This window comes from Streptomyces griseus, assembly GCF_001715295.1.
GTDB classification, from domain to species: Bacteria; Actinomycetota; Actinomycetes; order Streptomycetales; family Streptomycetaceae; genus Streptomyces; species Streptomyces griseus_G.
Genome location: NZ_MDKB01000003.1, coordinates 494,940 through 551,846, shown reverse-complemented (window position 1 = coordinate 551,846; position 56,907 = coordinate 494,940). Strand labels below are relative to the sequence as shown.

The 56,907-nt window shown below is 70.8% G+C and carries 50 protein-coding genes and 1 pseudogene (2 of these 51 running past the window's edge); 21 read left to right on the top strand and 30 right to left on the bottom strand.

Translation table 11 applies throughout. The annotated features are described in order from the left end of the window. Both efeB and efeO read right to left on the bottom strand, forming a co-directional pair. Positions 1-398 carry the 5' portion of an iron uptake transporter deferrochelatase/peroxidase subunit gene (gene efeB / locus BA175_RS18700; protein ID WP_079159715.1) on the bottom strand. 904 nt of this gene lie to the left of the window's left edge, so the window shows 398 of its 1,302 coding nt (coding positions 1-398); its start codon is at positions 396-398; its stop codon lies beyond the left edge, outside the window. Between the two features lie 17 nt (positions 399-415). Beyond that, entirely contained in the window at positions 416-1,555 is a 1,140-nt protein-coding gene (gene efeO / locus BA175_RS18695) for an iron uptake system protein EfeO (protein WP_069172579.1), read from the bottom strand. Positions 1,556-1,875: 320 nt separating this feature from the next. On the opposite strand from efeO, the gene BA175_RS18690 reads away from it, so the two are divergent. Further along, entirely contained in the window at positions 1,876-2,604 is a 729-nt protein-coding gene (locus tag BA175_RS18690; RefSeq protein WP_069172578.1) for a PhzF family phenazine biosynthesis protein, read from the top strand. Here the strand turns inward: BA175_RS18690 and BA175_RS18685 are convergent. Next, positions 2,594-3,259, bottom strand: a complete 666-nt coding sequence (locus BA175_RS18685; RefSeq protein ID WP_069172577.1) for a heme oxygenase (biliverdin-producing) — start codon at positions 3,257-3,259, stop codon at positions 2,594-2,596. The two genes, BA175_RS18690 and BA175_RS18685, sit on opposite strands and share 11 nt — an antisense overlap. Positions 3,260-3,507: 248 nt before the next feature. Next, complete coding sequence (gene map / locus BA175_RS18680; protein ID WP_069172576.1) at positions 3,508-4,365, bottom strand: type I methionyl aminopeptidase; 858 nt, start codon at positions 4,363-4,365, stop codon at positions 3,508-3,510. Positions 4,366-4,423: 58 nt separating this feature from the next. On the opposite strand from map, the gene BA175_RS18675 reads away from it, so the two are divergent. After that, a complete protein-coding gene (locus BA175_RS18675; protein WP_069172575.1) occupies positions 4,424-4,648 on the top strand; it encodes a hypothetical protein in 225 nt (74 codons plus the stop codon). 128 nt (positions 4,649-4,776) lie between these two features. Here the strand turns inward: BA175_RS18675 and BA175_RS18670 are convergent, their stop codons facing one another. Further along, the gene (locus BA175_RS18670) at positions 4,777-5,379 is read right to left on the bottom strand and encodes a hypothetical protein (protein WP_069172574.1); all 603 of its coding nucleotides are present in this window, start codon (positions 5,377-5,379) and stop codon (positions 4,777-4,779) included. A 131-nt stretch (positions 5,380-5,510) separates the two neighbouring features. Here BA175_RS18670 and npdG point away from each other — a divergent pair, with 131 nt between their 5' ends. Together npdG and BA175_RS18660 are read left to right on the top strand one after the other, a co-directional pair. Beyond that, positions 5,511-6,221 carry an NADPH-dependent F420 reductase gene (gene npdG, locus BA175_RS18665; RefSeq protein WP_069172573.1) on the top strand — a complete coding sequence of 237 codons (711 nt, stop codon included), beginning with the start codon at positions 5,511-5,513 and terminating at the stop codon, positions 6,219-6,221. Positions 6,222-6,305: 84 nt separating this feature from the next. Continuing rightward, positions 6,306-6,488, top strand: coding sequence for a hypothetical protein (locus tag BA175_RS18660; RefSeq protein ID WP_069172572.1), 183 nt, complete (start codon positions 6,306-6,308; stop codon positions 6,486-6,488). Between the two features lie 4 nt (positions 6,489-6,492). On the opposite strand, the gene BA175_RS18655 is transcribed toward BA175_RS18660, so the two are convergent. Then, positions 6,493-7,302, bottom strand: a complete 810-nt coding sequence (locus BA175_RS18655) for a site-2 protease family protein (RefSeq protein ID WP_069172571.1) — start codon at positions 7,300-7,302, stop codon at positions 6,493-6,495. Between the two features lie 268 nt (positions 7,303-7,570). Beyond that, complete coding sequence (panB, locus tag BA175_RS18650) at positions 7,571-8,455, bottom strand: 3-methyl-2-oxobutanoate hydroxymethyltransferase (protein WP_069172570.1); 885 nt, start codon at positions 8,453-8,455, stop codon at positions 7,571-7,573. A 191-nt stretch (positions 8,456-8,646) separates the two neighbouring features. Here panB and BA175_RS18645 point away from each other — a divergent pair, with 191 nt between their 5' ends. From BA175_RS18645 to BA175_RS18625, 5 genes are all read left to right on the top strand, one after another. Then, positions 8,647-10,263 (top strand): MFS transporter, encoded by a 1,617-nt coding sequence (locus BA175_RS18645; protein ID WP_069172569.1) that lies wholly within the window; start codon positions 8,647-8,649, stop codon positions 10,261-10,263. Positions 10,264-10,396: 133 nt separating this feature from the next. Beyond that, positions 10,397-11,068 carry a TetR/AcrR family transcriptional regulator gene (locus tag BA175_RS18640; RefSeq protein ID WP_069172568.1) on the top strand — a complete coding sequence of 224 codons (672 nt, stop codon included), beginning with the start codon at positions 10,397-10,399 and terminating at the stop codon, positions 11,066-11,068. A gap of 164 nt (positions 11,069-11,232) precedes the next feature. Continuing rightward, on the top strand, positions 11,233-12,273 hold the full coding sequence (locus tag BA175_RS18635; RefSeq protein ID WP_079159674.1) for an endonuclease/exonuclease/phosphatase family protein: 1,041 nt from the start codon (positions 11,233-11,235) through the stop codon (positions 12,271-12,273). A gap of 290 nt (positions 12,274-12,563) precedes the next feature. Continuing rightward, positions 12,564-13,757 (top strand): Cmx/CmrA family chloramphenicol efflux MFS transporter, encoded by a 1,194-nt coding sequence (locus tag BA175_RS18630; RefSeq protein ID WP_069172567.1) that lies wholly within the window; start codon positions 12,564-12,566, stop codon positions 13,755-13,757. A gap of 541 nt (positions 13,758-14,298) precedes the next feature. Further along, positions 14,299-15,507 (top strand): MFS transporter, encoded by a 1,209-nt coding sequence (locus BA175_RS18625; RefSeq protein ID WP_069172566.1) that lies wholly within the window; start codon positions 14,299-14,301, stop codon positions 15,505-15,507. Between the two features lie 105 nt (positions 15,508-15,612). Here BA175_RS18625 and BA175_RS18620 read toward each other — a convergent pair whose 3' ends face one another. From BA175_RS18620 to BA175_RS18600, 5 genes are all read right to left on the bottom strand, one after another. Beyond that, positions 15,613-17,367: an NAD+ synthase gene (locus BA175_RS18620; protein ID WP_069172565.1), complete on the bottom strand. Its 1,755-nt coding sequence runs from the start codon at positions 17,365-17,367 to the stop codon at positions 15,613-15,615. 81 nt (positions 17,368-17,448) lie between these two features. Beyond that, positions 17,449-19,044 carry a multicopper oxidase family protein gene (locus BA175_RS18615; protein ID WP_069172564.1) on the bottom strand — a complete coding sequence of 532 codons (1,596 nt, stop codon included), beginning with the start codon at positions 19,042-19,044 and terminating at the stop codon, positions 17,449-17,451. Positions 19,045-19,220: 176 nt separating this feature from the next. Further along, positions 19,221-19,646: a CBS domain-containing protein gene (locus tag BA175_RS18610; protein WP_069173104.1), complete on the bottom strand. Its 426-nt coding sequence runs from the start codon at positions 19,644-19,646 to the stop codon at positions 19,221-19,223. 159 nt (positions 19,647-19,805) lie between these two features. Continuing rightward, positions 19,806-20,576 (bottom strand): DUF305 domain-containing protein, encoded by a 771-nt coding sequence (locus BA175_RS18605; protein WP_069172563.1) that lies wholly within the window; start codon positions 20,574-20,576, stop codon positions 19,806-19,808. Further along, positions 20,573-21,268 (bottom strand): DUF3105 domain-containing protein, encoded by a 696-nt coding sequence (locus BA175_RS18600; protein ID WP_069172562.1) that lies wholly within the window; start codon positions 21,266-21,268, stop codon positions 20,573-20,575. Before BA175_RS18600 ends, BA175_RS18605 begins: the two co-directional genes overlap by 4 nt. 251 nt (positions 21,269-21,519) lie before the next feature. On the opposite strand from BA175_RS18600, the gene glnA reads away from it, so the two are divergent. Beyond that, on the top strand, positions 21,520-22,881 hold the full coding sequence (glnA, locus tag BA175_RS18595; RefSeq protein WP_069172561.1) for a type I glutamate--ammonia ligase: 1,362 nt from the start codon (positions 21,520-21,522) through the stop codon (positions 22,879-22,881). 75 nt (positions 22,882-22,956) lie between these two features. Here glnA and BA175_RS18590 read toward each other — a convergent pair whose 3' ends face one another. The 8 genes from BA175_RS18590 to BA175_RS18555 form a co-directional block, all read right to left on the bottom strand. Continuing rightward, positions 22,957-24,225 (bottom strand): tyrosine-type recombinase/integrase, encoded by a 1,269-nt coding sequence (locus tag BA175_RS18590; protein ID WP_069172560.1) that lies wholly within the window; start codon positions 24,223-24,225, stop codon positions 22,957-22,959. 75 nt (positions 24,226-24,300) lie between these two features. Next, the gene (locus BA175_RS18585) at positions 24,301-24,498 is read right to left on the bottom strand and encodes a helix-turn-helix domain-containing protein (protein WP_069172559.1); all 198 of its coding nucleotides are present in this window, start codon (positions 24,496-24,498) and stop codon (positions 24,301-24,303) included. A gap of 261 nt (positions 24,499-24,759) precedes the next feature. Then, positions 24,760-26,709, bottom strand: coding sequence for a DUF3987 domain-containing protein (locus tag BA175_RS18580; RefSeq protein WP_069172558.1), 1,950 nt, complete (start codon positions 26,707-26,709; stop codon positions 24,760-24,762). Between the two features lie 193 nt (positions 26,710-26,902). After that, positions 26,903-27,487 (bottom strand): DUF6197 family protein, encoded by a 585-nt coding sequence (locus BA175_RS18575; RefSeq protein ID WP_069172557.1) that lies wholly within the window; start codon positions 27,485-27,487, stop codon positions 26,903-26,905. A gap of 240 nt (positions 27,488-27,727) precedes the next feature. After that, entirely contained in the window at positions 27,728-29,929 is a 2,202-nt protein-coding gene (locus BA175_RS18570) for an FtsK/SpoIIIE domain-containing protein (protein ID WP_069172556.1), read from the bottom strand. An 84-nt stretch (positions 29,930-30,013) separates the two neighbouring features. Beyond that, positions 30,014-31,228 (bottom strand): hypothetical protein, encoded by a 1,215-nt coding sequence (locus tag BA175_RS30910; protein WP_069172555.1) that lies wholly within the window; start codon positions 31,226-31,228, stop codon positions 30,014-30,016. Continuing rightward, entirely contained in the window at positions 31,225-31,464 is a 240-nt protein-coding gene (locus BA175_RS18560; protein WP_069172554.1) for a hypothetical protein, read from the bottom strand. The genes BA175_RS30910 and BA175_RS18560 overlap by 4 nt, the downstream gene beginning before the upstream one ends. Beyond that, positions 31,461-31,736, bottom strand: a complete 276-nt coding sequence (locus BA175_RS18555) for a hypothetical protein (protein ID WP_069172553.1) — start codon at positions 31,734-31,736, stop codon at positions 31,461-31,463. The genes BA175_RS18560 and BA175_RS18555 overlap by 4 nt, the downstream gene beginning before the upstream one ends. 549 nt (positions 31,737-32,285) lie before the next feature. On the opposite strand from BA175_RS18555, the gene BA175_RS18550 reads away from it, so the two are divergent. Then, positions 32,286-33,080 carry a GntR family transcriptional regulator gene (locus BA175_RS18550; protein ID WP_069172552.1) on the top strand — a complete coding sequence of 265 codons (795 nt, stop codon included), beginning with the start codon at positions 32,286-32,288 and terminating at the stop codon, positions 33,078-33,080. Next, the gene (locus BA175_RS18545) at positions 33,077-33,739 is read left to right on the top strand and encodes a YdcF family protein (protein WP_069172551.1); all 663 of its coding nucleotides are present in this window, start codon (positions 33,077-33,079) and stop codon (positions 33,737-33,739) included. Before BA175_RS18550 ends, BA175_RS18545 begins: the two co-directional genes overlap by 4 nt. On the opposite strand, the gene BA175_RS30905 is transcribed toward BA175_RS18545, so the two are convergent. Continuing rightward, complete coding sequence (locus BA175_RS30905) at positions 33,736-34,299, bottom strand: hypothetical protein (RefSeq protein ID WP_139131404.1); 564 nt, start codon at positions 34,297-34,299, stop codon at positions 33,736-33,738. The genes BA175_RS18545 and BA175_RS30905 overlap by 4 nt on opposite strands. Beyond that, positions 34,266-35,774 (bottom strand): RNA-directed DNA polymerase, encoded by a 1,509-nt coding sequence (locus tag BA175_RS29760; RefSeq protein ID WP_079159669.1) that lies wholly within the window; start codon positions 35,772-35,774, stop codon positions 34,266-34,268. The genes BA175_RS30905 and BA175_RS29760 overlap by 34 nt, the downstream gene beginning before the upstream one ends. A gap of 340 nt (positions 35,775-36,114) precedes the next feature. Here BA175_RS29760 and BA175_RS32300 point away from each other — a divergent pair. Beyond that, positions 36,115-36,201, top strand: a pseudogene (locus tag BA175_RS32300) (glutamine synthetase); the annotation flags it as partial. Positions 36,202-36,283: 82 nt separating this feature from the next. On the opposite strand, the gene BA175_RS18540 reads toward BA175_RS32300, so the two are convergent. Then, complete coding sequence (locus tag BA175_RS18540) at positions 36,284-40,249, bottom strand: S1 family peptidase (protein ID WP_069172550.1); 3,966 nt, start codon at positions 40,247-40,249, stop codon at positions 36,284-36,286. Positions 40,250-40,264: 15 nt separating this feature from the next. Then, complete coding sequence (locus BA175_RS18535; RefSeq protein WP_254667912.1) at positions 40,265-40,573, bottom strand: trypco2 family protein; 309 nt, start codon at positions 40,571-40,573, stop codon at positions 40,265-40,267. A gap of 237 nt (positions 40,574-40,810) precedes the next feature. Here BA175_RS18535 and BA175_RS18530 point away from each other — a divergent pair, with 237 nt between their 5' ends. Next, positions 40,811-42,013, top strand: coding sequence for a hypothetical protein (locus BA175_RS18530; protein WP_069172549.1), 1,203 nt, complete (start codon positions 40,811-40,813; stop codon positions 42,011-42,013). Between the two features lie 222 nt (positions 42,014-42,235). On the opposite strand, the gene BA175_RS18525 is transcribed toward BA175_RS18530, so the two are convergent. Then, complete coding sequence (locus BA175_RS18525) at positions 42,236-43,024, bottom strand: SDR family oxidoreductase (protein ID WP_069172548.1); 789 nt, start codon at positions 43,022-43,024, stop codon at positions 42,236-42,238. A gap of 544 nt (positions 43,025-43,568) precedes the next feature. Between BA175_RS18525 and BA175_RS18515 the strand changes: the two genes are divergently transcribed. Further along, positions 43,569-44,363, top strand: coding sequence for a putative protein N(5)-glutamine methyltransferase (locus tag BA175_RS18515; protein WP_069172546.1), 795 nt, complete (start codon positions 43,569-43,571; stop codon positions 44,361-44,363). On the opposite strand, the gene BA175_RS18510 is transcribed toward BA175_RS18515, so the two are convergent. Then, entirely contained in the window at positions 44,335-44,883 is a 549-nt protein-coding gene (locus tag BA175_RS18510; protein ID WP_069172545.1) for a pyridoxamine 5'-phosphate oxidase family protein, read from the bottom strand. The two genes, BA175_RS18515 and BA175_RS18510, sit on opposite strands and share 29 nt — an antisense overlap. 144 nt (positions 44,884-45,027) lie before the next feature. Here BA175_RS18510 and BA175_RS18505 point away from each other — a divergent pair, with 144 nt between their 5' ends. Beyond that, entirely contained in the window at positions 45,028-48,024 is a 2,997-nt protein-coding gene (locus tag BA175_RS18505; RefSeq protein WP_069172544.1) for a bifunctional [glutamine synthetase] adenylyltransferase/[glutamine synthetase]-adenylyl-L-tyrosine phosphorylase, read from the top strand. Between the two features lie 18 nt (positions 48,025-48,042). Here the strand turns inward: BA175_RS18505 and BA175_RS18500 are convergent, their stop codons facing one another. Together BA175_RS18500 and BA175_RS18495 are read right to left on the bottom strand one after the other, a co-directional pair. Next, positions 48,043-49,098 (bottom strand): phosphatase PAP2 family protein, encoded by a 1,056-nt coding sequence (locus tag BA175_RS18500; protein WP_069173102.1) that lies wholly within the window; start codon positions 49,096-49,098, stop codon positions 48,043-48,045. Between the two features lie 76 nt (positions 49,099-49,174). Further along, positions 49,175-50,218: a LacI family DNA-binding transcriptional regulator gene (locus BA175_RS18495; RefSeq protein WP_069172543.1), complete on the bottom strand. Its 1,044-nt coding sequence runs from the start codon at positions 50,216-50,218 to the stop codon at positions 49,175-49,177. A 360-nt stretch (positions 50,219-50,578) separates the two neighbouring features. On the opposite strand from BA175_RS18495, the gene BA175_RS18490 reads away from it, so the two are divergent. The 5 genes from BA175_RS18490 to BA175_RS18470 all read left to right on the top strand — a co-directional run bounded on the left by BA175_RS18490 (position 50,579) and on the right by BA175_RS18470 (position 56,596). Beyond that, entirely contained in the window at positions 50,579-51,850 is a 1,272-nt protein-coding gene (locus BA175_RS18490) for an extracellular solute-binding protein (protein WP_069172542.1), read from the top strand. Between the two features lie 21 nt (positions 51,851-51,871). Continuing rightward, a complete protein-coding gene (locus BA175_RS18485) occupies positions 51,872-52,888 on the top strand; it encodes a carbohydrate ABC transporter permease (RefSeq protein WP_069172541.1) in 1,017 nt (338 codons plus the stop codon). Then, complete coding sequence (locus BA175_RS18480; protein WP_069172540.1) at positions 52,885-53,769, top strand: sugar ABC transporter permease; 885 nt, start codon at positions 52,885-52,887, stop codon at positions 53,767-53,769. The genes BA175_RS18485 and BA175_RS18480 overlap by 4 nt, the downstream gene beginning before the upstream one ends. Before the next feature lie 107 nt (positions 53,770-53,876). After that, entirely contained in the window at positions 53,877-55,553 is a 1,677-nt protein-coding gene (locus BA175_RS18475; protein WP_069172539.1) for a glycoside hydrolase family 13 protein, read from the top strand. Continuing rightward, positions 55,538-56,596 (top strand): LacI family DNA-binding transcriptional regulator, encoded by a 1,059-nt coding sequence (locus tag BA175_RS18470; RefSeq protein WP_069172538.1) that lies wholly within the window; start codon positions 55,538-55,540, stop codon positions 56,594-56,596. The genes BA175_RS18475 and BA175_RS18470 overlap by 16 nt, the downstream gene beginning before the upstream one ends. Before the next feature lie 94 nt (positions 56,597-56,690). On the opposite strand, the gene BA175_RS18465 is transcribed toward BA175_RS18470, so the two are convergent. Then, positions 56,691-56,900 carry a DUF397 domain-containing protein gene (locus BA175_RS18465; protein WP_069172537.1) on the bottom strand — a complete coding sequence of 70 codons (210 nt, stop codon included), beginning with the start codon at positions 56,898-56,900 and terminating at the stop codon, positions 56,691-56,693. Continuing rightward, positions 56,897-56,907: the end of a helix-turn-helix domain-containing protein gene (locus tag BA175_RS18460; RefSeq protein WP_069172536.1), read on the bottom strand. Its footprint extends 871 nt past the window's final position; the window shows 11 of its 882 coding nt (coding positions 872-882); its start codon lies off the right edge, out of view; it ends in the stop codon at positions 56,897-56,899. The genes BA175_RS18465 and BA175_RS18460 overlap by 4 nt, the downstream gene beginning before the upstream one ends.

The window sequence follows — 56,907 nt, the reverse complement described above, 5'->3', positions numbered from 1 at the left end:
GCCAGGCCGCCGTAAGCCCCGTCCCCCACCGGGTGCCCGGCGGTCATCCGCTCGGCGGCCCGGGTCCACTCCTTGAGCAGGGCGACCAGTTCGGCCCGGTCCTCCGTCGTCACGTCGAAGGAGGCGAAGTGCAGCCGATCCTGGACGGCGGTGGCGATACCCGCCTGGTGCGGCCCGTGGAAGGGCACCGCGGCGCCGCTGTCCGCAGCCGGTTCCGCACCGCCGGACCGCACCGCGGCGACCGTGCCGCCCGCCGCCACGGCGCCGAGCGCGAGCCCGGCCCCGCCCCAGCCGAGCAACGCGCGCCGCGACGGCGTCCGGGCGCCGTCCGGCCGCGGGCCCGCCTCGTCGTGCCCGGGCCTGACGTCGTCCCCGCCCGTCGTTCCGTTCCCCGCCATCGCTCCGTCCCCGGCCATCACTTCGTCACCGCGGCGGCCAGCTTGGACAGCGGCTCGGCGAGCGCGTTGACCGCGTCGGACAGCTCCTTGCGGTCCGCGTCACCGACCTTGTCGTACGAGGTGAAGTCGTAGGAGGACTTGTCCGTGCGGTACCTGTCCAGCAGCGTGTTCAGCGCCGCGAACTGCTTGTCCAGGGAGGCGGTCAGCGCCGCGTCGTTCTTCGAGGCGACCGGCCGGAGGAGGGTGTACGACTGCTCCGCGCCCTCGACGTTCGCCTTGAAGTCGACGAGGTCGGTGTGGCTGTACCGCTCCTCCTCGCCGGTGACCTTGCCGGTGGCGACCTCGTCGAGGAGCTCCTTGGCGCCGTTCGCCATCGAGGTCGGGGCGATGTCGGCCTTGCCGACCCGCTTCTGCCAGTCGACGAGGTCCTTGTAGAGGACGGGTGCGAGGGCCTTCTCCTCGGCGCCCAGCTTCTTGTCCTGCCACAGCGCCTTCTCCAGGCGGTGCCAGCCGGTCCACTTCTGGCCGTCCTCCAGGCCGTCCTCACGGACGTCGACCTTCGGGTCGATGTCACCGAAGGACTCGGCGACCGGCTCGGTGCGCTCCCAGCCGATGCGGGAGTCGGCGTACGCCTTCTTCGCCGCCTCGATGTCGCCCGCCGCGACCGCGTCGGTGAAGACCTTCACCTTGGGCAGCGTCTCGTCGGCCTGCGCCTGCACGTAGGTGCGGTACCCCGCGACGGCCTTGTCCATCTCCGGGCTGCGCCGCGCCGCGGCCGTCCCGCCGGTGACCTCGATGCTCTGCCGGATGCCCTTGCCCTTCATGCCGGGCTTGCAGGCGATCTCGTACGTACCGGCCTTGATCTCGGCCGTGATCTTCGCCTTGGTGCCGGGGCCGATGTTCTCCCGCTCGGTGACGATGCGGTCGTCCGGGAACAGGACGTAGACCTCGGTGACCTTGGAGCCCTTGTTCTCCACGGCGAGCTCCACGTGGCCGGCCGGGATCTCGGTCTCCGAGACCTCGCAGGCGTCGTCCTTGGCGACGACCTGGACCGCCCCCTCGGCCTTGCCGTCGCTCTTCTCGGCGCAGCCCGTGACGGCGGTCAGGGCGGCCAGGGTGGTGGCTGCGGTGACGACGGAGAGACGAACGGCTCGCATGCGGGCTCCACGGAAGCGATGAGGGGACGAAGGGTGCGGACACATGGTAGTGAGGCAGACCTAACTTAACTGTGCCTAACCTCCTCGCCACCCACCCCGTCAGTGATTCAGCTCTCACCTCCCGGTCCGAGGAACGGTCCGGTCACGGCGCTGTCATGGAAGACCCATGGGGAGGTAAAGCGCCGGTCAAGCGGGCTCTCGCGCCCCGCCGGGCGGCATCCCGTCCCCTGGGGGCGGAACGCCCCGGCCGCAGGCCGGAACACCGCGCCGGTGCCGCACTCCGGCGCCGCGCACCGCCCCGGCGGTGCTTGAATGCGCACGTGAGCGACTTCGGCGTACCCGACGGCATCGACGTACTGCGCGTGTTCTGCGGCCCGGACGGCCGCCACGGCAATCCGCTCGGCGTCGTACGGGACGGACGCGGGTACCCCGGCAGCGCGTCGCGGCAGGCGCTCGCCCGGCGGCTCGGCTTCAGCGAGACCGTCTTCGTCGACGACCCGGAACGCGGCATCGTCGACATCCGGACTCCGGGGCTGCGGCTGCCGTTCGCCGGGCATCCGCTCGTCGGCGTGGCCTGGCTGCTCGACCTGGAGGTACTGGAGCTGCCCGTCGGGGACGTGTTCGCGCGGTACGACGGCGAGTTCACCTGGATCACGGCGCGCCCCGAGTGGGCGCCGCCGAGAACGCTGGAGCGGTACGCGTCGGCCGCGGACGTCGAGGCGCTGACGGGGCCGCCGCCGGGGGAGGGGTGGCTCTACGTCTGGGCCTGGGAGGACGAGGCGGCGGGCCGCGTACGGGCGCGGGCGTTCCCGCGCCGGGGGGACGCCGTCGACGAGGACGAGGCGACGGGCGCCGCGGCCATGCTGCTGAGCGTCGAGCTCGGCCGGGCCCTGAACATCACCCAGGGGCGCGGTTCCCAGATCCTCACCGCCCCCGCACCGGACGGCACGGTGGAGGTCGGGGGCCGCGTCCTGCTGGCCGCCGCGGGGGTCGTGCCGCAGGCCGCAGCGGGCCGGGTGCGGCCGGCCGTCGCCGGTGTCAGGCGCTGAGGGGGAAGACCTTGCCCAGCTCCCGGAAGACGGCGGTGTTGAGCGCGAAGGCCCGTCTGCACTCGTCCACCACGCGCTGCTTCTCCAGGTCGTCGGCGTTCACCGCGTCCAGCAGCTCCCGGTACCGCCGCTTGAAGGCGGCCGGGTTGGCGATCTGCTCGAACACGTAGAACCGCACCCCGTCGCCCTTACGCGCGAAGCCCCAGGTCTTCTCCGCGGTACTGCGGATGATCTGGCCCCCGGAGAGGTCTCCGAGGTAGCGGGTGTAGTGGTGCGCTATGTAGCCGGCGGGCCAGTCCCGCGCGCACCCGGCGACCCGCTCGGCGTACGCGGCGGTGGCCGGCAGCGGCTCCAGGCCCGTCCGCCAGCCGGCGCCCCGCAGGTGGGTCAGATCGCGCTCCAGTTCGCCGGCGCGCATCAGCTCCGCCTGGATGAACGGACCCGCGACCGGGTCCTCCCGCAGGGCTTCGGCACCGTCCTCCAGGGCCCGGTAGACGAACCACAGCTGCTCGGTGTAGCGCGTGTACGCCTCCACGCCGAGCCGCCCGCCGAGCAGGTCGCTCATGAAGGCCGAGGACTCCGCCTCGGCGTGCTGCTCCTGCGAGGCGGTGCGTATGAGCGCCGAGAAGGGCGTGGGGGCGGCGGTCGTGTCCAAGGCGGAGCTCCGGGGCGAGGGGGGTGGGCGGTCCGGACGGAAGTGGGGGAACCGGCCGCGGGAACGGTGTGCGCCACTGCGCACCGGTACGACGATCCTCCTGGTGCGGGCCACCCGAGTCAAAAGTTTCCCGACGGCCTGTCGGTACCTGTGCCCCGTCCGCCGGGCGCGGCCCGACCCGCCGCGATCCCGGCCACCCGGCCCGCGGCTTCCCCTCCGACGCGGCGCCGCTCCCTGCGCCCGTGTCCTCAGGGAAGCGTCAGGATGTCCGCACCGGTCTCGGTCACGACGAGGGTGTGCTCGAACTGGGCGGTCCGCCTGCGGTCCCTGGTCACCACCGTCCAGCCGTCGTCCCACATGTCGTACTCGTGGGTCCCGAGCGTCAGCATCGGCTCGATCGTGAACGTCATGCCCGGCTGCATCACGGTGGTCGCGTGCGGGCTGTCGTAATGGGGGACGATGAGACCGGAGTGGAACGAGGTGCTGATCCCGTGTCCGGTGAAGTCCCGCACCACCCCGTAACCGAACCGCTTGGCGTACGACTCGATGACCCGCCCGATGACGTTGATCTGCCGCCCGGGCCGCACCGCCTTGACGGCCCGGTTCAGCGACTCCCGGGTGCGCTCCACGAGGAGCCGGGACTCCTCGTCGACGTCGCCGCAGAGGTAGGTGGCGTTGTTGTCGCCGTGCACGCCGTTGATGTACGCGGTGACGTCGAGGTTCACGATGTCGCCGTCCCGCAGCACCGTGGAGTCGGGGATGCCGTGGCAGATGACCTCGTTGACCGAGGAACACAGGGACTTCGGGAAGCCCCGGTAGCCCAGCGTCGACGGGTAGGCCCCGTGGTCGACCATGAACTCGTGCGCCACCCGGTCGAGTTCGTCGGTGGTGACGCCGGGGGCGATGTGCTTCGCGGCCTCCTCCATCGCCTGCGCGGCGATACGGCCCGCGATCCGCATGCGCTCCACGGTGTCGGAGTCCTGGACCTCCGGCCCGGTGTACGGGGCGGGGGCGGGCTTGCCCACGTACTCGGGGCGCCGGATGTTTCCCGGAACGGAACGGACGGGAGTGATCTCCCCTGGTGCGAGGAGCGACTGGCCAGACATGCGAGCGAGTCTAACCAGCGTCCCCGGGGCAGCATGGCAACGAGGAAAGGATCCGACGATGGCCCTGTTCAAGAAGCGCACGGTGGGCAAACCGGGCGAGTGGTACTACTGCCTGGAGCACAAGAAGGTCGAGGAGGGCCCGGAGTGCCCGGGTAAGGACCGCTTCGGTCCGTACACCTCCCGGGAGGCGGCGCAGCACGCGATGGACACGGCGCGTGAGCGGAACCTCGAATGGGAGAACGACCCCAGATGGGACGACCGCCCCACCGACCCGCCGGCCTGACCCGGCCCCGCCGCTCCGGCCCCCGGGACGGAGACCCGTCGCCGTGAGCCGGTGGACGCGGGAACCGGACATGACGCCCGCTCCCCGCTCCGTCGCCCCGGCACGACCGGGGTCCGGGGCCACCCCGGCTACCACCGCGGGGGTGGCGGGGCGGTGAGCTGGTCGGCCAGCCGGGAGAGGCGGTCACGGAAGGAGCGACGGCGGCGCGGTGCCGGTGCGCTGTTCTCGCCGGCCGCCGCGCTCACGAGGTGCTGCACGGTGTCCAGGTCCACCTCGTCCTCGCCGGTCACCGTGAGTGCCTCGTGGGCCAGGCCCCGTACCTCCGGGTCGCCGCCGTCCAGCGAGAGCACCGTCGCCCCGGCCCGGCGCGCGTCGTGCACCCGTTCGAGCAGCCCGGCCTCCGCCCGCTCCGGGGCGACGACCAGCAGGGTCTCGCCCCGCCCGGCCGTCTCGATCCGGCCGAGACCGACGGCCAGGTGCACGGGATCGCCGGGCTCCACACGATGGCGTACGAGGGTGGGCCTGAGCTGGGGGAGTCCCGACCACGTCGACTCGTCCACCAGGTGCGCCGCCAGGTGCCACGGCTCGTACACCTCGGTGCCGACCAGCAGCAGTCCGCCGTCCTGCGGCACGACGGAGGACCGGAGGGTGCGGGCGAACCGCCGGGCCGCCGAGGGCCACTCGGTCCCGGCGAGCACCTCACGCAACAGGGCGACACGTACGGCATCCATGGCCCGGCATCATGCCCCCGGCGGAGACCCGGTGACTGCCCGATCGCCCCGTTCCACCCGAACGGGGACCGGCCCCGGCGCCGGGGCGACCGTCGGCCCCTCCTGCGCTACCTGGCAGTAGGGTCGGCGCCATGACTACGAATGACAGTGGCAGCGCACCGAAGCCCCCCGCCAAGGACCCCTGGGACCTCCCCGACGTCTCCGGGCTGACCGTCGGCGTACTCGGTGGGACGGGACCCCAGGGCCGGGGCCTCGCCTACCGTCTCGCCCGTGCCGGGCAGAAGGTCGTCATCGGCTCGCGGGCAGCCGACCGCGCCGAGGCGGCCGCGGCGGAGCTGGGCCACGGCGTCGAGGGTGCCGACAACGCGCAATGCGCACGCCGCAGCGACGTCGTGATCGTCGCCGTGCCGTGGGACGGACACGCCGAGACCCTGGCGTCCCTGCGCGGGGAGCTCGCCGGGAAGCTCGTCGTGGACTGCGTGAACCCTCTCGGCTTCGACAAGAAGGGCGCCTACGCCCTGACGCCCGAGGAGGGCAGCGCCGCCGAGCAGGCCGCCGCCCTCCTGCCGGACTCCCGGGTCACCGCCGCCTTCCACCACCTGTCGGCGGTGCTGCTCCAGGACGAGGCGATCGAGGAGATCGACACCGACGTGATGGTCCTGGGCGAGACACGGGCCGACACCGACACCGTGCAGGCGCTCGCGAACCGGATTCCCGGCATGCGCGGGATCTTCGCCGGACGGCTGCGCAACGCGCACCAGGTCGAGTCGCTGGTCGCGAACCTGATCTCGGTCAACCGCCGCTACAAGGCGCACGCGGGCCTGCGGACCACCGACGTCTGAGCGAGCCCCTGCCCGGAGCCGAAACGGGCATGAGGGACACTGGTGGGGACCGCGCACCGCCCCCCGGACAGGAGTAACGCCCTCATGCCCCGCCTCGCGCTCTACGCCCTCGTCGTCTGCGTCCTCGCCGTCGCCGCCGCCGTGGTCTCCTTCGTCCAGGGCAGCTTCCTCGGGATCGTCTGGGTGCTGCTGGCCGGTCTCTCGTCGAACATGGCGTGGTTCCACATCCGCAGGTACCGGGCGCAGGCGGCCGCCGGCGCCCGCTGAGCCGTCAGCCGCCGACCGCGCAGACCGGGTTGGCGTCGCCGAACCACTCCTGCCAGAAGCGGTACGTGTCGAGGCCGCAGTACGTCTCGAAGTTGCTGACCCCCAGGCCCCGCAGCAGGGCGTCGACCGCGTCGAAGAAGGCGCCGTTCACCTCCGGGATCCACAGCAGCGCGAACACCGCGATCAGCCCGAAGGGCGCGAACGGCTCCACCTGGCGCCGGACCCCGTACGGGAGCCAGGGCTCGATCACGCCGTAGCCGTCCAGTCCCGGGACCGGCAGGAAGTTCAGGATCGCTGCCGTCACCTGGAGCAGTGCCAGGAACGCCAGCGCGAGGCGGAAGGGGACCGGCACGCCGTCGAGCGCGTGCAGCCAGAACGGCGCCGTGCACACGAGGGCGAACAGCACGTTCGTCAGGGGCCCGGCGGCCGAGATCAGGCTGTGCTTCCATCGCCCGCGGATCCGCCCGCGCTCGATGTAGACCGCGCCGCCCGGCAGGCCGATGCCGCCCATGATCACGAAGAGCACGGGCAGCACGATGCTCAGCAGGGCATGGGTGTACTTCAGCGGGTTGAGGGTCAGATAGCCCTTCGCCCCGATCGAGATGTCCCCGCTGTGCAGGGCGGTCCGCGCGTGCGCGTACTCGTGCAGGCAGAGCGAGACGATCCAGGCCGCCGTGACGAAGAGGAAGACCGCGAAGCCGGTCTGCTCGGCGAAGCCCGTCCACACCGCCCAGCCCGAGACGGCCATGACGGCGACGATGCCCAGGAAGATGGGACTGATCCGCCGGTCACTGCGGCGGACTGCGGTGGTCATCGGGACTCCTGATCGCTGGACGGCAGACGGCGGGCCCGGCACGGGCCCAGGGCGGGAACGTATCGCGGACCGGCCTCGTGCCCGGCCCCCGGGGGCCGCTCTCCGCGCCCCGCGTCGGCCACCCGCCCGGCGGACGGCGCACCTCGCGCACCGAAGGCGTCGCGGGACGCGCCCTACGCGCCCCGGCGGGGCCGGTGCGGCGGCCGACAGCCCGCCGATGGGGGAAGTCGGCGGGCTGTCGGTGGTGCCGGCAGTGGTCGGTGGCGCGTCAGTGGAAGGTGTGCTCCGGCTGCGGGAAGACACCGCCGACGACCTCGTCGGCGAATTCCTTCGCGGCGTTGCCGAGGACCTGGCGCAGGTCGGCGTACTGCTTGGTGAAGCGCGGCACCTTGCCGCCGGTCATCCCGGCCATGTCGGTCCAGACCAGCACCTGGGCGTCCGTGTCCGGCCCGGCGCCGATGCCGACGGTCGGGATGTGCAGCGTGCGGGTCACCTCGGCGGCCAGCTCGGCCGGTACGAGTTCGAGGACGACGGCGAACGCGCCCGCGTCCTGCACCGCCTTGGCGTCGCGCAGCAGCTGCTGGGCGGCCTCCTCGCCACGGCCCTGCACCCGGTAGCCCATGGCGTTGACGGACTGCGGGGTCAGGCCGATGTGGCCCATGACCGGGATCCCGGCCTCGACGAGCAGGCGGATCTGCTCGTGCGAGCGCTCTCCGCCCTCCAGCTTGACCGCCCCGACACCGGAGTCCTTGATCAACCGGGTGGCGTTGCGCAGGGCCTGGACCGGCCCCTCCTGGTACGCGCCGAAGGGCAGGTCGGCGACGATGAGCGCGCGCCTGGTGCCCCGTACGACGGCGGCGGAGAGGATCGCCATCTCGTCCATCGTGACGGGCACGGTGGTCTCGTAACCGAGGTGGCAGTTGCCCATGGAGTCGCCGACGAGCATGACCGGGATGCCGGCCTCGTCGAAGACGGACGCGGTCATCGCGTCGTAGGCGGTGAGCATGGGCCACTTCTCGCCGCGCTCACTGGCGGCGGCGATGTCGTGGACGGTGATGCGGCGGGTGCTCTTCCCGCCGTACAGCGCCTTTCCGGCGGCGGGGGAGGGACCTGCGGGTGATGCGGACTGGTTCTGCGCAGCCTGCAGCGACATGGCCAACGGCTCCTTCGTCATCTCGAGGCGCCCTGACGGCGTCCCCGGATCCCTTCCATGGTGGCATCCCGGGGCGGTTCCCGGGAAGTGGGCCCCGTCGGGGGCGTCCTGCGTGAACGGTGCGCGGCGACCGGGTAAAGACTTCACAATACGAGACGGTATCGTATCGGAAAGTACCTAAGGTGTGGCGCATGTCCATACCGTCCGGCGCACCTGCCGCCGCACCCCGCGTCCCGGAGGCGGTCCACCGCCGCCGCTGGGCGATCCTCGCCGTCCTCATGTTCAGCCTGCTCATCGTGGTCCTGGACAACTCGATCCTGAACGTCGCGGTCAAGACCATCGCCAGCCCGGCACCGACCGGCATCGGCGCCACCCAGAGCGAGCTCGAGTGGGCGATCAACTCCTACACGCTCGTCTTCGCCGGTCTCCTCTTCACCGCCGGACTGCTCGGCGACCGCATCGGCCGCAAGAAGGTCCTCCTGGCCGGCATCCTCGTCTTCGGTCTCGGCTCCGGCCTGGCCGCGCTCTCGGCCTCGCCCGGCCAACTCATCACCTGGCGCGCGCTGATGGGCTTCGGGGCGGCGTTCGTGATGCCCGCCACCCTCGCCGTCCTGATGAACGTCTTCGAGCGCGACGAACAGCCCAAGGCCATCGGCATCTGGGCCGGCGGCGTCGGTCTCGGCATCGCCATCGGCCCGATCACCGGCGGAGTGCTCCTGGAGCACTTCTGGTGGGGCTCGATCTTCCTGGTCAACGTCCCCGTGGCGGTCGTGGCGCTGATCGCCATGGTGCTTCTCGTCCCCGACTCGCGGGACCCGGAGCCGGGCCGTGTCGACCCGCTCGGTGTCGTCCTGTCCATCGTCGGCCTCGTGCTGCTCGTGTACGGCATCATCCGCGGCGGTGAACTCGCCTCCTTCACCGACCTCACGGTCCTCGCGCCGCTGCTCGGCGGGCTGGTGGTCCTGGCGGTCTTCGTCCGGCACGAGAAGCGCAGCAGCCACCCGTCCCTCGACATCGCGTACTTCCGCAAGCCGGCCTTCTCCGCCGCCGTCTCCGCCATCGCGCTGGTGTTCTTCGCGCTGATGGGCGTCACGTTCTTCTCCGCCTTCTACCTGCAGAGCGTGCGCGGCTACAGCGCCCTGCAGTCCGGGCTGCTGATCCTCCCGCTCGCCGCCGCCCAGATGATCTTCGCGCCACGCGCCCGGCTGGTGGTGGACCGGTTCGGCGCCCGCGCGGTCTGCACCGCCGGCATGCTGCTGGTCGCGGGCGGCCTCGCGGCGTTCGCGTTCTTCGACGCCGGTACACCCGTTTGGGTGCTGTGCCTGGTCTTCTTCGTCCAGGGCACGGGCATGGCGCACATCATGCCGCCGGTCACCGTCACCGTGATGCAGGCGCTGCCCCGTGAACGGGCCGGCTCCGGTTCGGCCATCAACAACACCTTCCGCCAGGTCGGCGGGGCGCTCGGGGTCGCCGTGCTCGGCTCGGTGCTCTCGACGGTGTACCGGGGACGCATCGAGGGCCACCTCGACGGCGTGCCCGCCGCGGCCCGGGACGTCGCGGGCGAGTCGATCGAGGCCACGCTCGGTGTGGCGTCCCGACTCGGCCCGGCGGGCAGGCCCCTGATCGCTGCGGCCGACGACGCGTTCATCGGGGCGATGCACGTCACGGCCCTGGGCTCGGCGGCGGTGGCCCTGATCGGCGCGCTGGTCGTCGGTGTGTTCCTGCCCGGCAGGGCGGCGGGCGCCGCACGTACGGACCGTCCGGAGCGCGAGCCGGCCCGGAGCGCCTCGGGCCCCTCGCAGGGCTGAGACCGGGCGCCCGGCGGTACCTGCCGGACCGCTCGCCCCGCGACGCGCCGGTCCGCCAGAATCAGGGGGAACGGTGAGGTGAACGGTGAGCGGTGAGCACCGGGAGCGTACGAGTACGGCGAGAGGTGACCACGTGCAGGCGGCACAGGACCAGGCGCACGACCCGGCCGGGGACGGCGGCTCCGAGCCCCGCCGGGGCCGCCCCCGCAGCGCTGCCGCCGAGCGGGCGATCCTCGACGCCGTCGTGGAGCTCCTGGAGGCCGGTGAGCCCCTGGCCGGCCTGTCCATCGAGCGCATCGCCCGGACCGCGGGCGTCGGCAAGGCGACCATCTACCGCCGCTGGAGCGGCAAGGAGGAGCTCTTCGTCGACGTCCTGCGGGACATCGAGCCCGCCGACCCCACCGTCTCGGGCACCGCGGGCCTGGACGACCTGCGCGCCCTGTTGGAGTCCATGCGCACCCGGGGGCTCGCCCAGCGCTCCTCCGTCCTCCTGCACAACGTGTTCGCGCAGATGAAGAGCCATCCCAGGCTGTGGGCCGAGTACCAGCGCACCGTCATCGCGCCACGCCGTGCCGCGATGGTGGCGGCGGTCCGGCGGGCGGTGGACGCCGGGGAGCTGCGGAGCGACCTCGACGTGGAACTGATGGACGACCTGTTCCTCGGCCCGATGCTCGTCCGCACCGTCCACCGTCCCGAAGCGCCCCTGCCCGAGGACCTCACGCACCGCATCATCCAGACCCTGCTCGAAGGCCTCGCGCCGAAGTCCCCGGTCACAGCCGGGAAGCCGACGCCGGCGCGCGGGTGAGCGTTCCGTCACAAGCACCCGTGAGTCCCGGCCGGCCGGAACCCCCCGCACCGCTCGTGACGTCCTGATGGCAGTACAGCCGTCGTCGACGGCAGGAACGGCGTCGTCCATCCCCTAGGGTCGGGGGCGCGGCGATGTGTACGGAAGGCAGTGAGGACAGCGCAATGGTGCAGGCGTACAGGGCGGACACCGACACCGAGAACGCCGGTACGGGCCCGCGGCGGCCCGGAGCCCGCCTCAGGGGCCTGCGACGCAGACTCGCGACGGACAGGGGCCTGTGGCGGCGCGGCATCCTCCTCGCGCTCTGCTCGGTCCTCCTGACCCTCGTGATGGTCTTCCACGCGGAGATCCCGAACACCATCGGCAACACGGGCAGCCTCGTCGAGACGTTCCTGCCCTGGTTCGGGCTCCTCGTGCCGGTCCTGCTGCTCCTCGGACTCGCCCGGCGTTCGGCGACCGCCCTGATCGCCCTGGTCCTTCCGGCCGTCGTCTGGTTCAACCTCTTCGGCGGGCTGCTGTTCACCGACAAGTCGGGTACCGGCGGCGGCCTCACCGTCGCGACGCACAACGTCAACGCGGGCAACCCCGACCCGGCGGGCACCGCCCAGCAGGTCGCGGGTTCCGGCGCGGACGTCGTCGCCCTGCAGGAACTGCCCTCGGGCAAGGTGACGGCGTACGAGAAGGCGCTCGCCGACCGCTACCCGCACCATGCGGTCCAGGGCACCGTCGGTCTGTGGAGCACCTACCCGCTGACCGACGCCCGCCCCGTCGACATCAAGCTCGGCTGGACCCGCGCGATGCGCGTCACGGTCACCACCCCCGGGGGGCCCGTCGCCGTGTACGTGGCGCACCTGCCCTCCGTGCGGGTGAAGCTGAACGCGGGCTTCACCGCCAGCCAGCGGGACAGGAGTGCGGACGCGCTGGGCGAGGCGATCGGCGACGAGCGGCTCGCCCGGGTGATCCTGCTGGGCGACCTCAACGGCACGATGAACGACCGTTCCCTGAACGCGGTCACCGCCCAGATGCGCTCCACCCAGGGCGCCGCGGGCGACGGCTTCGGCTTCAGCTGGCCCGCGTCGTTCCCGATGGCGCGGATCGACCAGATCATGGTGAAGGGCGTCGAACCCGTCTCCTCCTGGACCCTGCCCGCCACGGACAGCGACCACCTCCCGATCGCCGCTCGCGTCGAACTCCCCGCGGAGTAGGGTGACTCCCATGTCCAGCCCCGAGTCCGACAGACTCCGGCCACCGGTCCGCCGGTGGCCGATCCGCAGCGCCCGAGGCCTCTGACCGGAGCCCCGCCGCGCGGTTGACCGCCGCCGGACCGCCATGGCGGTGCGGGCTGTCGGGGCGTCACCTTCCAGGTCCGTGAACGGACCGGACCTTCCACCGTGTTGCCGTCCCCGCGCCCCGGCGCGGCCGGACGGGCCCGGCCCGTACCCCCGCGCACCGCTCGTCACTCCTCCGACGGTTCCGCACAAGGGGTCCCTTTCTCATGCCATTCGCTGTGTACGTGCTCGGGCTGGCGGTCTTCGCCCAGGGCACCTCGGAGTTCATGCTGTCCGGGCTGGTCTCGGGCATCGCCGACGACCTGCACGTCTCGCTGGCCGCCGCCGGCCTCCTGACCTCGGCCTTCGCCGTCGGGATGGTGGTCGGCGCGCCGCTCACCGCCCTGGCCGGCCGCACCTGGCCACGGCGCCGGGCACTGCTCCTCTTCCTGGGCGTCTTCGTCGCCGTCCACGTGGCGGGCGCGCTGACCGGCAGCTACGGGGTGCTGCTCGCGACGCGCGTCGCCGGGGCACTGGCCAACGCCGGCTTCTGGGCGGTCGCGCTGGTCACCGCCACCTCCCTGGCCGGGCCGCGTCTGCGGGCCCGCGCGACGGCCGTCGTCGTCGCGGGGGTGACCCTCGCCTGCGTGGTGGGCGTGCCCGCCGGCGCGGTGCTCGGCGACCTGTGGGGGTGGCGCTCCGCGTTCTGGGCGGTGGCCCTCGTCACCCTGCCGGCGTGCCTCGCGCTGCTGTACGCCGTCCCGGGCGGCCGCGCCGACGAGGCGCCGCCGGCCGCCGCGTGCACCGAACTGCGGGCCCTGGCACGCCCGCGGCTGCTGCTGACCCTGCTGGTGACGGCCCTCGTCCAGGGTGCGACCTTCTGTTCGTTCTCGTACCTGCAACCGCTGGTCACCCAGGTCACCGGCTTCGGGACCGGCTGGGTGCCCGCGGTCCTCGCCCTCTTCGGCGTGGGCTCCTTCCTCGGCGTCACCGCGGCCGGCCGGATCGCGGACCTCCGGCCGGCCGCCACCGTCGCGGCGGGCACGGGCGCGCTGGCCCTGGGGTGGGCGGCGCTCGCCCTGGGCGCGGCGAACCCGGCGGCGGCGCTCGCCCTGGTCCTCCTCCAGGGGGCACTCGCCTTCGGTACGGGCACGGTGCTCCTCACCCGGGTCCTCCATCTCGCCCCCGACGCCCCCACCCTCGCGGGCTCGTACGCCACGGCCGCCTTCAACGTGGGTGCCGCGCTGGGCCCTTGGCTGGGGGGCCTGGCCCTCGACGCGGGGTTCGGTTTCCGGGCGCCGGTATGGGTGAGTGCGCTGCTGATGTGCCTGGCGCTGGCCGGGGCGGGCGTCCTCGCCGCCCGCGCGCCGGAGCCGGCCCGGCTGCCCACGGGCGAGGGGGCGGCTGAGACGGGGAGCTGAGGGCTGTCCCGCACTTCCCGGCGGGCGCGACGACAGCTACGGCACCTCGCAGCGTTGTCGGAACGTCCCCGTACATCCCGTATGCGGACGTCCCTCCGCCGTGCGATGCACCGCATCCGACGTCGCACGCCGATCCACCGGCAATTGCGGGACAGCCCTTAGCCCGGCGGCTGCCGGGCCTGCGGCCCGCACCGAGGCCGTCGGGTCCTCCCGCGCACGGCCTCGGTGCGAGGCCTTCCCGTGATCTTCTGCACAGGGCGCCGGTGGCCGGTGGCCCCGCGCACCGGCCCGCGCGGCCCCCCGCCCGGCTCCGACCAGCAACACAGCCGTCACCGGGCGGCGCCGGCGGCACCGTTCCGCCGTGCCGTCGCAACGGGCTGTTCACCTCCGGGCATAAAACGTCTGCGACACTTTGTTCCGTACTGATACTTAACCCGGCGCCCCACGGCCGGACCGGCAACGAAGCCGACGCTCCCACTCCCGTACTCCTGCGGCCCGCCCCTGCGGGCCGCAGCACCCACCCCGAAAGAGGTTCACACCCATGCCCCTGGCCCTGCTCGCCCTCGCTGTGAGCGCCTTCGGCATCGGCACCACCGAGTTCGTGATGATGGGCCTGCTGCCCAACGTCGCGGACGACCTGGGAACGTCCGTACCCACCGCCGGTCACCTCGTCTCGGCGTACGCCATCGGTGTCGTCCTCGGTGCCCCGCTGCTCACCGGTCTCGGCTCCAGGATCCCGCGCAAGCGGATGCTCCTGCTGCTGATGGCCCTGTTCACCGTCGGCAACCTCGCCTCGGCGTTCGCCCCCGACTTCGGCTGGCTCCTCGCGGGCCGGTTCCTGGCCGGGCTGCCGCACGGGGCGTTCTTCGGCGTCGGGGCGGTCGTCGCCGCCCGCCTCGTACCCGACGGACGCCAGGCCCGGGCCGTCGCGACGATGTTCCTCGGTCTGACCGTCGCCAACATCGTCGGCGTACCGGCGGCGACCCTGCTGGGGCAGCACCTCGGCTGGCGCGCCACGTTCATGGTGGTCGCGGTGATCGGGCTGGCCGCCATGGCCGCGCTGGCCCGTCTCGTCCCGCAGATCCCCGTCGAGGCGCACCAGAACGTACGCCGTGAACTGGGCGCGCTCGGCAACCGGCAGGTGCTGCTCGGACTGCTCACGGCCGTCCTCGGCTTCGCGGGTGTCTTCGCCGTCTACTCGTACCTCTCGTCCATGACGACCGAGGCGATGGGCTTCGGGGAGTCCTCGGTCACCCTGGTCCTGGCTCTCTTCGGCATCGGGATGACGCTGGGCGCGCTGGCGGCCGGACCGCTCACGGACCGCGCGCTGCGGCCCACGCTGTACGGGTCGCTGGCCGCCCTGGCCGTCGTGCTGACCGTCTTCCCCTTCACCGTCCACGTGCGGTGGGCGGCGCTGCTGATGGTCGTCCTGCTGGGCGGGATCGGGTTCATGACGACCACCCCGCTGCAGATGCTGGTGATGAGCAAGGCCAAGGACGCCCCCACGCTCGCCTCCGCCTCCAACCACTCCGCCTTCAACCTCGCCAACGCCGGCGGCGCCTGGCTCGGCGGTGTGGCGATCGCGGCGGGCTGGGGCTGGACGTCACCGGCCCTGGTCGGTGCGGTCCTGGCCGTCGCCGGGCTCGCGGTGGCGGTCACGGCCGGCGTCCTGGACCGGACGCCCGGGACCTCCCGCGTCGTTGCGGCCGGGCCGGCGGTCCGGGACGGGCGGAAGGCCGGCGTGCACTGACGGACGCGGCGCGGGACGGGCGGGCAACCCTCTTCCGCCTGCGCCACGCGGGGCCCGTACGGCAGCCGATGACGACTGGTGTACGGGCCCCGCGTCCGTGCCGGGTCAGACCGACTCGCGCCACCTGTTCGTGATCGGCAGCCGCCGGTCCTTGCCGAAGCCCTTGGGGGAGATCTTCGTCCCCGGCGGGTACTGCCGGCGCTTGTACTCCGCCGTGTCCACCATCCGCAGCGTCCTCGTCACCAGCGCCTCGTCGAAACCGGCCGCCACGATGGCGTCCCGGCCCTGGTCCCGGTCGACGTACATCTCCAGGATCCGGTCCAGTACGTCGTAGTCCGGCAGCGAGTCCGTGTCCACCTGGCCGGGCCGCAGCTCGGCGCTGGGCGGCTTGGTGAGGGAGGCCTCCGGGATCGGCGGGGTCTGCCCCCGCTCCTCCGCGGCCCGGTTGCGCCACCTGGCGAGGCGGAAGACCGACGTCTTGTACACGTCCTTGATCGGCCCGTAGGCCCCGACCGAGTCCCCGTAGAGCGTGGAGTAGCCCACCGCCAGCTCGGACTTGTTGCCCGGCGCGAGGACGATCTGGCCCTCCTGGTTGGAGATGGCCATCAGCGTCGTACCGCGCAGCCGCGACTGCAGGTTCTCCTCCGCCAGTCCCGTCAGCCCCAGCGACTCCATGTACGCGTCGAACATGGGCTCGATCGACACGGTGCGGAAGTGGAGGCCGGTCCGCCGGGCCAGCTCGGCCGCGTCGCCCTTGGAGTGGTCCGAGGAGTACTTCGACGGCATCGAGACGCCGTACACGTGGTGGGCGCCCAGCGCGTCGCAGGCGATGGCGGCGACGAGCGCGGAGTCGATGCCGCCGGAGAGGCCGACCAGGACACTGCTGAAACCGTTCTTCGCGGCGTACGCCCGCAGGCCCACGACCAGCGCGGAGTACAGCTCCTCGTCGTCGTCGAGCCGCTCCGCGTACCCCCCGGCGAGCTCGGGCTCGTACGCCGGGAGGGGCTCGCCCGACAGGACCACGTGGTCGATCCGCAGCCCGTCGTTCACCACCCCGGACGGCGCCTTCGCCGGAGCGGCCGGCAGATCCAGGTCCAGGACCACACTGCCCTCGGCGAACTGCGGGGCGCGGGCGATGACGTCACCGTGCCGGTCGACCACGATCGAGTCCCCGTCGAAGACCAGCTCGTCCTGGCCGCCGATCATCGCGAGGTAGGCGGTCGTGCAGCCCGCCTCCTGGGCGCGCTTGCGCACCAGTTCGAGACGGGTGTCGTCCTTGTCCCGCTCGTACGGGGAGGCGTTGATCGACAGCAGCAGCCCGGCCCCGGCGGCACGCGCTGCCGGGACGCGGCCGCCGTCCTGCCAGAGGTCCTCGCAGATCGCGAGCGCCACATCGACACCGTGCACGCGGACGACGGGCATCGAGTCGCCCGGCACGAAGTACCGGAACTCGTCGAAGACCCCGTAGTTGGGCAGGTGGTGCTTGGCGAAGTTGAGCGCGACCCCACCGCGGTGCAGCACGGCCGCGGCGTTGCGCGGGGACCCCGCGGGCTGCCCGTAGCGCTCGGCGGGGTGCTCGGACCGGTCGAGGTAGCCGACGACGACCGGCAGTTCGCCGAAGCCCTCGTCGTCGAGGCGGGCAGCGAGCGCGCGCAGCGCCCGACGCGAGGCCTCGACGAAGGACGACCTCAGAGCCAGGTCCTCGACGGGGTAGCCGGTCAGCACCATCTCGGGGAACGCCACCAGGTGGGCGCCCTGCTCGGCGGCGTGCCGGGTCCAGTGGACGATCGACTCGCTGTTGCCGGCGAGATCACCGACGGTCGCGTCGATCTGATTCAGTGCGAGACGTAGTTGGGGCACGCCGCCGAGTGTAATCGTCTTTCTGACGCGATGTCCTGGCGGGCCCGCCGGAACCACCGGACGGGCGCCGCCGGGAGCGGGTCAGCGCAGGTAGCCGAGGACCGTCATCATCCCGGACTCCGCGTGGTAGAGGTTGTGGCAGTGCAGCATCCACAGCCCCGGGTTGTCCGCGTCGAGGTCGACCGTGAGCGAGCGCCTCGGCAGGATCGCCGCGGTGTCCTTCCGGGCGCCGGGGGACCGCCTGCCGTCCGCCCCGGTCAGGGCGAACGTGTGGCCGTGCAGGTGCAAGGGGTGCCACATGGAGGTGCGGTTCTCGAAGACCAGCCGGACCCGTTCCCCGGCGCGGACGGGCCGCCGCACCGCCGGATCGTACGGCCTGCCGTCGAAGGCCCAGTCGTACCTCTCCATGGAGCCCGTGAGCGAGAGCCGCACCGTCCGGTCCGGCTCGCGCGCCGGCAGCGCCACCGACTCGTCCGGGGTCAGCCGGCCGGCCGTGAGCACCGGGCCGTCCAGCTCCCCGGGGCGCACGGTGGCGGGCGGCAGCGCTCCCGGCGCCGTCCGCAGCACGGCCAGCGCCGAGGCGCCCTTGCCCTCGGCGAGCGCGGTCAGCGGGAAGACCCCGTCCCCGGCCGTCACGAGCACGTCGTACCGCTCGCCCATGCCCAGCAGCAGGGCGCCGGTCTCGGTGTGCCGTACGGGGAAGCCGTCCGAGTGCGTCACGGTCATCCGGTGGCCGCCCAGGGCCAGCCGGAAGGGGGTGTCCCCGCCGGCGTTGATGACGCGCAGCCGGATGCGGTCGCCGGGCCGGGCCTCGAAAACCGAAGGGGCGCTCGCCCGGCGGCCGTTGATCAGGTAGTGCGGGTAGGCGACATCGCCGGCGTGGCCGCCGAGCAGCTCGCTGTCCGCGTTCGCCAGCAGGTGCGAAGGCGCGTCGCTCCCGGAGTCGGCCGTGCCGGGCTCCGCCGCCGCGCCGTGCTCCGGCGCCGTCCCGTGGCTTCCGCCCCGGCCGCGGGTGAGTTCGTCCAGCACCGCGTCGGGGGTGGAGCCGCCGATGCCGTCGAGCCAGTCGTCCAGGACGACCACCCACTCCTTGTCGTACGCGAGCGGTTCCCTCGGATCGTCCACGATCAGCGGCGCGTACAGCCCCCGGTCCAGCTGGACGCCCGAGTGCGGGTGGAACCAGTACGTCCCCGGGTAGGTGACGGCGAACCTGTACGCGAACTCCGCGCCCGGTTCGATCGGCCGCTGGGTCAGCCCGGGCACCCCGTCCATGTCGTTGCGCACGGAGAGGCCGTGCCAGTGCACCGTGGTCGACTGCGGCAGGTGGTTGGCGAGGGTGAGTGCGAGCGTGTCGCCCGCCGTGACGCGGACCGCCCGCCCGGGCAGCCGGTCCCCGTAGGACCAGGTGGGGACGGTGAGGCCGCCGCCGAGTTCGAGGCGGGAGGCGGTGGCGGTCAGCGAGACCTTCCGGAGCGGTCCCGCACCCCGCCGGGCCTCCGCCTCCAGGACCTCCGGACCGTCGGGGGCGACGTACCGGTCGGCGGCGCGCGCGGCCGAGGGCGTGTGCGCCGGGGCGGAGGCCGGGGTGGCGGCGTGGACACGGGAGGCGAGCGCTGTTGTTCCCGCCAGGGCGATACCGGCGCCGAGTACGGCGCGACGATTGGGCATTTCAGACATATTGCGCACCGTACTCGCGTCTGCTACGGGGAGCGGCCCCGACACAACGCCGGGCCGGCATGCGAAGGCCGGACACGCGAAGGCCCGGCACCCCTCGCGGCTCTGCGCGGGGTGCCGGACCTTCGGTGGTGGGTGGGTGCGGGGTCCGGTCTGCGGAGCGGGGCCGCGGAGCGCCGTCAGGAGTGGGCGTAGACCCTCTCCGCCCAGCCGGCGACCTGTTCGTCGGAGAGGTGCCTGGCCAGGTCGGCCTCGCTGATCATGCCGATGAGCTTCTTGTTCTCGATCACCGGGAGCCTGCGGATCTTGTGGCTCTGCATCTCGTCCAGCACCGTGTCCACATCGGCGGTCGAGTCGATCCAGCGCGGTGTGCCGTCGCAGATCGAGCCCGCGGTCACCTGGGACGGGTCGTGCCCCGCCGCCACGCACTTGATCACGATGTCCCGGTCGGTGATGATGCCGACCATCTTGTCCTGCTCCCCGTTGCCGGAGACGGGCAGGGCGCCCACCTTGTGGTCGCGCATCATCTGCGCGGCGCGGTCGAGCGTCTCGTGGGCCGGGATCCAGTGGGCCCCGGTGTGCATGATGTCCTTGGCGGTGGTCATGGGTTCCTCCTGGGTGCCGATGACATGCCGTACGCCCCCGAGCCACATTCATTGTGGTGTGCCCGTCCGGCGCACGCCACCGCTGGCCCGGGAGGCCCGGACCGGCGTACGCCGGAGCCGCAATCACCCGCACAGGTGAACGCGGAACAGGCAGGGTGTTCACGGACGGGTGACGGCGCCCCGCGCGGCGAGCATGTCCGCCATCAGGTCCAGCTCGGCGCGCTGCGCCTCGACCATCCCCTGGGCGAGCCGCTTCGCCGCCGGTACGACGCACCGCTCGGCGCAGCCCTCGGCCATGGCGACGCCGCCCTCGTGGTGGACGGTCATCAGCTGGAGGAAGAGGATCTCGGCCTTCTCGCCGTCGGCCTCCCCGAGCCGCCTCAGCTCCGTCCGGGTGGCCATACCCGGCATCAGGGCGCCGTCCTGGGGGCCGGCCCCCGCCCCCGCCTCATGGTCCGGTCCCTCTCCGGATCCGTGGCCGGGGCTGTGCCCGGGACGGTGCTCCGAGGTGTGCTCCGATCCGTGGCCCGTGCCCGGCCCGGCCGGGTGGCCGGGGTGGCCGCCGGACATCCACGCCATGGGCCCCTGCCCTGCCGGTGCCGTCTTCGGCAGCTCCCACAGGTCCAGCCAGCCCAGGAGCATCCCCCGCTGGTTGGCCTGCGTGTTGGCGATGTCGTACGCGAGGCGCCGTACGTCCTCGTCCCGCGTACGGTCCCGCACGACGAAGGACATCTCCACGGCCTGCTGATGGTGGACGGCCATGTCCCGGGCGAACCCCGCGTCCGCCGAATCCGCCGTGGGCGTGCGGTCCGCAGGGGCGCCCCGGTCGCCCCGTGCGGAGGCGACCGTCGCGGCGCCCGCGAGAAGCAGCGCGAGCGCGACGACGGAGCCGGCCACCCGCCGTGCACGCCGGTTGCCCGCCGGGCTCACCCGTCGACCCCGCCCGTGCACGGCGCGCCCGGCTCGGGGGTCTGCGCGCCCTGGACGTACTGCGCGAGGAACTGCGCCACCCGCCGGTCGTCCGCGGTGTCCACCGAGAGCTGCTTGCCCCAGGCGGTCAGCATGATCGTCCCGGCCTGACCCCTGTACGGGCTCATCAGGGTGTACGGGGTGCTCCCGACCCGGGAGGCGAGCTTCACGACATCGGCCTCGGGGGCCTCGTCGTTGTAGGTCACCCAGACCGCGCCGTGTTCCAGCGCGTGGACGGCGTTGACGTTCGGGACAGCCTTGCCGTATACGACGCCGTCGCAGTTCAGCCAGGCCGGAGCGTGGTCTCCGCCGACCGGCGGCTCCATCGGGTACGCCACGTCGGTCGTGACGTGGTTGCGGGTCAGCTTCTTCGCGTCCCAGCTCTTCTCGCCCGGGATCGCACCGGCGGCCGGCTGCTCCTTCCCCGGCCCCTCCGGCTCGGCCTGCTTGCCGTCCTGGGTCCGGTCCTCGGCGCGGCTCCCTCCGCTCCTCTCCTTCGCCTCCGACTTCTCCAGCAGCGTGTAGGAGCCGAAACCCAGCAGGCCGGCGACCACGACAGCACTCAGGCCTATGGCGACGACGCGGTTGCGGCGGTCGCGTGCGCGGTCGTCGTCGCGCGGGTGCTCCTGGAGGGTCCTGGGGTCGAAGCTCATGTCGTCGGTCCTTCTGGCCATGGGATGGGATGGGAAGGGACGGGGAAAACGGACGGAGAACGGGTGGACGCGCGGCTGTGGGGAACCCCTGGCGGCCCATGCACACCACGGGCGCCGATCGTAGTGGGTGGCCGAGTGCTCTCTCTCACACCGAGTGCGTAATCTGGGGGAAATCCCGGGTCGTGATACTGGAGTGTCCCCCCTACCCCGGGCGGTGGTGCACGGACCGTCTGAACTGCAAGGATGTGGCTATGGACAAGCAGCAGGAATTCGTCCTCAGGACGCTTGAGGAGCGCGACATCCGCTTCGTACGGCTGTGGTTCACCGATGTTCTCGGGTACCTCAAGTCCGTCGCCGTGGCCCCGGCCGAACTCGAGCAGGCTTTCGACGAGGGCATCGGCTTCGACGGCTCTGCCATCGAGGGCTTCGCCCGCGTGTACGAATCGGACATGATCGCCAAGCCCGACCCGGGCACGTTCCAGATCCTGCCCTGGCGCGCGGAGGCCCCCGGCACCGCACGGATGTTCTGCGACATCCTCATGCCGGACGGCTCGCCCTCCTTCGCGGACCCCCGCTTCGTGCTCAAGCGGATCCTCGCCAAGACCTCCGACCTGGGTTTCACCTTCTACACCCACCCGGAGATCGAGTTCTTCCTGCTCAAGAACAAGCCCGTCGACGGCAGCCGCCCCACCCCCGCCGACAGCTCGGGCTACTTCGACCACACCCCGCAGAACGTCGGCATGGACTTCCGCCGCCAGGCGATCACCATGCTCGAATCCATGGGCATCTCGGTCGAGTTCAGCCACCACGAGGGCGCCCCCGGCCAGCAGGAGATCGACCTCCGCTACGCGGACGCGCTCTCCACCGCCGACAACATCATGACCTTCCGCCTCGTCATGAAGCAGGTCGCGCTGGAGCAGGGCGTCCAGGCCACCTTCATGCCGAAGCCGTTCTCGGAGTACCCGGGTTCGGGCATGCACACCCACCTCTCCCTCTTCGAGGGCGACCGCAACGCGTTCTACGAGTCGGGAGCCGAGTACCAGCTCTCCAAGGTCGGCCGCTCCTTCATCGCCGGCCTGCTGACGCACGCGGCGGAGATCTCGGCCGTGACCAACCAGTGGGTCAACTCCTACAAGCGCATCTGGGGCGGCTCCAGCCGCTCGGCCGGCGCCGGCGGCGAGGCCCCCTCGTACATCTGCTGGGGCCACAACAACCGCTCCGCGCTGATCCGCGTCCCGATGTACAAGCCCGGCAAGACGGGCTCGGCCCGCGTCGAGGTCCGCTCCATCGACTCCGGCGCCAACCCCTACCTGACCTACGCGGTACTCCTGGCCGCGGGCCTCAAGGGCATCGAGGAGGGCTACGAACTCCCGGCCGGCGCCGACGACGACGTCTGGGCGCTCTCCGACGCGGAACGCCGTGCGATGGGTATCGAGCCGCTGCCGCAGAACCTCGGCGAGGCCATCTCCCTGATGGAGAAGAGTGAACTGGTCGCCGAGACGCTGGGCGAGCACGTCTTCGACTTCTTCCTGCGCAACAAGAAGCAGGAGTGGGAGGAGTACCGCAGCGAGGTCACGGCCTTCGAGCTGAAGAACCTGCTGCCGGTGCTGTAACGGCAGGTCAGCGCTGGTAGAGCGCTCGTACGTGGCTTCGGGCCGACGGTGTCTCGCCGTCGGCCCGAAGCCGTTCTAGGCGCCCTGGGCCGTCTGTGGGCCGTCTGCTGTCGCAGCGAGGGCCTCGTACATGCTGTCCACGGCCTTCCGGGTGCGGCCTTCACTGCTCGGCATGAGGTGCGTGTAGACCCGCAGGGTGAACCCTGGGTCGCTGTGACCGAGGTACGTGCTCAGCGCCTTGATGTTCTCGCCGGCGTCCAGGAGCACGGACGCATAGAAGTGCCGCAGCGCGTGCATGCCGTGCTCGCGGGCGGCCTGGTGACGTTCGCCGGGCCGCGGCTGCGGCAGGACGCCGGCCTTCACGAGTGCGGGCTTCCAGACGCGGGTGTTGAAGTCCGTACGCCGGACCGCACCACTGCCGTCAGCACGAGTGAACAGCAGTTGCTTGGTGATGAGCGGGCCGTCCGGCCGCAGCCACGGCAATGTCACGGCCACGGGAGGGAACTTCTCCCGGTGCAGCTTCAGCACTTCCCCTACTCGATCGGGCAGGGGCACGTCGCGTTCCTTGTTGCGCTTCGGCGGACTGAAGACCAAATGCCCGTTGGCGACCTTCACCTGGTACCCGATATGCAGCCAGCCCGAGGCGAAGTCGACTTCGTCATCGGGCAGCCCGAGGATTTCGCCCTGCCGGAGTCCGCAGCCGCCGCCCAGGTCGACGATGGGCCTGTAGCGCTCCGGGAGTGCGGCCCGCACCGAGAACGTACGCGCAGACGTCCACGGGACTACTCGGTGCCTGGAGAGCTCTGGAGGACGCACAGAGCGGGCGTGGCAGGGGTTCTTCGGCAAGTGGCCATCGTCGACGGCGGCGTTGAGGACCGTGGAGACGCTGTTGTAGATCACGCGCCGATACGACGACGCGGGGACAGCGCGCTGCAGTTCGCTGAGCCAGTCCCTGATGTGGCCGGGCTGGAAAGAGCCCAGAGGGCGAGTTCCCAGGTATGGGATCGCGTGCCCTCGGAGTTGGACCACGACGGACGACTGCGTGGTCATTTCCGTGGTCTGGGCGGCGATCCATCGTTCGGTGAACTCGCGGAACGTAATGCGGCCGGCCAGCGGGTCGACGTACTGACCGCGGGACATGTCGGCCTCGATGTGCGCGAGCCATTGTTCCGCGAGCCGCTTCTGCCGATCGGGGAATGACTTGGACTTCTCGGTGCCATCGGGCCCGACGTACCGGGCTCGGTAGCGCAGGCCGGTACCGTGCCGTTCCGTCCTGACCCGCGTGGTCTTGCCAGCCTGATCAGTCTCTGTTCTGAACCAACGGTCTTGGATGTGCCCTGCCATGCGTGTTGCTCCTGTGCGCATGCAGAGAGGGCACGGACCGCGTGGTCCGTGCCCTCTCTGGTGGTGGAATGTGGGTCAGGCGGCGCCGCTGCTGATGCGGCTTTCGATCCAGGCGTGGACGGCTTGCGGGTCATAGCGCAGGTGCTTACCGACCCGGAATCCGGGCGGGCCTGTGCGCTTCTTCCGCCAGGCGTAGACCGTCTCCAGCGGGACGGACAGAAGTGCGGCGAGGTCGTCGGGTGTGAGGTACCGGCCGGGCAGTGAGGGCGTCACTGAGGGCTCCTCGTACTCAAAGGGCTGATGCTGGGAGTGAGGGCGCGCGGTGCTGGCGCTGGTCCAGGGCTGGAAGCGTCAGCATTGTCAGCAGAAAGCGCTGAGCTGCGGCGATGAGGCGCTGACGGCTGTCAGCGCGCGTCAGCAGTTGTCAGCAGAACGGAAGTCTCTGCTGACAACTGCTGACGTCTGCTGACGGTGGTACCAGCGCTGTTCCTGCTGGTCAGCGATTTCTGCTGACGTTGCTGACACCTTCGGCGGTCAGAGCCCGTCCAGAAGCTCCCGCAGTCGTGGGTGGACGCGGAAGGTGACGTTTGCTGAGCGACCCCGGCCAGGCCCCGGAGCTGGATCGGACCGGAGATAGCCGTGCTCTTCGAGCAGGCGCAGAGCGGGATCGATGTCGCCCGTACGTCCACGGAATCGACGCACACCGCCGACGACGTCCCGGCGCTTCACTGTGGTGCGGTGGCTGCCGTTCTGCCTTGGACGTGTAAGCCACTCAAGGATGTGACCGGCGTCGGACGCGGCGGGGTCTGAGCCGATGAGGTCGAAGACCGCCAGGGCGTGGGCCGTGTAGTAGGCCGCGATGGCGGCTGCCCGCTGGACGCAGTCGCGGCTGACAGGGTCTCCCCATCCGGTCGTGATGCGGTCGCCGAGGTGGAGGAGGCCCGCAATACGCACCGTGGCGCCCACCAGCTTCCCCGCCCAGTCCGTGATGTGTGAGAGCGGCTGTTCGGGACGAAGCTGCGTTTCCAGTTCCTCCTGGAGGCATTCGACAGCGGAGTCCGCCTGAGTGGTGAGCGGGATTGTGACGGCCTCGGGAAGGTCGGTAAGAGTCCGGACAAGGAGCTCAAGGCGAGCGTCGTAGGTGTTCGACGTTGCCTCGGGCACCGGTGCGGTACGCACGCGCCGGAACCCCAGGTTGGACGGAGGCAGGGCGAACAGGAAGCGAGCCAGGAGACCCCGGTCGCGGGCACCGGCCGCAGCGGCGAGGTCCTGCAGCACGGTGGGCTGCGGAGTGACCCCGATCGTCAGGGCGGGACGGTCCACCGTGGGCTGATCACGGGTGATGCGGTCGGTCTGAAGGCGCTCGCCCTTGTGAGCCTGGAGGAAGACTCCCAGGTTGGGGGTGCCGGAATAGCGGCCCGCGATGATGTCGAAGAGGTCGCCCTCGGGACTCAGCGCGGCCAGGCAGCGGTGAGTGGCCAGGAGGTGCGTCAGTGGCTCCGGGGTGATGTCTCCCGACACGGTCAGCCGCGGCGTCGGCGGCACGCTGATGTCATCGGCGAGCATGCGGGCGGCAGACACTTCGGCGACCAGCTGCTGTCGGTCGACGGCGTCACCGGCCTTGCGTGCCTTGGCCATCAGCCCTTCGACTTCGGACTCTGCAGCGTCCTTGGCCGTCTGGGCCTCGATGATGCCGGACCTCGCCTGCTGCTGGAGCTCGCTCTCGATCCGATAGATCGGGGCGGTCATAGCTGCGAAGACGTCCGACTTACGGCTCGCCGGGGGCATCGCGCAGACCAGATACAGGTTGGTCTGCTCGGTCCAACCGGGGCGTACCTGGACGTTGACTCTGCCGCCTGCAGCGGTGGAGAGCGCAGCGAGCCCCATCGTGGCCGCCAGATCGGGCGGAGTCTGCGTGAACTCGGCTACAGCGGCGACCTGGTCGCGCAGCCAGCCCGGGAGGCTCTCTACGGGGAAGGTGGGCAGAGCTCGGTGCTCGCCCAACGGAGTCGGCTCGCCCCACTGGTCGGCCGTGGCGAGCTGTTCCAGGGCGGCGATAGCGTCTGCGCGGACAGCTGCCGTGTCACCCTCGTCTCCGCGTTGGAGGATGCGCATCCCTGCTGAATCCAGGCGCCTGTCCTGGGCTGCGTCCCTGATGATGTGGGCGTAATGCTCGGCGTGGGCGACGGTCGGTACCGCTTGAACCAGGGTGTGCAGGTACGACGCGCCCCCTACCCGGTTGAGGTCTCCGCTACGTCCCAGCGCGGCGGCTGCTGTGATCGGGTCGGCAGGGGTGCCCTGTTCGTGCATCAGGCAGATGGTGCGGTGGATCGTCTCGTGAGCCGGTCGGTAGTAGTCGGTCGGCTCAAGGATGCCGCTGACCACCGAGATGGCGTCGGAGGACAGCAACATGGATCCGAGCACTGCCTGCTCGGCGTCCAGGACCTTCTCCTGGGCGGTGGCCCTGTACGGATCGAGGCTCATGCTGCGGGCCGCCTTCCGGCGATGTGCTGAGTCGGCAAGGCATCGCCGTGTCGCCGGAATGAGCTGAGCTGAGACATGCTGGTTGCTCCAGTTCTCGTGAGTGAGCGGCTGGACGAGGGCGGCCCAGTTCATTGGCGTGAGAGGGGCCGCCCTCGGCACAGCTAGGGGTGGAGGCAATCGGATGAGGCCCGCGCTATGCGGCAGCCCTCGCTGCGGTGCGGATGAGGGCCAGGACGTCGGCCTCGGTGCGGCTGGGGTGGTCGTTCCAGCTGGCGTAGGGGGCGGTGCAGCCGCGGACCTGGAGCACGTTCTGCAGCTGGTTCGCGGCGGCGGCCACGGTCTGCTCGTCGCCGATGCCGAGCCGGAAGAGCACGGCCTGGGCTCCGAGGATGCAGCGGCGGCCGGACGTGGTGCGGTGCGTGCCCTGGGCCCAGCCGTAGCGCTCGATCACGAGAGCGGTGAGCTCCAGGTGTTCGGCGACGGTGACGTGCCGGGCGCCGCCGTGGCGGTGGCGTACGAGGGGGAAGCGCAGGACCCAGTCCGGCAGCAGCCGAAGCGCGCGGCCCGGGAGCTCCGGTGCGGCGGCGGCCGGTTGTGCCGGCGCCGCGGTGCCGAGCGCTTCGGCGATGAGCTCGGCCGTCGTCTTGGTGACGAGCGGGTGGGCGGTCGTACGGGTGCGGGCGGCGAGGTACTGCTCGATGTCGCGGACGAGCTGGGCGGCGTCGACGTCGACGGCGGGGGCGGTGCGGGGGGTCTCGGCGAGCAGGGTGACGGCCATGGTGACGACTCCTCAGCGCAGAGCGCTATGTACCTGTTTGGGGGAGTGCGGCGGCTCGGACAGGGCCCGGACGCGTTCGCGTCGTCGCAGGTCAGAGGCTTGGGTATCTCGGACGCTGCGGGGCCGGACCCGGACGGGGCTCGTCCAGGACTCGGCCGGTCGGTCCGGGATGGAGCGCGCCCCGGCAGGGGGTAAATCCCCCCAAACTGGGGCGGGTGTCCGGGCCTTGTCCGGGCTGGATCAGGCCGTGAGGCCGTAGCGGGCGGTGATCGTGGCCGTCACCCGGGCCCGCAGGTAGCCGGAGACCCGGCTGCCCTCCCAGGCCCGCTTGGCCTTCTTCTCCTCGTCGCTCCGCACGATCAGCGCACCGAGCTTCTCGGCGGTGACGTTCAGGCCCGACGCCGTGAGCACGGCCAGGAGCGCCGCGCCCGGCAGCCAGTCCAGTTCCTCCCCGGCCGTGTCCGAGTGGATCTCGAACGCGTCGACGACGGCGGCGAAGATGTTGGCGTCGTCCTCGCGCAGGGCGCGCAGCTGGTCGGCGAGGGAGCGCGGCCCGGTCGGCAGAGTCCCGGCCTTCGCCCGGAGATCGTGCGCGAGCTCCAGGAGCTCGTTGACCTGCTCGTCGCTGTAGTAGTCGGCCCGCACCATGCGGGGGTTGGTGCCCTCGGCCCACAGAAGGCCGGCGCCCCGCATCTCCGACTCGATCGTCTTCGCGCTGTAGCCGGAGGCGGCCGCGCCCTTGCCGAGGATCGTGTCCGACGCCTCCGGGGTGGTGCACCGCAGTGCCCACCGGATGGAGAGCAGGTCACGCAGCGAGGTGTCGACGACGTCGGACCCGGGATTCTGGGTCGCGCAGAAGGTCACGATCCCGGCGGCCCTGCCCCGGCTGACGAGGTTGCGGAGCGCCTTGGTGATCTTCTTTCCGAAGTCCTCGTCCGTCGTGTAGAACATCAGCTCGTCGACCCACACGAGCTTCTGCCGGAGCTCCGGGTGTCGGTTGGCGAGCGACTCGTCGACCTTGCGCTTGCCGAGCTTCTTGAGCAGCGCGTACCGGCTCTTCATGTCGGCGATGGCGGCTTCGAGCATCTTGTAGAACGCCTCCGGGTCGGCGTCCCCCTCGAACTCGTCGCACAGCGGCTCGAAGGGCTCCAGGTCGCCGCCGCCCTTGCCGTCCGCGAGCCAGAGAATGACGCGCGGGTCCAGGGCGGCCGCGAGCAGGATCGTGTTGCCCGACGCACTCTTACCGGCGCCGGGCTCGCCGCCGACCAGGCCGGAGCGCTCCACCACGGAGATCGAGACCCGCTCGCCCCGCACGTCCGGACCGATCGCGATCCGGCCCCAGAAGTCGGTGGCGCCTTCGAGCTCTAGGAGCGGGCCGCGGCCCGGCTTATCGGTGAAGGGCAGGGACTTGCTGACGTAGAGCTCGATCCGCCCGGCCCGGCCGACCTTGGAGACGGACACCTGGGCGGACTCGACTCCGAACGCGGCGGCCAGCTCGTCGACCGCGCGCATCGCCTTCTTCGCGGGGATGCCCGGCGGGAGGTCGAGGACCGTGGACCAGGCGCCCCGCGCGTCGAGCATCGGCATCTGGACGACCTTGAGCGTCTCGTCCCCGCCGATGACCTTCGCGGCCCGGAACGCGGCATCGAGCATCGGGGCGGTCATCCGGTCGCCGTCACCGAGCGAGCGCCAGTCGGCCGACCAGTCGGCCTCCTCCTCGTACGGCTTGCGTCCGGCGAACGCGCCGCCGGTGAACGTGGCGAGAGTGCCGGCGGCCGCACCGAGCCAGCCGGTGGCGACGAACCCGCCGCCGATCGCGGCGAGCGGCGGGCCGTAGACGACTCCTGCCCGCAGGTTCCTCGCCCGGTTGCGGTCCTTGCGCGCCTTCTTGTGCAGCGCGACCGCCTGCTCGGCGTCCTTCTGGAGCTTCTCGGCCGTCTTCATCGCCAGCTCCTTCTTGGACCCCGTGATACGCGGGGTGAAGCGGGCGGAGCGGGCGGCGGCCCGGGCCTCGCGGGTCAGGACGTGCGCGGTGTGCGCGGCGCCCTGGACGCGGACGCCCTCGAACCCGACGACCCACTCGTGTGCGCGGCGGGTGCCCCGGCCGAACTGGCGGACGTGGCCACGGTCGGTGGGCTGGCGGCGCACCCAGCGGCGAAAGCCCCGGCGGCGGGCCCGGTAGAAGACGCCGGCGTACGCGGCCCAGCCCTCAGGGGACTTCATCCACGCGGGCAGCAGCGGGGCGTCGTCGAACGTGTCCAGGTCGACCTTCTCCACCGGCGCGAGCGGGGCCGGGCCAGTGAGGTCGGTCAGGACCTGGCGGGCGGAGTCGAGGACGGCAGTGTCGGCGGCCTCCTCGGCCGGGCGGGCGGTGGGCAGGAGGGTCACGGTCGCGAGCGACGGCGCGGGGGCCGGGGCGGGGGTCTGCTGGATCTCGGTCATGCTGGTCCTGCTCCTTCTGGGGAGTGGCGAGGCCCGGCCCGTAGCTGCCAGGCGGGAGGCCGGGCCTCGCGTGATGAGGGTGGATCAGGCGGCGCGGAGCTTGCGCTCCTCGATGACGCGGTCGCGCAGACGCAGGGCGTCCTCACGACGGATCTGGAGCTTCTTGGCGAGGCCGGTCGCGGAGATCTGCTTGCCTTCCGCGACGAGCTCGGCGGCGGCCGCGAGAGCGTCCGGGAGCATCGCGTCGAGCTCCTCGTCGGACCGTCCTGCGACCGGCTTCTGGGCGGGGGTCTGAGAGGCCGACTCCCCAATTCCCGCTTGGGTTCCGGGGCTCTGGGCGAGCTCTGCGAAGGGGTTGAGCCGGGCGGCCTGCAGGCCGGTCTCCAGGAGCTCCGGGCGCACGTGCTCACCGAGCTCGAACGCGGCCCCCAGCGACAGCACCGCGTTCGTCGCCGTGGCGTACAACTCGGCCGACAGGCCCGGCTCGGCACCGGTGTGGATCCGCCAGGCGGCGGCGAACGCCTGCTCCTCGGTGATCGCACCGAACGGCATCGCGGACACCAGCTTGTCGGCCTGGACCGCAATCTCCTTGTGGTCCTTCCGGCGGGCCTTCGCGTGAGCCGCCCGGGCCTTGGCCTCCAGGCGCTGGGCGCGGGTCTGGCCGTGGGACCCGTGGGTCTTCATGTCCCAGATGTAGATCGCGAACAGGGACGACCCACCCAGGACGAGTGCGACCCACGGGTGGGCCGCGTACGCCTCCAGGCCGTGCCAGAAGTTCACCGCGGCCGCCGCGCACGCGGTCGCCCACGTGGCGATCCGGTACTTGCGGGTCTCGCGGCCCGCGTCCTCGGCCTGCTTGCCCATGAACGTGATCGCCCAGGCGCCGCCTTCGAGCATCGCCGCCAGGAGCGCGGCGAGCGCGACGTGAACGGACGCACCGGACAGCGCACCGACCTGGGAGACGACGGCCGGGACGATCGAGGCGACCATGACGAACGCGACGAACAGCGTCGCCGGGTTGGCCTTGAGCCACCGCAGCTGCTTCGCACGCCTCGCCGCCGACGCGGCTTTCTTCGCGGCCTTCCTCGCATCGGCCTGCTTCTTGTCGGCCTGCTCCTGGCGGCGCTTGGCCTCAGCAGCGACCCGCTCGCGCTCGGCCTTCGCGTCGGCGTCGGCCCGCTTCTCCTCGGCCCGCAGCCGCTCGGCCTCCAGCTGGGTCTCTAGCTCCAGACGCCGGTCCTCGCGGTCCGCCGCCCGGGCGGCGGCCTGGTCGGCGCGCTTCTCTTCGCGGTAGCTCATCGCGTCCCCCCGGACGTCGTGGCGCTGGTGGCGAGTACGGCGGCGAGCTCCTCGCGCAGCCGCAGCGAGATCGGGTCGACACCGGCCCGGCGGGCCAGGCCCTGGGCGCCGGCGGAAGCGGTGCGGGCGGCGGCCTCCGTGATGAGGCTGGCGAGCGCGACGGATCCGGCGATCAGACCGGCCGCCATCTCCAGCACCACCAGGAGGAACAGCGCGACGTGGACGAAGGACCTCATGCCGCCACCGCCAGCAGGCTCGGGGCCGTGCGGATGTCGATGACGGGGGCGGCGAGCAGGCTGCGGAAGTGCGCGAGGTCCTCGGTGTCGACGTCCGTCTCGGCGGTGGCCGCGAGCTCGGCGACGATGTCGCGCAGTGCGTCCTGCCCGGCGAGCGAGTCGAACTCCAGCGACTCGACGTCGAAACCGTTGCAGCGGCAGGTCCAGAAGCCGCAGAGGGGGCACGCGTCGTTCGCCGTAACGGCGAGCTGACCAGTAACGATGACGTTCATGGGTCGTGACTCCTTCACAGTGGAACGGCCCGAACAGCGGCCTCGGTGTGTCAGCACCGGGGCCGCGCGCCGTTTAGTCGGTCATTCGTGGCTACGAGCGACCACGGCGTCTCGACCTCCCGACAGGGGTGGCTGAGAGATCGAGCACCGTGTGCGCTGGTACGGGTTCGGTTCTCCTCGTCGCAGGGCACTGCTCGCTCCGGGGAGGTCCGAGGTCCCGGAGGTCATCGCAGCTTCAAGGTGTGCTCTGCGGTTCTTTAGAGCCGATGGCGTGTCCCCCATCTGGGGTGTGGGGCCTGTTTGCATCAGGTCCGTTCTCGATCGGCTGGTCTCCACTCGCCTCGGCTGTGCAATCGCAGCCGTGCCGGTGGATCACGCTGTGGAGTTGTCAGGCGCTACCGCGAGGAGGCTCCGGGGCATCACAAAGGCTGCCTTTGAGCTTTGCTGTCCTAGGACTGCGGAGCGCCTGGGGAAACCATGGCGCACAGTCCCAGGACTGTCAACAGTCCTGGGACTGTGTTTGACTGGAGTCCGAGACGAGGAGGACGCATGGCACCGAAGTGGCGCGAGCTGGCGGACCGGCTTGCTGACCGAATCAAGAGCGGCGAGTACGCGCCGGGACAGCAGCTGCCGCACATCAGAGACCTCGTCGAGGCTGGCGAGGGCAGTAAGTCAACGGTCCACCAGGCCTATAAGGCGCTGGAAGCGGAAGGACTCGTCACCTCGTCTCGTGGCCACGGCACCGTCGTGCGGTCGCAGACGCCGATAAAGCGTCTTGGGATCAGTCGCTACGACAAGGCCAAGTGGCGTGACGGGGACGAAGTGGCCTTCATCGCGGACCGAGTCGCGTCGGGGCGTGCCTACCGACGCGGGGAGCAGACGCAGAACGTCAGCCGGGTCGAGGCACCGCCGGCAGTTGCGGCGGCCCACGGGCTGCCTGTGGGTTCGGAGGTCTACGCGCGGGCGCGCCTGGTGAAGGAGGGCGACCAGCCGACGCACACCCTGACCAGCTACTACCGGCCCGAGCACGTCGAGGGCACTCGACTCGTCGATCCCACTCCGGGGCCGGCGGGGCGAGGCGGCGGATATCGGGTGCTGTACGACGCGGGATACGAGATCGACCACATGAAGGAGGAGCTGTTCGCCCGCATCCCCACAGCAGAGGAGGTCAAGCAGCTACAGCTGCCCGTGGGTGAGCCGGTCGTGGAACTGCACCGGACAACATGCACGGCGGACGGCACCGTCGTGGAGTACGCCATCGGCGTCCACGCAGCCTCACGCTTCGCGTGGGAGTACGACTTCAAGGTCCCGGACTCTGCGCGCAAGGAAGAGGTGCGGCCGTGATCTCGGAGCGGTCGTGGGCGGACGCCCAACTCCTATGGGACTACCACCAGATGCACCACGAACCGCGACCGTGCTCGGTGGCGATTGGCTTGGGCAGTCACGATCTGGGGGTCGCCGACACAACGGTCGATCTCTACAAGCGGGGCATGATGCCGCTGATCGTCTTCACCGGCGCCACGAGCCCCACGACGCGGGACCGCATGCCGCGGGGCGAGGCCGTTCACTATCGCGAGCGAGCGTTGGAGTTGGGGGTACCAAGTTCCGCGGTGCTAGTTGAAGCCAATGCGCGGAACACAGGCGAGAACATCAACTTCTCCAAGACCTTGCTCGAAGAGGCCGGCGTCGATGTCTCATCCGTGCTCTTGGTCAGCAAACCCTATGAGGAGCGCCGGGCCTACGCCACGGCCTGCAAGTTGTGGCCCAGAGTGGAATTTGTCAGTGCGTCCACGGTAGTGGCGATGGGTGATTACATTGCGTCAATTGGCGACGCATCCTTGGTGATTGACATGCTCGTGGGATCACTGCAGAGGTTGCTGATCTATCCCGATCAAGGGTTCATGATCAGTCAAGCCGTCCCGGAGGTCGTAAGTGATGCCTACTTGCGCTTGAGGAGTCAAGGCTTCACGAATCGACTAGTTCCCGAAAGTTTTAAGTTCTAAGGTTTCAGATCTCCTACGGAGAGATCGAAACCGTAGATAAAATCGCGGCTAACTGTGATGGATCTTTTGGCGGATTCTGCCGAAAGGGCCAAGTTCACGCCGTGAACGTCCACCTTCAGAACCGAAGCCAGTCTCCGACGTAGCTCCGTGAAGCGCGCAAAGTTGGACTGTTGTCTACTGGTCAGGCTGCCCGATCCGTGAACAATGGCATTTCGACATTCAATGACGACGTCAAAATTCTGTTCAAATGTTTGACCTCTTATGTTGAATCCGAACCCGCCTGAAAGCCACTCGTAGCGAGCTGGCCAACTCCGATTCATGTCGTCGCCGAGCTTGGTCAGGAGGGCTCGCCCGAACCGACTATCTGACACCCCTGAGGTGGAGACTAGGGTGTCTATGGTTCGGTCCACATGCACTTCCACGGCGGTCACGGCGTCAATGAAAATCCATTCCGGGCTGACCACTGAGTGTTCTACGCGAAGCGCGAGGCGAGATAGTGTCTCGATGCACTGTTCGCCCGAACTGGTCAGTTCTCTGAATCCTGCTGCTTTTTTGCCCACTCATAAGCCTTCTTTATCATTGGGCCGTCTTGGCTCACAGCATTAACGACGGACTTCCCGATTGTTCCCTGTTTTCCCATACATGCGGCCAGGGCGGGTTGACTCACAGGGGTTGCGCGAGTGTAGAGGTCCGTCAGGTCCCTTTCTGTGAGCCGTCCATGGCATGCCGCTGCCCAGGCGGCCTGGGCGCGGACTACCTCGTGTCGGTCGGAGAGCTGGCGGTCCACCCACTCCATCACAGGAGGGTAATCGTGGGAGCTTTCAGTTCGCACTTTCGTCTTCGTGACTGTGTCAAGTAGCCACAGCTTCGCCCAGGGGCTCTGGCGCCCCATGACTGCGAGTTTGCGGATGGTTGGCCACGGGTCCTCCCAAAGGGCGAACTTTTCGTTGCGTGACAGCACGTATCCGCAAACGGAGACCAGAAACAGGGGATGCTTAAACACAACTTCATGAAGGACTTCGTCAGGGACGCGTTGGTTGTATCCGCGGAGCCAGCCCAGAGCACCGGGAAGGAAAGTTCGGTAGTGGCCTTCAAGGCGGAACGAATCCTCAGGTGCGGCCGCTCTCACAGCATTTAGCCACTCGTGAAGAACAGACCACATGGCCGCCTGCATTGCTTCCTCGTCGTCGGGTTGACTTGTCTCGCTTATCAAGTCGCCGTAGTCGCCCCACAGGAATACCTGTGAAAGTTCGATCTTTGCTGCCTCGAAGGAGTCATTGATAAAGCGAGCCTCGGATTCCTCTGCCGCGATAACGGTCGCGCGTTTGCTGATGCTTGTCTTCTCGCTCGAAAGCACCAGGCCGATACCGCGCGCGTACTCCGCAGCCCGTTCGATGATTACATTCGCTGTTTCCCAGTCCGTGCATGCGGCAGTAAAGTCATCGACAAAGCGCACGATTGAGTAACCCTCGCGAGTGAGCTGTCTCTCAAGAGTGCCGATATATAGGTCTGCCAGATGATCGCTTGCCGTTGAAAGCTGCGGGAGGCCTCTGGCCCCACCTACCACAGAGGAAAGGGCGTTTCTCAGATTCGTGGCAGATTCCGGGCTAAGGGTGTGCGTCAGAACCTGCTGTTCCAAGATGTGATGATCGATGAACTCGTAATAGGAGGCGATGTCGAATCGTACGATGTAGTCACTCTCGCTATCGATTGCGAACGATTTGTATTTCTCCCAGTTTCCCTCTTCTCGGCTCTTTGGTCCCAGTGCTTCACCCAGGTGCTGAACCAGAGCTGAATAGGCCACTCGTGCCGCAGTGCTTGCGATAGTGACGGGCCTCGGGCCGGAGCGCTTCTTGGGCATCGCTATTGTCTCGTGCGGTAGTGAGAGGTGCCCCGCGAGAATCATGTCGGCTGTGGCTGCAAGCTCACGTGGGCAGTCGACGAGACACTCATCCACGATAAGCCGAGGAAGTCGCTCCAGCTGAATCGAGTCAAGGTTTTTCGCCACGGCCATGGTGTCGATGCGACTGCTCATTCGTTACCTCTCTGCCTGCGTAGCGCTGCGGTCCGACGTGCCAGGCAGCGGGCATGTGGGACAAGGATGACCTATCCAGGCGCTGTTCGGGACTGGTTTAGCTTGGTGAGACGCCAACGCGCCGGGCGTCGTCTGCGCTTCTCGGGACTCCTGGCGCATGCCGGCCTGAACCCGCCTCTGTCTGAAGGCTTCTGGCGGTGACTGGGTGCCTTATCTGGGCCGTCTATGGGCCGTCGAGCGTCAACTGGCAGTAGCCAACGACGACCAGGGATGACCTCGTTACCGCAGGTGACAAGGGGGTAGTTGCGCAACGCCCAAGTCGTAGAGTCCGCCACGCAACTTCCTGCGCAACAAGAAGCAGGAGTGGGAGGAGTACCGCAGCGAGGTCACGGCCTTCGAGCTGAAGAACCTCCTGCCGGTGCTGTAACCGCAGGTCGGAGCCGTCAGGGTGCGTGTACGTGGCTTCGGGCCGACGGTGCGGCACCGTCGGCCCGAAGCTGTCGGGGCGGCTACTTGATGCGCAACACCAGGCGCTTGCGGCACTCGGCGATGCGGCGGACCTGTTCCGGGTCACCCTCCCCGCGGGCGCTCAGCCAGGTCGCGCAACAGTGCGCGGCCCGGACCGTGTCCGCCTGGGTGAGCGACGAACCGCAGACGCCGAGGAGGACGGGGGCGGCGTCGGCGCGGGTGGCGAATCGTTCCAGCCACTGCAGGCTCGTACCGACCGCGGCTCGAGTCAGCTCCGCGGGGAGGTCGTTGAGACCCAGTACGGCGGCCAGGACTCTGCCGAACTGGGTCGCGCCGGGCGTCGGTCCCATCCAGCGCAGCGCGATCTCCACCGCGTCCTCCGCCTGCCTCCGGGAGAGCCGGGGATGTTCGAGCACGAGGCCGAGCACCTGGCTGCCCGCCTTCGGGCGGTAGCCGGTCGGCAGGGAGGTGCCCGCCCAACTCAGGCATCGGGCGTGAAGGTCGTTCAGGACCACCGGGGAGAGGCCCTCACGGCTCCTCAGCAGTACGGCGAGCACGGCGAAGACGTCATCGTTCCGGGTGGCGTTCCTCAGGATCGAGCACGTGCGGGAGACGACGCGGTTCCAGGTCGGGGGGTACATCGCCCGGTGGGAACGGAGTGTCTCCAGCAGACGCAGGCCGTCCGGCTTCCCCAGCGTGCGCAACGTGATCCGGTCGACCGCGCGGTTGGCCAGGGGGTCGAGGCTGCCGCCCGGGACGCAGTCGAGTGCCAGAGCGGTGGACAGCAGGCGGATCCCGCTGCTGTCCCTGGGGTTCCCGTCCAGCCACTTCACCGTCGCCGACACCGCGTCGGCGGCCGCCTCGGGGGGCAGGTAGGGCCCCCGGAACAGCGAGGTCAGCAGGTAGCTGTTCTGCGGGTCGGTGGGGTTCTCACGAAGGATGCCGAAGGTCAGAGCCAGGAGCCGGGCCGGCAGTGCCTCATCGAGCTCGGTCTCCATCAGCAGCGGCTGCACCAGGTTGCGGACCCCCGAGGGCAGCGGATCCCTCTCGTACAGATCCAGGGCGGCGGAAGCCAGGGCGCGGAGGTCCTCGCCCTCCAGGATCCTCCTGCGTACCGCCCCGGCGAACACCGAAGGCCACGAAAGGTGTTCCGTACCCTGTGTCTTCAGCCACTCCGGGGTCAGTTCCCTGAGGCAGTCCCAGTCGTCGTCGGTCAGCTTGATGCGGGTTTTCAGGACGCTGGAGTGGAGCCTTCCGCCCTGAGGGTCCGTGGGGTTGTCGCGCAACCAGATGAGTGCCAGATGCAGGGCCCGGTGCGCGGTCTTGTCGTAGGGGATCGGCGCTGCTACCAGTGCCGCCAGCACATGCCCCGCGGCCGGTGTCTCGCCGTGGTGGGAGAGCCAGGCGAAGGCGCGTGAGAACACCTCTTTGCTCTGATCCGGCCGGAGATCCCCGCAGACGCGCATCCGCTCGAGCAGAGGCGGAAGGATGTAGCTCGTGGAGAGTGCGTCAGGGGCGGTGTAATCGTCGAGCAGGATGTCCACCGCGTCGTGCAGCGCCTGGCCCCGCAGCCCGTTCCGGTCCAGGAGCGACTTGACGAGAAAGGTCGCCTCCGTCGTTCTCCGGTTCTCGAGCCAGTGGACCGCCGCCTGCAGCAGTACCTGCGCACGGTCCGCCGGAGGCGGCTGCCCCGCAGGACTCAGCAGCGCGCTCAGGATGAACGGCGCGTGACGCGTCAGCCCGTGCTCGGTGAGCCATCTCCCGGCCATCCTGACGAGCCCGTCGTACAGCGGTGGTTCGGTGGCCGGATCCCGCAGCAGATGGTTGAGCAACACGTAGGAGTCTCGCGACGTGTGGTGTTTGGCCACCCAGGAGAGGGAGAACGACCTCAGGACGTCGGCCGGCAGGATGTCGTGCGCACGGTTGCTGGCGAGTACCTGCCAGGCCCGGCCGGTGAGGCCGTTCCGGATCAGCCACGACTCCACGATGCCCCGCCGGCGGGCTTCGTCCGAGGGCTGCCAGAGGTCGTCGGCGAGCAGCGCGAGCAGGGTGCCGGCCGAGGCGTGCCCCGTGAGCCAGACCGTGATGTCGTCAGCCCTGTTCCGCCACCACTGCTGGACGCCTTCGATCAGCGCCCTCGCGCGCCCGTCCTCGGGCGGGAAGGTGTCGTACAGCCGTTCCATAGTGCGGATCAGGTTGCGCATATGCGTGTCGGAGAACCGGCCGGCGTCGAGCACCTGCTCGAAGACGCCCTGGCGCAGGCGTGCGGTGTCGGTGTCGTCGTCGAACAGGATATGGCGCAGGTACTCGTCGGCGATCGAGTCATGGACGGTCCGCACCTGGTCGCCGTAACGGTGCAGCAGACCCCAGTCGTGCAGCCGTTCGATCAAGTGCATCTCGTCGGTCGGGTCCAGTAGCCGTGTCTCGCAGTGGAGCGCCTCACTCTCCGGCAGCGGTACGGTCGCGAGCACGGCCGCGCACGCGACATACCGCCGCCCGGGCGGGGATGGCGTGCTGGTCATGCTCTTGTCGCGCGGAGTCCGCAGGTCGGCCTGGCGTAACAGGGCGTCGACCCATGTGGCGAACTCGCTGCCCGTTGTCCCCATCGCCGTGCCCGCGGTGCCCACGTGCTGCTCCTGCTCGAGGAGTTCCTCGTAGAACTGTGCGAGCATCGCGGCGATGGCCGGCTGAAGGCCGCAACGCGACGCGAGCTCTCTGCGACCCAGCTCCTTCAGGGCCCTCGGCGCGAACTGCTCGAACACCGCGGCCTGGATGCGGGCCTGGTGCCCGGGGTCCGCCGGGATCTGGACCCTGTTGAACACCATGGTTCTGTGCGCGTTGTCGTCCCGGTCCAACCAGCGCGGCCGGGTGGAGGCGAGCAGAGCCAGGCGCGTCCCCGTCTGTTCCATCCGGGTCAGCAGGCTGCCGAAGCTGCCGTGCGGCGGAAGGGTGACACGGTCCAGGTCGTCGAGAACGAGCAGCACCTGGGTGGGAAGGGCCTCGACGGTCTCCTCCAGCTCGTCAAGACTCGTGGCCCCGGTGAGATGGATCACCGTCCAGCCGTCGTCGGACGCGGCCGCCGCTTCCGCGACCTCTACGCAGGTGCGGCTCTTTCCGCAGCCGGGAGGGCCGACGAGCAGAATCGCCGGGGGTTGTCGGAAGGTGCGCCGCCCCAGTGGCGGCCCGACTGCGCGGGTGAGCCAGTCGAGGATCTCTCCCGGAGTGCGCAGCTTGCCCTCCTGCTTCTCCGGGGTGACGAACGGCGGGTGGTCGGAGCTGAGGACGGGAAGTGTCCGGTGGGTGGCCAGTACGTTGCCGTGGGTGCGGTCCCAGCCGTCGGGCAGCAAGGGCTCGGGTGGCAGCTGGACGCCTGCCTTGCCGAGGTGGCGCTCCCACTCCGGATCCGTGAAGTCGGCGAAGCCCCTGACCTCGTGCATGCCGGGTCCGGTCCTCGCCAGATGCAGTTCGAAGACGCCCAGGAGAAGTCCGGAATCGATCCCGAACACCGGGGCCCCGGACATTCCCGTCCAATGTTCCTCGGGACCCCAGTAGGCGGGTGCGTCGTCGAGGGTGACGCGCCTGCGGTCACCGTCCATGACGCTGCCTGGGCTGAGGTGTCCCTCCACCTGGTGCGGAGGGCGCAGCGGCACACCGCCGTCGTCCTGCCTGAACTCCACGAAGTGGGGGAATCCAAGGCTCCGGATCCTCACACGGTCGATGCCGTACGTGGCATGGAGCCGGCCCAGGCCGACCGGCTCGACCACGTCGGGCGGCTCCTCGAGGAACTTCATCAGTGCCAGGTCCCGCTGTTCGTCGTACCAGACGCGTTCCACCGGGTCCCACCCCCGGCCGCTCAGCCGAACCGTGCACCGGGCGGCGTCTTCGACCACGTGGTGCGCCGTGAGGATCAGACGGGTGGCGATGCGGTAGCCCGTACCGAACGCCTTGGTGTGCTCGTCGTACACCTGGCAGACGCGGGACGGGGCCAGCACGCTCTTGGGCGGCATGGGCGGACGAGGGCGTCAGCGCGGTCGGCTCGACACCCGGTCGGATGTCTTCACCTGGCCGCCACTGTCCGTGACGGCGTCGAGAGTGAGGCGAATGGTCTGCACCGCGGACTCGGACTCGGCCCGCTTGAGCCCCCCGGAGATCACGTGGATCTTCACTCCGCCGTTCTTCTCGTCCGAGCGGGTGATCGTCGTCTGGAGTTCGAGCTCGATCGACGAGACGAGAAGGCGTACGGGATCGCCCTCGGCCTGCCTCGCCGCGGTGGCCAGCTCGGCCCGGATCGCGTCGAGAGCTGCCGCAAGTCCGACGTCCTCGTTCACCATCGTCAACCTCCCCCGTGTGCCCACGCGTTCCGGCGCGTGGGCGCCTCAGTTTAGGTCAGCGCCGTGATCCACGGCAGCCTCGATCCAGCCACCCGCCGCGGCCCCTCGACGACCGAGGACGCCGCGCGTCGGTCCTTCGGGCACTGCGGGGCGGCCCTCGGCGCGGCCTCGGGCCGGGTGGCCGTTCCGTTATACGCGGCAGGGCAACCGATCCGGCGGGAGCGGGGTCGAACCGGCGTGACCAGAAGCCAGCTCCACCCCCTGCGCGCCGTTGTCGGCGCGGTCTGTCTGTTGCTGAGCGCCTGCACGGTCGGCGCGGCGGACGAGAAGCAGGCCCACCCCGTCTTCGACGTACCGGTCGAGCAGCAGCCCCGCCAGGCGCTGCTCGCCACGCAGGCCGCGCGCACCGCGCGCTTCACGCAGTCCCTGACGTTCACCTCGCCGGACGGGGACACGGTGCAGACGTCGACGGGACGCGTCGACTTTCCCGGCGGCCGTGCCGCCGGCTCGATCGCCTGGACACTGGCCGAGGGCCTGCCGGAGGAGGCCAAGGACGCACTGCTCGGTACGCGGCTCGGCGCCGGCCGATCCCCGGCCGGGGTACGCGTTGCGGTCGAGCCGGACACCATCCGGCTGCGCGCCGGGGAGGCCGGGTACTGGCTGAGCTACGCAGGGGCGTCGGCGGCCTTCGGCGGTGACGACGCCATCGATGTGCTGCGCGGGGCCGAATCCGCCTTCGGCGGCACGCTTCTGGAGACCGTGAGCGGCGTCCAGGACGTGAAGGAGTCCCCGGCCGGTGACGGTGGCCGGACCTACCGGGCGAAGCTCACCGCTTTCAACGCCCTGCGCATGTTCTCCAAGGACCTGCGTGCCGAGCTGACCAGTGACATCGATCCGAACGGCACGGCTACTCCCGTGACGCTGGGTCTGTCGGCTGACGCCGAAGGCCGCATCACACGGGCCGAGGCGGACTTGTCCGCCCTGCTCGACAGGAAGGACAGCGCCCTCGCCGGGACGACGGGGCTGCGCGCCGTCCTGACCCTGGGTGGCTTCGGGGCCTCGGAACCGGCCATGCCCGCCCCCTCGGAGCGGACGCTCGACGCGAAGAAGGCCACCACGGCCGTCGGCGAGGTGGCGGAGGGTGCGTGCGCCGACCTCACGACGGGCACCCGCATCCTCGACATGGTCGTCTCCGTACCCTGCGCCGGGCCCCACGAGGCACGCGTCTACGCCCACGAGGCCTTCGGGGCCCGCTATCCGGGGGACAGGAAGGCGAAGCGGATGGCGAGGGCGGCCTGCGACGAGGCGTACGGGTCGGCCCCCGCGGCCTGGACCGCCGAGGGCGCGAAGAAGGACCACTACTGGTACACCTGGCCGGGCGAAGGCCGCTGGGGAGTCGGCGCCGAGCCGGTCGTGACCTGTTACGTCCTGACACGGTGAGGGCGACGACGGGGGAGACGGCCGCACGGCAGCGGCAGCGGCAGCGGTGACGGAGAAGGCGGCGGTGACGGTAGCGGTGACCGAGGGGGCGGGGGAGACGGCAGCGGTGAGGGGGCGGGGGAGACGGTGGCGGTGACGGAGAAGGCGGTAGGTGACGGCGCCGGGAGGCCGCCCGTCCGTCTCGCTGCCACCGCCGTGCGGAGGCCGCCCCCGGCCGTCCACCTACCGCCCGCGCCCGGCAGCCCCGCCGAGGCCCCCTCCGTCCGCGCCGGAGCCGGTACGGGCCGTCAGGTACTCCTCGAACGTGCCCGTGCCCACCGCGTGTGCCGGGGTGAGGTGGCCCCCGGCGCGGAAGCTCCGGTACGCCTTGCCGAACAGGGGCACGCTCACCACGCGTCGCCTGCGTCCGGTGGCGGCGAGATAGGCGTGGGCCAGCTCCGGGAAGGTCCGCACCTCCGGGCCGCCCAGATCCTCCACCCGGCCCGCGGGTGCGCCCGTCGCCAGCGCGGCCAGTCGGTCGGCGACCTCGGACGCCTCCACGGGCTGGTCGCTGACGCCCGCCGGGAGCAGGAGTACCGGTAGCTTGGCCAGGCTCCCCAGGACCGTGGCGACCAGGTCGTGGAACTGGGTGGCCCGCAGGACCGTCCAGCCGAGCCCCGACTCCTCGACCATCCGCTCCACGGCCAGCTTCGCCCGGTAGTAGCCGAAAGGCACCCGGTCGACGCCGACGATGGAGATGTGGACGAGATGGCCCACCCCTGCCCGCCGCGCCGCCGCGATCAGGTGGGCGGCCGCCTCCTCGTCGCCCCCGCGCGGTCCGCTCGCACAGTGCACGACCGTGTCCACGCCCTCGACGGCGGCCTCCAGGACCGGGCCGCCCTGCCGCAGATCGACGGCGTACGGCTGCGCGTGCCTGCTGAGGACCCGGGCCTGGTGCCCCTGGGCCCGCAGCCGCTCGGTGACGAGGCGGCCGAGCGTTCCGGTTCCGCCGGTGACCAGGATCGTGCTCATGGTCGTTCGGTCCCTTCGGACGGTGGGCGCTCCCGGGCGGAGCGCCCCACACCCCCTCAGGACGGAGCAGCCGCCCCCGGTGTGACATTGCCACCGCGACCGGCCCTGCGCGAGCGCGCACCGGCGCCGCACGAGGACCGGCCCCGTCGGGTGCACCACCGCCGTACGGCGACGACCGCCCCGGCCCGTGCCGGCCGTGGACTCGAGGACCGGCCGCGGGCCGACGCGATGCCCGAGCCGCTGGTCCTTCCCTCCGCCGGCGTCAGGAGCCCGGCAGGCCGCCAGGGTTCGCGCCGGGACGCGCTCGACGCGGACCCCGGACCCCGGTCGGACCCGGCCCGGGCCCGTTCGCGGCGGGGTGCCCACGCACGGGAACGCCCCGAACCGCTCTGGTAGTGTGCCGCTTCCCGAGAACGGGACCGACCCAGGAGGTGAGACCCATTACCGCTGTATCAGCACGGGTGCTCAGCCCTCGCCGTCGCGTGGCCGACACGGCGTAAGCGACCGCGGAGCGCCCTCGGTTTCCCCGAAAGGCTTCCGCCGCATGACACCGTCGACCCCACCGTTCACCGCCGCCTCGATCGTCACCACCCTCCGCGCCGCCGGCTGCGTCTTCGCCGAGGACGAGGCGGAACTCCTCCTGTCCACCGCCACCGGCCCCGCCGAGCTCGCCGCCATGGTCGAACGCCGCGCCGCCGGACTGCCGCTCGAACACGTCCTGGGATGGGCGGAGTTCAGCGGCATGCGCATCACGGTGGACCCAGGCGTCTTCGTACCGCGGCGCCGTACCGAATTCCTTGTCGCGCAGGCCGCGGCGCTCGCCCCCGCCGGTGCGGTGGTCGTCGACCTGTGCTGCGGCTCGGGGGCGCTGGGAGTGGCCCTGGTGTCGGTGCTGCCCCGGGCCGAACTCCACTCCGCCGACGTCGAACCCGCGGCCGTGCGGTGCGCGCGGCGCAACGTGGGCGCGCTCGGGACGGTGTACGAGGGGGACCTGTTCGCCCCGTTGCCCGCCGCGCTCCGCGGCCGCATCGACGTCCTGCTCGCCAACGTGCCCTACGTACCCACCGAGGACGTCGGCCTGCTGCCCGCCGAGGCGCGCGTCCACGAGCCCCGGGTGGCACTCGACGGCGGCGGCGACGGGCTGGACGTCCTGCGCAGAGTGGCCGCCGAGGCGCCCGGCTGGCTGGCGCCCGGCGGCAGCCTGCTCGTCGAGACGAGCGAGCGTCAGGCGGAACGCGCCCGGGAGACGGTGGGCGGCAGCGGACTCGATCCGCGCGTTGTCGTCTCGGCGGAGCTGTACGCGACCGTCGTCATCGGGACGCGCCCCCGCTGTCCGTGAAGCGCCAGCGGGTCTGACCGAACGGGTCGCCCTTGGCGAATCCGAAGGCCGTGCGCGGGGCCACCGCGAAGACCAGCGCACGGCCCCCGGCCCCGTTGGAGAACATGCCGTCGGTGACGCCGAAGTGCCAGTCGCTTCCGTACTTGGCCTCCCAGCCCTCGGCCAGGGCGATCAGCCGTTCTTCGTCCGCCACCCTCACCGCCCGGCCCTCGACCACCACGTCGAGGCCCTTGTCCAGCCTGTTGACCCCGGTGGTCAGGACCACCTCCGGGTTGGCGGCCAGATTCCGCGCCTTGCGCTCCGCCGGGCCCGTACAGAAGTGCAGCGCGCCCCGCGCCCACAACCCGATCAGCGGCGTGACGTGGGGGCGGCCGTCGGGGCGGACCGTGGACAGCCAGTACAGCTCCGCACCCTCCAGCACCGCGACCCCCTCCGCCCACGGGCGGGCGGTGGCGTCCACACCGCTGTAGTGCGGGTCCAGAGCGGTGTCGGGCGTGGTGTCCCGGTCTCCGTCCGCCATGACGGGCCTCCTCGTGGTGCGGTGCGTATGCGTTCCAGGCCATCGTGCCCGGGAAGTGGTGACTGCGCCGCCGCTCCGGATTCATCGCCGCCCTTTAAGCTTCGAAGACCGGATGTGCGAGGCGGGCGGGCAGGAGAACGTGGGATGACGACGGTGCCGGGACGCAGGAGCAGTACGTTCACCCGCCTGCTGCGGCACGGTTTCACCGACCCGTCCGCCGCCGAGCAGCTGCTGGAGCTGCCCGCGCTGTCGTCCGTACGGTCCGACTCCGTCCTCCTCGACGCGCTGGGGGCGACCGCCGACCCCGACCTCGCCCTGCGCGGGCTGGTCCGGCTCGTCGAGGCCGAGGAGGCCGACGAGCGGCAGGTCCTGCTGGACACCCTGGTCACCGCCAAGCCGCTGCGCGACCGGCTCCTCGGCGTCCTCGGTGCCTCCGAGGCCCTCGGGGACCATCTGGCGCGGCACCCGCGCGACTGGCAGGCACTCGTCACGTACGAGGCCACCGACCTCCACCCCGGGGTCCCGGAGTTCGAGCACATGCTCGCCGGCGCGGACGACCCGGACGCGTTGCGGGCCGCCTACCGCCGGTCCCTGCTCTCGATAGCGGCCCGGGACGTGTGCGGGACGACCGATGTCGCCCAGGTCGCCGCCGAGCTGGCCGACCTGGCGACGGCCACGCTGCGCTCGGCGCTCGCGATCGCGTCCGCCGCCGCCCCCGCCGACGCCGCGCTGTGCCGGCTCGCCGTCATCGCCATGGGCAAGTGCGGGGGGCACGAGCTGAACTACGTCTCCGACGTCGACGTGATCTTCGTGGGCGAGCCCGCCGAAGGGTCGGAGGAGAGTGCCGCCCTGCAGGCCGCCACCCGGCTCGCCGCCCACATGATGCGGATCTGCTCCGACACCACCGTCGAGGGCACGATCTGGCCCGTCGACGCCAACCTCCGCCCCGAGGGCCGCAACGGACCGCTCGTACGCACCCTGTCCTCGCACCTCGCCTACTACCAGCGCTGGGCCAAGACCTGGGAGTTCCAGGCCCTGCTCAAGGCCCGCCCGGTCGCCGGGGACCGGGCGCTCGGCGCGGAGTACGCCGAGGCCGTCGCCCCCCTCGTCTGGCAGGCCGCCGACCGGGAGAACTTCGTCGGCGACGTGCAGAAGATGCGGCGGCGCGTCGTGGACAACATCCCCGTCGACCGCGTCGACCGGGAGCTCAAACTCGGCCCCGGCGGGCTCCGGGACGTCGAGTTCGCCGTACAGCTCCTCCAGCTCGTCCACGGGCGCAGCGACAGCACGCTGCACTCCGGCTCCACACTGGAGGCCCTGCGGGCGCTCGCCGACGGCGGGTACATCGGGCGGGCCGACGCGGCGCAGCTGGACGAGGCCTACCGCTTCCTGCGCGCCATGGAGCACCGCATCCAGCTCTACCGGCTGCGCCGCACCCACCTGGTGCCCGAGGACGAACCGGACCTGCGGCGCCTGGGGCGCTCGCTGGGGCTGCGCACGGATCCGGTCGCCGAGCTCAACAGGGCGTGGCGGCGGCACGCCTCCGTGGTGCGGAGACTGCACGAGAAGCTGTTCTACCGGCCGCTGCTGGACGCCGTGGCGCAGCTGGCCCCCGGCGAGAGCCGGCTCAGCCCGAAGGCCGCCGTCGTCCGGCTGGAGGCACTGGGCTACGCCGACCCCGCCGCCGCGCTGCGGCACCTGGAGGCCCTGTCCTCCGGGGTGTCCCGCAAGGCGGCCATCCAGCGCACGCTGCTGCCGGTGCTGCTCGGCTGGTTCGCCGACTCCGCCGACCCGGACGCCGGACTCCTCGGCTTCCGGCAGGTCTCCGACGCGCTCGGGAAGACCCCCTGGTACCTGCGGCTCCTGCGCGACGAGGGCGCGGCGGCGGAGAACCTCGCCCGCGTCCTGTCCGCCGGCCGGCTCGCCCCCGACCTGCTCATGCGCGCTCCGGAGGCCGTGGCCATCCTCGGAGCCCCGGAGGGGCTGCGGCCCCGCGACCGCGCGCACCTGGAGCAGGAGGTACTGGCCGCCGTGAGCCGGGCGCCGGGAGCGGAGGCGGCCGTCACGGTGGCGCGCGGGGTGCGACGGCGGGAACTCTTCCGTACGGCGGCGGCCGACCTGATCGGCTCGTACGGCACCGAGGAGAGTCCGGCCGAATCCGATCCGGGGGCCCTGGTGGACCGGGTCGGCTCCGCGGTCACCGACCTGAACGCCGCCACCCTGTCCGGGGCACTGCGCGCGGCCGTACGCGCCCGCTGGGGCGACACCCTGCCGACCCGGTTCGCCGTCATCGGCATGGGTCGCTTCGGCGGGCACGAGCTGAGTTACGGCTCCGACGCGGACGTCCTGTTCGTGCACGCGCCCCGTGAGGGCGTGAGCGACGAGGAGGCGGCCCGGGCAGCGAACACGGTCATCACGGAGATGCGCAGGCTGCTGGAGCTGCCGTCGGCCGACCCGCCCCTGCTGATCGACGCCGATCTGCGGCCGGAGGGCAGGAGCGGGCCGCTGGTGCGCACGCTGAAGTCGTACGCGGCGTACTACCGGCGCTGGGGGCTGGTGTGGGAGAGCCAGGCGCTCCTGCGGGCGGAGCCGATGGCGGGGGACGAGGAGCTCGGGCGGGCGTTCGTCGAGCTGATCGACCCGCTGCGGTATCCGGTGGAGGGGCTGCGGGAGGACGCGGTACGCGAGATCCGGCGGCTCAAGGCGCGGATGGAGTCCGAGCGGATGCCGCGGGGCGCCGACCCCACGCTCCACACCAAGCTCGGGCGGGGCGGCCTGAGCGACGTCGAGTGGACGGTGCAGCTGATGCAGATGCAGCACGGGTGGGCGGAGCCGGGACTGCGGACGACGCGTACGCGTGAGGCGCTCGCCGCGGCCTGCGCGGCGGGGCTCGTCCCGGTGGAGGAGGCCCAGACGCTGGACGAGGCGTGGGTGCTGGCCACCCGCGTGCGGAACGCGGTGATGCTGGTACGGGGGCGGCCGGGGGACACCTTCCCCACGAACCCGCGCGAGCTGACGGCCGTGGGGCGCTACCTCGGGTACGAGCCGGGGCACGTCGGGGACATGCTGGACGACTACCGGCGCATCACCCGGCGGGCGCGGGCGGTGGTGGAGGAGCGGTTCTACGGGGCGGCGGGGTGAGGTGACCCGGGAGACCGCTCAGGCGGCGGGCGGCCGGCCCTCTTCGGGTGCCGCGGCGCGCAGGTGCGGGTCCGGTTCGGGTGCCGCGGCGTGGTCGGTCCGGTCCGGCTCCGGTCGCCCGGAGGGAGCCGCAGTACGGTCGGTCCGGTCCGGCTCCGGTCGCCCGGAGGGAGCCGCAGGGCCCGGGAGCAGGGCCCGCAGGCGGCCCTGCCGGGCGGAGCGTGGCACCACCTTCGGCAGGCGGTGCGGCAGCGCGCCGTACCAGGCGTACGACAGCGCGTAGCCGAACGCCAGGCAGGCCATGCCGCCCACCGCGTCCAGCCAGAAGTGGTTCGCGGTCGACACGATCACGATCAGCGTGGCGAACGGGTAGAGCAGGCCCAGGATCCGCGCCCAGGGGGCGGTCGCCAGGGCGCATATGGTCAGACCGCACCACAGGGACCAGCCGATGTGCATCGACGGCATCGCCGCGTACTGGTTCGACATGTGCTTGAAGTTGCCCGAGGCCATCGACCCCCAGGTCTGGTGCAGCATGACCGTGTCGACGAAGCTCTCCCCCCGCATCAGGCGGGGAGGGGCCAGCGGGAACAGGTAGTAGCCGAGCAGCGCGACCGCCGTGGTCGCGAAGAGGATCAGACGGGCCGGCGCGTAACGGCCCGGATGGCGACGGAACAGCCACACGAGCACACCGATGGTGACGACGAAGTGCAGCGTCGCGTAGTAGTAGTTCATGGACACGATCAGCCATGTCACCGAGTTGACCGCGTGGTTGACGGACTCCTCGAAGGCCAGCCCCATGCCGTGCTCCAGGGACCAGATGAGGTCGGCGTTGCGCAGGGCCGCCGCCTTCTGCTCGGGAACGGCGTTGCGCACCAGCGAGTAGAGCCAGTAACTGACCGCGATGAGCAGGATCTCGAACCACAGGCGCGGACGGCGCGGGGAGCGCAGGGAGCCGAGTCGTCCGGACCACCGGGGGCGGAGCGCCGGACGGTCGGCGGCCGCCGCTTCGTCCGTGCGGGGTGACGGGGTGACCGCCGTGCGGTCTTCCTGTGTAGTCACAAGCGATTCACCCATGGGCGCAGAGTCTGCCAGATTCGTGTCCGTGTGCCCGATGATCCTCCGGTCGGGTTCCGGCCGCACGTTCTGTACCTTACCGGCGTGACCCGGGCCCCGGAGACGTGCCCGGTCCGGCGGCCGTCGAGCCGCGCACGACCAGTTCGGGCATGAAGACGAATTCGCTGTGCGGGGCGGGCGTACCGCCGATCTCCTCCAGCAGGGTGCGCACCGCGGCCTGCCCCATGGCAGTCACCGGCTGCCGGATCGTGGTCAGAGGCGGATCGGTGAACGCTATGAGCGGGGAGTCGTCGTACCCGACCACCGAGAGGTCGCGCGGCACGTCCCTCGACAGCCGGCGGGCCGCCCGGATCGCCCCGAGCGCCATCATGTCGCTCGCGCAGACCACCGCCGTGCAGCCGCGCTCCATCAGCGCCGAGGCCGCCGCCTGGCCGCCCTCCAGCGTGTACAGCGAGTGCTGGATCAGCTCCTCCACCGCGTCCGCGCTGAGACCCAGCTGCTCCTGCATCGTGGCGTGGAAGCCCTCGATCTTGCGCAGCACCGGTACGAAGCGCTTGGGGCCGACCGCGAGTCCGATGCGCTGGTGCCCGAGCGCCACCAGGTGCGTCACCGCGAGCCGCATCGCGGCCCGGTCGTCGGGGGAGATGAACGGCGCCTGCACGTGCGGGGAGAAGCCGTTGACCAGCACGAAGGGCACACCCTGGGCACGCAGTTGCTCGTAGCGCTGCATGTCGGCGGAGGTGTCGGCGTGCAGACCCGAGACGAAGATGATGCCCGAGACGCCGCGGTCCACCAGCATCTCGGTGAGCTCGTCCTCCGTGGAGCCCCCGGGTGTCTGGGTCGCCAGCACCGGTGTGTAGCCCTGCCGCGTCAGCGCCTGGCCGATGACCTGGGCGAGGGCGGGGAAGATCGGGTTCTCCAGCTCGGGCGTGATCAGCCCGACGAGTCCGGCGCTGCGCCTGCGCAGCCGCACCGGACGTTCGTAGCCGAGGACGTCGAGTGCCGCCAGGACTGATTCGCGGGTGGCCGCCGCGACACCGGGCTTGCCGTTCAGTACACGGCTGACCGTCGCTTCGCTGACCCCCGCCTGAGTTGCGATATCGGCAAGCCGTGCGGTCATGTGAGTGGACTGTACCGGGCGCCTGTCGGATTGCCCACCACGCGCTGTATCCGTGGCTCACGGTCCGAATCCCGGAGGTCGCCGCAACCCCGGCGGCAACATCTTGCAATGCCTTGCGGGTGCTTCCCGTCCTTGCTCCTCGGATCGTCGTACCGCCGAAAACAGGCGCCTGGCCTGCTGCGGACAGGGTCGCGGGGTCTTCGTCAAGAGGCTTGACGGCAACCTTGAGGACACGCCAATGTAACGATCAGCGGTGCTTGCAGAAATCTTCCGCAAAGTCTTTCGGTCGTCTTTCATCCTTGTTACGTTCACGTCGACCCGGCGCCGCGACGGAGCGGTACGGCAGTTGAAGGAGTTCAGATGCGACGTGGCATAACGGCCACCGCCCTGGTCGCGGCCCTGGCGCTCGCGGCGACCGCCTGCGGCAGCGACGACGAGTCCGGCGGCGGCAAGAGCTCGGGCGAGCTCTCCGGCACGGTGACCTGGTGGGACACCTCGACGGTCGGCAGCGAGGACAAGGTCTTCAAGAAGATCGCCGAGGGCTTCGAGAAGAAGCACCCGAAGGTCGACGTCAAGTACGTCAACGTGCCCTTCGGTGAGGCGCAGAACAAGTTCAAGAACGCCGCCCAGGCCGGCGCCGGCGCCCCCGACGTCATCCGCTCCGAGGTCGCCTGGACCCCCGAGTTCGCGGACCTCGGCTACCTCGCGCCGCTGGACGGCACCTCGGCGCTGAAGGACGAGGGCGACTTCCTGGAGCAGGCCGCCGCCTCGACGAAGTACAACGGCAAGACCTACGCGGTCCCGCAGGTCATCGACTCCATGGGCATCTTCTACAACAAGAAGATCTTCAAGGACGCCGGTGTCGAGGTCCCGAAGAACATCGGTGACCTGAAGACCGTCTCCAAGACGATCAAGGAGAAGACCGGCAAGACCGGCCTCTACCTCCGCGGCGACGACGCCTACTGGTTCCTCTCCTTCCTGTACGGCGAGGGCGGCGACCTGGTCGACGCCTCCTCCAAGACCGTCACGGTGGACAAGCCCGAGGGCGTCAAGGCCTTCAAGACCGTCAAGGACCTCGTCGACTCCGGCGCCGCCAAGACCGACGCCACCGACGGCTGGGAGAACATGCAGTCGTCGTTCAAGGACGGCAAGGTCGCCATGATGATCAACGGCCCGTGGGCCGTCGCCGACACCCTGGCCGGCAAGGAGTTCGCCGACAAGGCGAACCTGGGCATCTCCCCGGTGCCGGCCGGTTCCGCCGGACAGGGCGCCCCGCAGGGCGGCCACAACCTCGGCGTCTACGCGGGCTCCAAGAACCTCGAGGCCTCCTACGCCTTCGTCGAGTACATGACGTCGGTGGAGACCCAGGCGCAGACCGCCGGTGAGCTGAACCTGCTTCCGACCCGCACGTCGGCCTACTCCAAGCAGGCGGCCGTGGACAGCGAGATCGTCCAGTTCTTCAAGCCCGTCGTCGAGACCGCCGTCGAGCGCCCCTGGATCCCGGAGACCGGCAGCCTCTTCGCGCCGCTCGTCACCGAGTACACCAAGGTCCTCACCGGCCAGACCACGCCGGAGAAGGCCGCCTCGGCGACCGGCGACTCCTACCGCAAGCTCCTCAAGGGCTGGAAGTAACTCAGGAAGGCAGGCCGACTGATGGCTGTCCACACCAGCCAGTCGGTGGCGAAGGCCGCGGGCGACGACGTCGCCCGCGGCCCCAGCCGCGGTACTGGTAACCCCCCGCCGCCGAGCAGGCTCCGACGGGCCATGTCGGTGCACTGGTACGCCTGGGCCATGGTCGCCCCGGTCGTGATCGTGATCGGCGTGATCATCGGCTATCCGCTGGTCCGCGGCATCTACCTGTCGCTGACCGACGCCAATGAGCGCAACGTCGCACGGTCCATCGGTGTCAACGAACTGCCCGCCACCTACTCGTTCGTGGGCGTCGACAACTACGTCGACGCGCTGACGGGTACCCAGTTCCTCGGCACGCTCGGCTGGACCCTGGTGTGGACGGTCTCCTGCGTGGGCATCACGTTCTGCCTGGGCATGGGCCTCGCCAACATCCTCAACCGCCGCATCGCCGGACGCTCCGCCTACCGCATGGCCCTCATCCTGCCCTGGGCCATCCCCGGTTTCGTCTCGGTCTTCGCCTGGCGCTTCCTCTACAACGAGGACCGCGGCCTGCTCAACAAGATCCTCGGTGGCGCCGGCATCGACGGCATACCGTGGCTGAACGACCCGACCTGGGCGAAGTTCTCCGTCATCGCCGTCAACGTCTGGCTCGGCGTCCCGTTCATGATGGTCGCCCTGCTCGGCGGGCTGCAGTCGATCCCCTCGGAGCAGTACGAGGCCGCGGAGATGGACGGCGCCACCGCCTGGCAGCGCTTCCGCCACATCACGCTTCCCGGACTGCGCCCGGTGTCCACCACGGTGATCCTGCTCTCCACCATCTGGACCTTCAACATGTTCCCGGTGATCTTCCTGCTGACCCGCGGCGGACCCGGTGAGGCCACCCAGATCCTGGTCACCCAGGCGTACAAATTCTCCTTCGAGATCAGCCCGCGCGACTTCGCGCAGTCCTCCACCTGGGGCGTGCTGATCCTCGTACTCCTGATGCTCTTCGCCATGGTGTACCGGCGAGTGCTCCGCACGCAGGGAGACAACTGGTGACCACCGCAACGGCGACCACCGCCCGCCACAGCGCCCGCAAGCCCAAGGCCCGGCTGCGCGGCGACCGTTCCCCGGCCGCCTCCGTGGCCCTGCACCTCACCCTGTTCATCGCCTCGGTGATCGCGGTCTTCCCGGTGCTGTGGGTCCTGCTCACCTCGCTGAAGCCCGCCAAGTTCGCCACGACGACGGACTTCTTCAGGGAGACGACGTTCGAGAACTACACGAACCTGATCAGGGACACCGAGTTCCTGAGCTGGTTCGGGAACTCCGTCGTCGTCGCGGGGCTCTCCACCGTCATCGGCGTCTTCGTCTCCGCCACCACCGGCTACGCCGTCAGCCGCTTCCGCTTCCCCGGCAAGCGCGGCCTGATGTGGACGCTGCTGATCACCCAGATGTTCCCGGTCGCCGTCCTCATCGTGCCGATCTACAACATCATGTCGAGCATCGGGCTGCTCAACCAGCCGGCCGGCCTCGTGATCACCTACCTCACCATCTCCGTGCCGTTCTGCGCCTGGATGATGAAGGGCTTCTTCGACACGATCCCGCGCGAGATCGACGAGTCGGGACAGGTCGACGGCCTCACCCCGTTCGGCACGTTCTGGCGGCTGATCCTGCCGCTGGCCAAGCCCGGCCTCGCCGTCACCGCCTTCTACTCCTTCATCACCGCCTGGGGCGAGGTGGCGTACGCCTCCGCCTTCATGGTCGGGGACGAGAACCTCACGCTGGCCGGCGGACTGCAGAAGTTCGTCAACCAGTACGGAGCCCAGTGGGGCCCGATGACCGCGGCGTCCGTGCTGATCGCGATCCCGGCCGCCCTGGTCTTCCTGTTCGCGCAGAAGCACCTGGTCACCGGCATGTCCGCCGGAGCCGTCAAGGGCTGACCCGCCCAGGACCCCAGTCCCGCACGACTGAACGCACCCGTCACGGCGGCGCCGGATCCCCGACCCGGTCCCGGCGCCGCTCCCCACCCAGACACCCCAGGGACGACATGACCCAGCACCTCGCTGCCCCCTCCACCGGCACGTCCGACGACACCCCGGGACACCGCACCGGCTGGTGGCAGGACGCGGTGATCTACCAGGTCTATCCGCGCAGCTTCGCCGACGGCAACGGCGACGGCATGGGCGATCTCGCGGGCGTCACCGCGCGCCTCCCGTACCTCAGGGACCTCGGTGTCGACGCCGTCTGGCTCAGCCCCTTCTACGCCTCACCCCAGGCCGACGCCGGCTACGACGTCGCCGACTACCGGGCCATCGATCCGATGTTCGGCACCCTCCTGGACGCCGACGCGCTGATCCGCGAGGCCCACGGCCTGGGCCTGCGCATCATCGTCGACCTGGTGCCCAACCACTCCTCCGACCAGCACGAGTGGTTCAAGCGCGCCCTCGCCGAGGGGCCCGGCAGCCCCCTGCGCGAGCGGTACCACTTCCGCCCCGGCAAGGGTGCCGACGGCGAACTCCCGCCCAACGACTGGGAGTCCATCTTCGGCGGCCCCGCCTGGACGCGGACCACCGACCCGGACGGCACACCCGGCGAGTGGTACCTGCACCTCTTCGCGCCGGAGCAGCCCGACTTCAACTGGGAGCACCCGGCCGTCGCCGACGAGTTCCGCTCCATCCTGCGCTTCTGGCTCGACATGGGCGTCGACGGCTTCCGCGTCGACGTCGCCCACGGCCTCGTCAAGGCCGAGGGCCTGCCCGACCTGGGCGCCCACGACCAGCTGAAGCTGCTGGGCAACGATGTCATGCCGTTCTTCGACCAGGACGGTGTGCACGCGATCTACCGCAGCTGGCGCACCATCCTCGACGAGTACCCCGGCGACCGTATTCTCGTCGCCGAGGCGTGGACGCCCACCGTCGAGCGCACCGCCAACTACGTGCGTCCCGACGAGATGCACCAGGCCTTCAACTTCCAGTACCTCTCCACCGACTGGGACGCCGCCGAGCTGCGCAAGGTCGTCGACTCCTCGCTGGCCGCGATGCGTCCGGTGGGCGCGCCCGCCACCTGGGTGCTCTCCAACCACGACGTCACCCGGCACAGCACCCGCTTCGCCAACCCCCCGGGCCTGGGCACCCAGATCCGGACCGCGGGCGACCGCGAGCTCGGCCTGCGCAGGGCCCGCGCCGCGACCCTGCTGATGCTGGCGCTGCCCGGCTCCGCCTACGTCTACCAGGGCGAGGAGCTCGGCCTGCCGGACGTCACCGACCTGCCCGACGAGGCCCGCCAGGACCCGTCGTTCTTCCGCGCCGAGGGCCAGGACGGCTTCCGCGACGGCTGCCGGGTGCCGATCCCGTGGACCCGCGAGGGCAGCTCGTACGGCTTCGGTGACGGCGGCAGCTGGCTGCCGCAGCCCGCGGGCTGGGGCGAGATGTCCGTCGAGGCGCAGACCGGCAGCGACGGTTCCACCCTGGAGCTGTACCGCGCGGCGATCGCCGCCCGCCGCGAGCACCTCGGCCTCGGGGCCGGCACGGACGTGGAGTGGCTGGACGCCCCCGAGGGCGTGCTCGCCCTCGGCCGCCCCGGCTTCGTCTGCACCGTCAACACGACCGGCGCACCGGTACGGATGGCCGTCCCCGGCACTCCGCTGATCGCCAGCACCCCGGTCACCGCCGACGGCGACACCTTCGAGCTGCCCGCCGACACCACGGTGTGGTGGACGGTGTGACCGTCCCCGCACCCAGGACGGGACCGGCGCTGCGGCTCTCCGACATCGCCGGGCAGGCCTCGGTCAGCGAGGCCACCGTCAGCCGGGTGCTCAACGGGAAGCCGGGCGTCGCGGACACCACGCGCCAGCGGGTGCTCGCGGCGCTCGACATCCTCGGCTACGAACGTCCCGTACGGCTGCGGCAGCGCAGCGCCGGGCTGATCGGACTGGTGACCCCCGAGCTCACCAACCCGATCTTCCCGGCGTTCGCGCAGTCCGTGGAGCAGGTGCTCGCCGGGCACGGCTACACGCCCGTGCTCTGCACCCAGCTGCCCGGCGGCGCCACCGAGGACGAGCTCGTCGAACAGCTCGTCGAGCGGGGCGTCGGCGGGATCGTCTTCCTCTCCGGGCTGCACGCCGACACCTCGGCGGACCCGGCGCGGTACGCCGCCCTCACCGACCGCGGCGTCCCGTTCGTCCTGATCAACGGCTACAACGAGCGCATCAGCGCCCCGTTCGTCTCGCCCGACGACACGGCCGCCGTCCGCATGGCCGTCGGGCACCTCGCCGAGCTCGGCCACCGGCGGATCGGTCTGGCGATCGGGCCGCAGCGCTACGTGCCCTCGCGCCGCAAGCGGGACGGCTTCGTCGAGGCGGCCGTCTCCGTCCTGGGCATGTCCCGGGAGGAAGCCGAACTCATGGTCTGCTCGACGCTGTTCGGCGTGGAGGGCGGCCAGGTTGCGGCGGGCGACCTGCTCGACCGGGGCTGCACCGGCATCGTCTGCGGCAGCGACCTGATGGCGCTGGGCGTCGTCCGGACGGCCCGGGGCCGAGGGCTGGACGTCCCGCGCGACGTCTCCGTCGTGGGCTTCGACGACTCCCAGCTCATCGCCTTCACCGACCCGCCGCTGACCACGGTCCGCCAGCCGGTCCAGGCGATGGCGGCGGCGGCGGTGGGGGCACTGCTGGAGGAGATCGGCGGCAGCCCCGTCCAGCGCACGGAGTACGTGTTCCAGCCGGAGCTGGTGGTGCGCGGCTCCACGGCGGCGGTGCGGGGCGCCTGAGCCGGCGTGGCAGGGAAGGCGACGGGCCGGGTCCGGAGGGGGGATCCGGCCCTTTCGGCCGTCACATCGCCCCGTACTGCCGGTCACCCCGTCGTCAGCTCTCCGAGGCGTACGTGACGAAGGCTTCCCAGGTCGTGGGCGTGAAGCCGAGGTGGGGACCGGGGACGTTCTTGGAGTCGCGGACTTGCACCGCGCCGCGGGTGGTGGCGACCTCGACGCAGTCGGCCTCGCTGCTGTTGCTGCTGTAGCTGCTCTTGTACCACTTCAGTTCGTGATCGCCCTCGGCGGGCAGCTTGCTGATCATGTTTCTC

Coding starts and splice junctions, on each gene's coding strand:
- BA175_RS18515 (WP_069172546.1), top strand. CDS start 43,569: ATGACACCGTCGACCCCACCGTTCACCGCCGCCTCGATCGTCACCACC.
- BA175_RS18485 (WP_069172541.1), top strand. CDS start 51,872: ATGGCTGTCCACACCAGCCAGTCGGTGGCGAAGGCCGCGGGCGACGAC.
- efeO (WP_069172579.1), bottom strand. CDS start 1,555: ATGCGAGCCGTTCGTCTCTCCGTCGTCACCGCAGCCACCACCCTGGCC.
- BA175_RS18550 (WP_069172552.1), top strand. CDS start 32,286: ATGGCACCGAAGTGGCGCGAGCTGGCGGACCGGCTTGCTGACCGAATC.
- BA175_RS18570 (WP_069172556.1), bottom strand. CDS start 29,929: ATGACCGAGATCCAGCAGACCCCCGCCCCGGCCCCCGCGCCGTCGCTC.
- BA175_RS18555 (WP_069172553.1), bottom strand. CDS start 31,736: ATGAACGTCATCGTTACTGGTCAGCTCGCCGTTACGGCGAACGACGCG.
- BA175_RS18505 (WP_069172544.1), top strand. CDS start 45,028: ATGACGACGGTGCCGGGACGCAGGAGCAGTACGTTCACCCGCCTGCTG.
- BA175_RS18600 (WP_069172562.1), bottom strand. CDS start 21,268: ATGAGCTTCGACCCCAGGACCCTCCAGGAGCACCCGCGCGACGACGAC.
- BA175_RS18495 (WP_069172543.1), bottom strand. CDS start 50,218: ATGACCGCACGGCTTGCCGATATCGCAACTCAGGCGGGGGTCAGCGAA.
- BA175_RS18510 (WP_069172545.1), bottom strand. CDS start 44,883: ATGGCGGACGGAGACCGGGACACCACGCCCGACACCGCTCTGGACCCG.
- BA175_RS18610 (WP_069173104.1), bottom strand. CDS start 19,646: ATGACCACCGCCAAGGACATCATGCACACCGGGGCCCACTGGATCCCG.
- BA175_RS18615 (WP_069172564.1), bottom strand. CDS start 19,044: ATGTCTGAAATGCCCAATCGTCGCGCCGTACTCGGCGCCGGTATCGCC.
- BA175_RS18635 (WP_079159674.1), top strand. CDS start 11,233: ATGGTGCAGGCGTACAGGGCGGACACCGACACCGAGAACGCCGGTACG.
- BA175_RS18660 (WP_069172572.1), top strand. CDS start 6,306: ATGCCCCGCCTCGCGCTCTACGCCCTCGTCGTCTGCGTCCTCGCCGTC.
- BA175_RS18540 (WP_069172550.1), bottom strand. CDS start 40,249: ATGCCGCCCAAGAGCGTGCTGGCCCCGTCCCGCGTCTGCCAGGTGTAC.
- panB (WP_069172570.1), bottom strand. CDS start 8,455: ATGTCGCTGCAGGCTGCGCAGAACCAGTCCGCATCACCCGCAGGTCCC.
- BA175_RS18535 (WP_254667912.1), bottom strand. CDS start 40,573: ATGGTGAACGAGGACGTCGGACTTGCGGCAGCTCTCGACGCGATCCGG.
- BA175_RS18630 (WP_069172567.1), top strand. CDS start 12,564: ATGCCATTCGCTGTGTACGTGCTCGGGCTGGCGGTCTTCGCCCAGGGC.
- BA175_RS18645 (WP_069172569.1), top strand. CDS start 8,647: ATGTCCATACCGTCCGGCGCACCTGCCGCCGCACCCCGCGTCCCGGAG.
- BA175_RS18500 (WP_069173102.1), bottom strand. CDS start 49,098: ATGGGTGAATCGCTTGTGACTACACAGGAAGACCGCACGGCGGTCACC.
- BA175_RS18465 (WP_069172537.1), bottom strand. CDS start 56,900: ATGATCAGCAAGCTGCCCGCCGAGGGCGATCACGAACTGAAGTGGTAC.
- BA175_RS18670 (WP_069172574.1), bottom strand. CDS start 5,379: ATGGATGCCGTACGTGTCGCCCTGTTGCGTGAGGTGCTCGCCGGGACC.
- BA175_RS18475 (WP_069172539.1), top strand. CDS start 53,877: ATGACCCAGCACCTCGCTGCCCCCTCCACCGGCACGTCCGACGACACC.
- BA175_RS18655 (WP_069172571.1), bottom strand. CDS start 7,302: ATGACCACCGCAGTCCGCCGCAGTGACCGGCGGATCAGTCCCATCTTC.
- BA175_RS18675 (WP_069172575.1), top strand. CDS start 4,424: ATGGCCCTGTTCAAGAAGCGCACGGTGGGCAAACCGGGCGAGTGGTAC.
- BA175_RS18525 (WP_069172548.1), bottom strand. CDS start 43,024: ATGAGCACGATCCTGGTCACCGGCGGAACCGGAACGCTCGGCCGCCTC.
- BA175_RS29760 (WP_079159669.1), bottom strand. CDS start 35,774: ATGAGCAGTCGCATCGACACCATGGCCGTGGCGAAAAACCTTGACTCG.
- BA175_RS18590 (WP_069172560.1), bottom strand. CDS start 24,225: ATGGCAGGGCACATCCAAGACCGTTGGTTCAGAACAGAGACTGATCAG.
- map (WP_069172576.1), bottom strand. CDS start 4,365: ATGTCTGGCCAGTCGCTCCTCGCACCAGGGGAGATCACTCCCGTCCGT.
- npdG (WP_069172573.1), top strand. CDS start 5,511: ATGACTACGAATGACAGTGGCAGCGCACCGAAGCCCCCCGCCAAGGAC.
- BA175_RS18560 (WP_069172554.1), bottom strand. CDS start 31,464: ATGAGGTCCTTCGTCCACGTCGCGCTGTTCCTCCTGGTGGTGCTGGAG.
- glnA (WP_069172561.1), top strand. CDS start 21,520: ATGGACAAGCAGCAGGAATTCGTCCTCAGGACGCTTGAGGAGCGCGAC.
- BA175_RS18575 (WP_069172557.1), bottom strand. CDS start 27,487: ATGGCCGTCACCCTGCTCGCCGAGACCCCCCGCACCGCCCCCGCCGTC.
- BA175_RS18625 (WP_069172566.1), top strand. CDS start 14,299: ATGCCCCTGGCCCTGCTCGCCCTCGCTGTGAGCGCCTTCGGCATCGGC.
- BA175_RS30910 (WP_069172555.1), bottom strand. CDS start 31,228: ATGAGCTACCGCGAAGAGAAGCGCGCCGACCAGGCCGCCGCCCGGGCG.
- BA175_RS18490 (WP_069172542.1), top strand. CDS start 50,579: ATGCGACGTGGCATAACGGCCACCGCCCTGGTCGCGGCCCTGGCGCTC.
- BA175_RS18580 (WP_069172558.1), bottom strand. CDS start 26,709: ATGAGCCTCGATCCGTACAGGGCCACCGCCCAGGAGAAGGTCCTGGAC.